Origin of the sequence: Vibrio sp. V38_P2S17PM301 (assembly GCF_009904845.1) — a bacterium.
GTDB classification, from domain to species: domain Bacteria; phylum Pseudomonadota; class Gammaproteobacteria; order Enterobacterales; family Vibrionaceae; genus Vibrio; species Vibrio proteolyticus.
This window is the reverse complement of sequence record NZ_WXWO01000108.1, coordinates 57672-114989: the sequence shown is the minus strand read 5'-3', so window position 1 is coordinate 114989 and position 57318 is coordinate 57672. Positions and strand designations below refer to the sequence as shown.

The window sequence follows — 57318 nt, the reverse complement described above, 5'->3', positions numbered from 1 at the left end:
CCAGTCTGTCGGCGACACGTTGTACGCCGTTAAAGGCGCAACTGCCACTGCGTTGAATCAAGACGGTGGCCTGGCCAGTGTCTGGAAAGACGGCGCCAACCCGAACAACGTCGATCTCTCGACTGCTTACGCGATGGTGTTCGGTACAACGCAGGACTTCAATACTGCCATCGATAACGACGCCGACTTCGACAAATACATTGACCCTGACGGCACTAAAAAAGCCGGCATTAAAGCGTTGTATACAGGCTCTGGTGCAGACGTGAATGTCACTCACGGACAAGTGGCGCTACCTTATTATCTTGAAACTGACGCCGACTGGAACAGCCAACCGATGGAATCAGCCATGCCAAGTCTGGCACTGATTAAAGAGGCGCTGGCTGATGACAACGAAAAAGCCATTATCGGCGCGCAATTGCTGGCGGCGGGCATTGATGCCACCAAACTTGCGACCGATGTGACGGAGCAGCTGAAACTGGTTGGTCTGACACTGACCAAATCTGACGGCTCTGTGCTGGACGCGGATCGTATTCTAACCCGCTACGCGCCGGTACCGCAGGTGAAATCACTGCAAAATGCGGAGTTCCTGCTATTTACGCCAAACGGCGGTAACCCGACCAATGTGGTGATTTACCAGCACGGCATTACTTCTGCGAAAGAAAACTCGTACGCTTTTGCGTTTAACCTTGCTCAAGCAGGCATTGCAGTCATCGCGATTGACCTGCCGCTACACGGCAGCCGTAGTCTGGATGACAGCCGCTCCGCAAACGCGGATGTACTGGCTTACCTCAACCTGAACAATCTGGCGGTAGCGCGTGACAACGTGCGCCAGAGTGTGCTGGATGTGCTGGGACTGCGCGCCAGCCTGGTCACGTCACTGCAAGCCGGTTTGCTGGTGGGATCACCACTGCAGTCGTTTAACCCAATGACAGGTTCCGAAGTAAAACTGCTGGGTCACTCTCTAGGTGGGATCGTCGGCACGACAGCCGTGGCGGCAGGCAATAAATCGCTCGGTAGCGATGCCGCGGACATGCTGTACAGCTTCAGTGGTGCGTCAATTCAAAACTCAGGTGGTCAGATCGCAAATCTGTTGTTGGGCTCCAGCGAGTTTGGGCCGCAGATCAAGCACAACCTGACTTCAGCCCTGTCCGCTGACTACAAATCTTACGCAGACAGCAGCTGTTCCGCAGATAAACAAAAAGAGTGTTATGAGCAGTTTGAGTCAATGGCCACAGCAGAAACGCTGGCGACACTGGCAGGTGGATTCAGCGAATTTGCTTACGCGGCGCAAACTGTGCTGGATACCGTTGATCCGTATACCAATGCGAGTAATCTGCTGACCTCAGACAAAGTGAACATTCCATTTTACATGACGGAAGTGGACCAAGACGACACGGTGCCGAACTCAGTGACCAACGCGCCGTTTGCCGGTACCGAGCCACTGGCTGCGAAACTGGGTCTGGCGACGGTGAATTCAAGCACCGCTCTTAGTGATGGAGCGGCAAGCTTTGTACAGTTTAACAGCACCGCGCTGCACTCGACATTCGTCGCGCCTCAGCAAAGCGATAACTCGGATCTTCCGAACTATGCACAAATGCAGACCAGCAACGGTGAGTTTCTTGCAGCAGGGACTTTAGTCTCCGCTCCATCGGTAGCAACACTTAAATAAACTTGCTTGAATGGCATAAAGGCTCTCAATGAGAGCCTTTATTATTCTTTTGTCACAAATGCAAAAGAGGCCCGATTGAATCGGGCCTCTTTTTACCTTGGATTGTATGGCGGTTGAGTGATTAAGCGTTGCGACGTGCGGTCACAGCATCTGCCAATTGGCGCAAGACTTTCTCCGTGTCTTCCCAACCAATACACGCATCGGTGATAGACTGCCCATACGTGGATGCTTTTCCATCCATCAAATCCTGACGCCCCTCGACTAAATGCGATTCAATCATCACGCCGAAAATAGCCTCTTCACCCGCTGCCATTTGCGCACTGACGTCTTCCGCGACATTCATCTGACGCTGATATTGTTTTGAACTGTTCGCATGGCTGAAATCAATCATCACTTTTTGTGGCAGACCTGACGCCTGCAATTCACTCTTGATGGCTTGGACGTGCTCAGCACTGTAATTTGGCTCTTTACCACCACGCAGAATAATATGGCAATCCGGGTTGCCCGCGGTTTCAACAATCGCAGAATGGCCGTACTTAGTGACAGAAAGAAAATGGTGAGAAGCGCCGGCAGAACGAATCGCATCAGAGGCGATCTTGATGTTACCGTCGGTGCCATTTTTAAAGCCCACCGGACAGGACAGACCCGATGCCAACTCACGGTGTACCTGAGATTCCGTTGTACGCGCACCAATGGCTCCCCAACTAATCAGATCTGCCACGTATTGCGGTGTGATCATATCCAGAAACTCACTTGCCGTTGGCATACCCATATCGGTCAGATCCAAAAGCAGCTTGCGTCCCATCCGTAGGCCGTCGTTAATTTTAAACGTATCATTCAGGTACGGGTCATTGATCAGGCCTTTCCAACCCACGGTGGTACGAGGCTTTTCAAAATAGACGCGCATCACCACTTCCAAACGGTCCCCGAGTTCATCACGCAGAGTTTTCAGGCGCTTACCGTATTCAATCGCCGCTTGCGGATCGTGAATAGAACAAGGCCCAATGATGACTAACAGACGGTCATCATCGCCTTTCAAAATTTTTGCAATCGCTTCTCGGGATTGAAACGTGGTCGAAGCAGCAGTCTCTGTCGCAGGAAACTTCTCTAAAACCGCAACTGGCGGCAATAATTCTTTAACTCGGTTAATTCGTACATCATCAGTTTGGAACATGCTTACTTCTTCCTATATTGCGGTGGTTAAACTCATTTGCATTAAAATTGATGCATAATTGTTCAACTCTGATTATTCCTCTTCCCTGTAACTTATCCATTAAAAACCAGACTCGCAACCATTATTTTAAAAGAAAGGCAATATAACCAAATCATTTACACAAACAAGTTGATGTAAAAATTAATATACAGCAAAGAAAAGGCTTTAAAATAACGAAAAAGGTTCCGAATAAACTCTAAAAATTGCAAAAACACCTATTTCACCATCACTCTTTTCAGGCACTTATCAACGTAAAAATTATTGAGAGTACGCAGTACTATACATACTTAAGTCACAAAACGACTGCGGATGAGCACGCGAACCTGGTCAAAAATCACGCAGACCGACACTCGAGAAAGAAGGAGTAGAAAGTGGGAAGTAACGAGGCTTGGGCAGGAAATCCCGTCTTTCCCGCCCAATTGACAATAATGGTGGCTTACTGATTGATAATAAACACCATCGAATCCCCCATGACAGCACGAATCGCACTGTCTGCCTCCTCCTGTGACATGGTGCGTTGCATTTCCCGTTGCAGGTGATTGAGGCTCTGGCGAGTACCGTTGCTGGTTTCCGGTGACAGCGCACTGCCAATAAACATACGGATAACCATCAAAAAACGCGTTTCCATTAACGCCTGTTGCCAGGAGTCAATAAACGCGTCTTTGTTTGCAAAATTGAGTTTTTCGATCATGAGCGGCAAGACTTTGTCCTGAAGCGCGGTACTAAAATGCGCCCGGGTCGGGTAATAGCCTTGCAACGTCGATTTTCTCACATCCAACTCTGTGCTGAGTCGTTCATAAGTAATGTATTCCCAGCCTTCATTGATAAAGATGTTGAAAATCACCGCGTCATAGATACGCTTTTTGCGCTCTTTTTCTACTGCGCTGATGCGTGCCATAGGGTTACCTTTTGTAATAATTGTTCAATAACTATCCAGAACAAACATGTTTACCACAATCCGGCGCTGTTATCAGATCCGGATGGTAAAACCTGATTCACCAACAAAATATCGCTTAGGATCTGGTTGATTTTCGAGACCTGACCAAGTTCTTTGTGGCGGATAGAGTAAAATATCTCTCTGATATTATTAAGGTAACTGAGTTCATATCCAGAAAAAGAGAATGGCCAACGTAAATGCCATTGAGTTCGATAACGTCGATAAGTGGTATCAGGATTGTCAGGCACTGAAATTGGGGTTATCCCTGATGTTCCGGCGCCTCGAGCGAAGGCGCCTAAATCACCTAAAACGCTAAATAGTGGTCAGCCAGCAACGCCACAAATAACACCATCAGATGATAAATCGAAAATTTAAATGTCGTGATGGCGGAATCACTTTGCGGCGCATATTTCAGTGTCCAGGCAGAATGAATAAAACCAGCGCTGAGGATTGTCGATACACCCAGGTAAAGTGTACCACTCATGCCGACCAACACAGGCAACAAACAAATCAACGCCAGCAAAATCGTGTAGAGCAAAATGGATGTTTTCGTGTAGTCTTCACCGTGGGTGACCGGCAACATGGGTATATCCGCTTTGGCGTAGTCCTCTTTACGGTGAATCGCTAGTGCCCAAAAATGGGGGGGCGTCCAGATAAAGATGATCATTACCAATAACCAAGCGTGAGCATGCAGCTCCCCGGTAACGGCGGTCCACCCCAGAAGTGGCGGCATAGCTCCAGCGATCCCGGCGATAACGATGTTTTGTGGTGTCGCTCGTTTCAGATACATGGTGTACACCACCGCATACCCGAGCAAACTGGCCAATGTCAGCCAGGCTGTGAGCGCATTCACACCCCAGAATAAAATAGCAAATCCTACCAGACCGATGGCCGTTGCAAACATAAACACTCGAGACGCCTGAATGTCACCGGAGGGTAACGGGCGTTGATAAGTGCGCGCCATAATGGCGTCGATTCGTCTATCAATAAGGTGGTTCAACGCTGCCGCTGAACCAGCCATCAGCGCGATGCCACTGAGTCCCAATACCGCTGGCCACAAGGGTAGCGGTCCAGACACCGCCAAACACATACCAACCAGTGCCGTTAACAACATCAGTGCCACCACTTTGGGCTTGGTTAGTGTCAGATAGGTTCGCCACCCGGAACGCGCCTGGAAAGCGCTTTGAGAAACAGAAATAGACTTGCTCATTGAATGCTCTCCTTATTCAGAACTGGAACCGAATCGGGTTGTCGCAACAGATAGTTGGTATGCAACACCATCACCAATAGCACCGCGGCCCCCAAATTGTGGGCGACCGCGTTCAGAAGTGGCAGGCTAAACATCACGTTACTCACCCCCAGCAATATTTGCATCGCCAGGACCAGACTCAACCGAATCGCTGCGGTTCGTAATTGGCCACTAGGGTGACGAAAACAGTGATACGCCAAAGTAAGAACCATCAACATGGTCAGGAGAGCGCCGATACGATGCGTCACATGAATCGTCATTCTGGCTCCATACTCCAATACACCGAACTCGTAACTGTCATGACCAAAGTGCACGGGCGTAAACGCCGTGCGAAAGTCCAGATGCTGTACCCAGTTACCTTCACAAATGGGTAAGTCTGTGCACATCAGCGCAGCGTAATTCGAGGACGTCCAGCCACCAATAGCGATTTGTCCGATGACAACCAGCAAGGTCCCTAAGGCCAGAAAGCGCAGAGAAGACGACGCTGCTACATGGCTGTCGCGGTGTATCGACAGAGTGAGTAACCAATGCAGAAAAGACAACGCGCATAACAACGTAAAACCGCCCAGCAGATGCCCCATGACCACGAGTGGCATCAGTTTCAGTGTCACCGTCCACATGCCGAGCAAGGCCTGAAAAACAACCAACACAGAGATCATTACCGGTAAGGTTTTAGGAATGGATTTTTCACGCAGGGACAGCGCCGTGATCAAAAACACCACCATGCCCAACGTACCGGCAAAATAACGATGAATCATCTCCAACCAAGCTTTTGGCGCATCCACCGTCAATCCGGGAAACAACTGATCCGCCCGCATCAACTGCTGTGTAGAACTCGGGACCGTCATGTGCCCGTAGCATCCAGGCCAGTCTGGACACCCCAAACCGGCATCAGCCAGACGGGTGTATGCCCCCAGCATTATGACGCACACGGTCAGCAGCAAACTGAATCGAACCAGATAGATAACCTTCATACATGCTCCCTGCAATCAAAGGCTTACCCTACTCGGGACAACTTAAGCAATTTTCTTAAATCCGCCAGCAAATCCTTGCTCTGGGCAGCCAGTTCTGAGGCGTTCCCAACTTTAGGGTACCGCATGACCAATGTTCCTAACGGGTCTACGATGACCACCTCAAACTCACTGATCTGTTCCACAAAAGCCTGACTGACCTCAATGGGATTAAAATCGTAGTCACCGAGAACGCGATTATCACTGTGCGGCGTCATTAGCACCACGGGCGTCACCCGTTGCTGGTATTTGCCCAGAGCCACATGACTCTGCCTCAGCAGGTACAGTTGACGGTGACAAAAGTCATCACATTGTTCAGGAACCACGTACGCCAATTGCCAGCTCTGGTTGAGCAGCGGATTCACCAATCCGAGTGACTGATAGCTCACCGACGGTTCAATCAACTGTCCTTTGTTCGTCACACCGGATTGATACCAATGATTGATCAGGACGGTTTTTGCCAATAAAGCGGGTAAAGCAAACATAAAGACCAGCGACAGCAGAATCAGGCGTCCTTTCCATTTACGATTCATTCTTCACTCCTTGTCTTGTTGTTTTTCAGCGTTTTCATCAATATACAACCACTGAGAACCAAGAGCGCAAGCGCCATCGAGAACCATTGCAGCGCGTAACCGTAATGTTTGGTTGAACTCAGTGGCACAGGCCGCCACGGCTGCGCGTAAGGCCAGTTTTGCACCGTGGGTTGCAATACATACGGCTCTAGGGTTATCTCAAACCATGTTGAAAGTGCATCGATGTCGAGATTCTGAATCCGAATCGGGTTGGTCTCTTCCAGTCCCAAGTCCGCACTGAGTGGGTTCATCGCTCGCTGATACAAACGCCCCTGCAATGTTTTCGGCTCCGTCAGCCAGTCTACTTCCGGCAGGACTTGCCTCGTTCCGGTCGAAGGAACAAAACCTCGCTCAAGCAAGAGGGCTTGCTTGCCAGAGGTCATCACCTGATATGCCAGATAGCCGACTTTGCCCTCAAAAGTCTGGTTATCCAGCAACACATACGCGCCAGATACGGGGCTAAATTGCCCGCTGACTTTCAGACCGGTTACATCATCACCAACTGAAACCGACGAAACAGGTCGTTCAGGCTGTGTTTGTCTGGCTGCCAGAGTGTGCTCTAGTTCTGATTTTTGCTCTCCCCGTGAGAGTTGCCAGAGCCCCAGTTTGACCAGAATCGAAAACACAACCACAGTTAGTACGGCGGCGAACCAAAAGCGGCCAGACTTCCATACATTGCTACTAGGAGCTGAAATGATATTGGCATTCAAAGTCTTACTGGTCCTACTCTTACTGTTCATCATTTTCAACCTGGCTCGCGCGCTGGTACAGATGGTTCGCTCTCCGGATGACGACAATGCCCGCCCTATGAGTCACTATTTGGGTCGCCGGGTTCTGCTGTCCGCTGTGGTAGTCGTATTACTCATCATTGCTCTGCTTGGAGGCTGGCTGGAACCCAATCCTCGTCCTTACTAAAGCACATACACAAAGACAAACAGGCATAGCCACACTACATCCACAAAGTGCCAGTACCAGCTCCCCGCCTGAAATGCGAAATGGTTTTTGGGGGTAAAGTGGTCATTGGCAATTCTGGCCAGCAATACGATCAGAAAAATCGTCCCCAAACACACATGCAAGCCATGAAAGCCAGTGAGCATAAAAAAGGTATTGCCATAAATGCCAGACTGCAGGGTAAGCCCCATTTCCTGATACGCATGCGCATACTCCACACTCTGGTAGTACAGGAAGAAACCGGCCAGAACGATGGTGATCTCCAGCCACACAATCAGCGCCATGCGTTTGTTTTTTTCCAGGCTGATGTGTGCCATCTGCAACGTAATTGACGACATTAGTAAGATGACCGTATTGAACAGCGGAATACCTTGCCAGGGCATGGCTTCGGTAGTCTCTCCGCCCGGTGTCTGCGTTAACGGCCAGAGCGCCTCAAATGTTGGCCACAACACTTCATTGGTCATGACGTTGTTGCCCGCGCCACCTAACCAAGGAACCGAAATGATGCGAGCATAAAAAAGAGCACCGAAAAATGCGCCAAAAAACATCACTTCAGAGAAAATAAACCAACTCATCCCCTGACGAAACGAGCGCGTGATCTGCTCTGAATACAATCCGGACATGGACTCCATGATCACACTGCGGAACCATCCGGCGAGAATGTAGAGTAAGGCGATAAAACCGATCAGTAATACCACTTTACCAAACACACCCGCATGCCCTTCTGCGCCTAAACTCTGTACCGTTAGTCCGGCCCCGAGCGCCACCAGAAACAGTGCCAGGGCGCCAACAATGGGCCAGCTGCTTTGCGCCGGAACGTAGTAACTCTGATGTTTTGAGCTCATTGTGTCGCTCCTTGATTCTCAGTACGGCGCGCGGCATCGGTCGATACCTGCACCACATCCGTTGATTTCGCTGTGATGTCATAAAGGGTGTAAGAGAGCGTCAAAGTATGGATCGATTCCGGAATGTCCGGCTCGATGTAAAAGATCAGTGGCATCTCTGCATACCCGTTGCCATCAAGCGGCTGCTGATTGAAACAAAAACACTCGATTTTATTAAAGTAAGTTGCCCCTAACCCCGGAGAAACAGAGGGTACCGCCTGACCGACAATTTTGTGTCCGGACAAGTTTTTGGCCAGATACGCGGTCTGAATCACCTGACCGGGATGGACGTTCAGTGATGTCTTCTCGGGTTTAAAACTCCAGGGCATGTCATGACTGATGTGCGCCATAAATTCCACCCGGATGGTCCGCGACTCATCGGGCACCATTCCCTGTGGCTGAATGGCTGAGACGGTATTGGTTTTGCCATTGATACCCAACTGCTCACACATCACGTCATACAGCGGCACAAGAGCAAAACCAAACCCAAACATGGCCACAACCGCAACCAGCAGTTTCAGGGTCAGCTTTTTGTTCTTGCCGTGAGAATCGTCCATGGTGCCCCCTTGCTTCAGTCCACCTTAGGCGGAGTAGAGAACGTATGGTGCGGCGCCGGGCTAGGAACCGTCCACTCCAATCCCTCTGCACGTTCCCAAGGCTTGGCTTCCGCCTGTTCTCCCTCTCTGATGCACTTAATCACCACCCAGAGAAAAATCAGCTGCGACAGGCCAAAAGCAAAACCGCCAATCGAGACAATCTGGTTCACGTCTGCAAATTGGATGGCATAATCCGGGATCCGCCGGGGCATGCCAGCCAACCCCAGAAAGTGCATCGGGAAAAACAACACGTTGACGGAAATCACCGAACACCAAAAATGCCAACGACTGAGGGTTTGGTCATACATGTGCCCTGTCCACTTCGGTAGCCAGTAATACGCAGCCGCCATGATGGAGAAGACGGCGCCGGACACCAGTACATAATGGAAATGAGCAACCACGAAATAGGTGTCGTGATACTGAAAATCGGCCGGTACGATCGCCAACATCAGGCCGGAAAAACCACCGATGGTGAACAGGACAATGAACGCGATGGCAAACAGCATCGGCGTTTCAAACGTCATCGCACCCCGCCACATGGTCGCCACCCAGTTAAACACTTTGACCCCGGTCGGAACCGCGATCAACATGGTGCAATACATGAAGAACAACTCAGCGAAAACTGGCATGCCCGTGGTGAACATGTGATGCGCCCAAACCAGAAATGACAACAACGCGATACTGCACGTGGCATAGACCATCGAATGATAACCAAACAACTTCTTACCACTAAACGCAGGTACAATGGCGGAAATAATGCCAAATGACGGTAGGATCATGATGTACACTTCCGGATGCCCAAAGAACCAGAAAATGTGCTGGAACATCACCGGATCTCCGCCACCAGCGGCGTCAAAAAAGCTGGTACCAAAGTATTTATCGGTCAACACCATGGTCACGGCTCCCGCCAGCACCGGCATCACGGCAATCAACAAAAACGCTGTGATCAACCAGGTCCAGACAAACATGGGCATTTTGAACCAAGTCATCCCAGGGGCACGCATATTGATGATGGTGACGATGACATTGATCGCCCCCATGATCGAACTGATCCCCATGATGTGGACAGAAAACACAAACAAGGCGGTGCTATCGGGCCCGTAGGTGGTCGAGAGCGGAGCGTAAAACGTCCAGCCAAAATTCGGCCCGCCACCCGGCATAAACAAGGACGATAACAAAATCAGAAAAGCGAAAGGCAGAATCCAGAAACTCAGGTTGTTCATCCTTGGTAACGCCATGTCCGGCGCACCAATCATCAGCGGAATCATCCAGTTTGCCAGACCGGTAAAAGCAGGCATCACCGCACCAAACACCATGATCAAACCATGCACGGTCGTCATTTGGTTAAAAAATTCGGGTTCAACCAACTGCAATCCCGGCTGGAACAGCTCCGCCCGGATCACCATCGCCATCGCACCACCGATCAAGAACATGGCAAAACTGAACCACAGATAAAGCGTTCCGATGTCTTTGTGGTTGGTGGAGTAGATCCAGCGGGCAATCCCACTCGGCGCAGCATGATGATCTGGTTCATCAATCGCGATGGTTGAATTGGACCGACTCAGTTCAGCATCCGCAACTGGCGCCGATTTTGCGTTTGTGTCAGTGGACGTATTCATTGCCCCTCCTTAGACTCCTGGCCCTGCATTTTGAATGCATTGACGTCAGAGGCTTGAACCACATCGCCGGTATCGTTGCCCCATGCATTACGCTGATATGTCACCACTGCCGCGATTTCCTTGTCGGTCAGCTGATTGGCAAATGCCTGCATTGCTGTACCCGGTCGACCATGGACAATGGTATCCAGATGCACATCCAGATCGCCGGTAGCCACTTTACTGCCTTTAATCGCCGGAAATGCCCCCGGGACCCCCATTCCGTTGGCCTGATGACACACAGCGCAGCGGGCGGTGTAGACGCTTTCACCCTGTTGCATCAATTCCTCTTTTGACAGCGATGCGGTCAATGCTGATGCTGCTTCCTGCTTGGCTTGAGCCAGCTCGGCTTTCTTATCACTCAGCCACTGCTCATAATCAGCCTCTTCCATGGCTTGCACTACAATCGGCATAAAGCCATGCGCTCTACCACACAACTCGGCACATTGACCCCGGTAAACCCCGGGTTCATCGATACGTGTCCAGGCCTCATTGATAAAGCCAGGTACCGTATCTTTTTTAACGGCGAATGCCGGCACCCACCAACTGTGGATCACGTCGTCAGAAGTCAGCAGAAAACGAATTTTGCGATGAATCGGCACCACCAGCGGGTTGTCGACTTCAAGCAGGTAGTGCGCCCCTTTCTCTTCCACCCCTTCTATCGACTTTTGACTGGTCGACAGCAAGCTAAAAAATTCCACCTCTTCGTTGAAGTAGCTGTAATGCCACTTCCATTGAGAACCGGTGATTTTTATCGTCAAATCAGACTGGGACGTATCCTCCATGGCAACGAGTGTTTTGGTCGCCGGAATCGCCATCAACACCAGAATAATGATGGGAATAACCGTCCAGACAATTTCAACCCGGGTGCTTTCATGGAAATGAGCGGCCACCGCGCCTTTCGATTTGCGGTGTTTAAAAATGGAATAGAACATCGCGCCAAACACCACGATGGCGATGGCACAGCAGATATAAAAGATGAGCATGTGCAGCTCATATACTTTGCCACTTATCTCCGTCACACCACGCGTCATGTTCAGTGAGTGTTCGGCAGACATAGCAGGAAAGGCGAAACCAACAAACAGAAAACTGGTCAGCGTCCTTGGATCGATCAGTGATCTTTTCATCAAAAGATTTCTCCTCTGTCCCCCCAGTACCTGAGAGGTACTGTTTAGGAAAACTTCCGTAGAAACAGCGAATTCGGCACAATTTGTTATATTTATGTTAATTAACGTTAGTTAATGATTATCGAATGCGCAAGAAAGTCCAAACTAAAGTGTGCAACGCCTTTAAAAGGTAATTTTTGACAATTCGCTCAATGAGATAACAAGAGTTATGATCAGTTTAGCGATTGCGCCCCCACAAATGATAATGAATATCACTTAATATTCATTTAACACATAAACAAAGGTTGGATTAACAATGGAAAAGATCACTCAGTGGCTTGAAAGAGACCCAGATCCAAGAACTCAACAAGAACTCAAAGCCCTCATTGAGGCGAATAACACTGCTGAGCTTGATGATCGTTTCAAGTCCCGTCTTGAATTTGGTACCGCAGGCTTACGTGGCAAAGTGGGTTGCGGACCAAACCGTATGAACCGCCTGGTGATTCAGGAAACTGCAACCGGTTTGGGCCACTACCTCACCGAACAGATCCCACAGGCCGCCCATCGTGGCGTAGTGATTGGTTATGACGGGCGTCCGGATTCGCAGCAATTTGCTCACGATACCGCCGCCGCACTGGCGGCTCAGGGTATTAAAGTCTACCTGACACATAAAGTCGCCCCAACGCCCGTGGTGGCATTTGGCGTGATGCATTTTGGTGCCGCTGCGGCCGTCGTAGTCACTGCCAGTCACAACCCTCCAGAATACAATGGCTTCAAAGTCTATTGGGAAAATGGAGCACAGATCATTCCCCCACACGACTCCGGTATTGCGGCCAAAATCGATCAGGCCGCCACTCAACCTCTGGCACTGATGCCTTTAGATCAAGCCGAAGCACAAGGTTTACTGGTGTGGCTAACAGACGATTACTACCAGACTTATCGCCAGGTCATGAACAACAACGAGTTGCTGGCTAACCATACGAAGCCAGACGCCATTGGTCTGGCTTACACCGCCATGCACGGTGTCGGCGCAGACATGGCCGAGACGTTGCTCAAAGATGCCGGATTTCATCAGGTTTACAGCGTTGTGGAGCAACGTGAGCCAGATGGCGCATTCCCAACGGTGAATTTCCCTAATCCGGAAGAAGCAGGCGCCATGGACATGGTTATGGCACTGGCCGCAAAACATGGGGCGCAACTGGCGTGTGCCAACGACCCGGACGCAGACCGCTTCGCTGTAGCAGTACGCAAGCCGGATGGTGATTATCAAATGCTGACCGGCGATCAGGTCGGGACCTTGTTTGGCCATTACTTGTTGGCCAAAAGCCCGACTCCGGACAAACAACTGGTGGGGAATACCATCGTCTCTTCAAGCTTGCTCAGCAAAGTCGCTCAAGCGGCGGGCGCCGAGTACTACCAGACGCTAACCGGATTTAAATGGCTGACCAACGTTGCCATGCAGAAGCAGAGTGATCAACACCAGTTCCTGTTCGCTTACGAAGAAGCGCTGGGTTACACCGTCGGGAATAAAGTCTGGGATAAAGATGGCTTATCTGCGCTGGTGGCCTTTGCTCAGCTAGCGGCAGAGCTGTACAGCCAGGGTAAAACCATCTGGGATCAACTTGAGGCCATTTACCGTCAGCACGGCATGTACATTAATGCGCAACGCTCCATCGCACTCGATCCTGGCGCACCTCCGGTCGGAGATAAGTTACGCGCCAATCCGCCATCAGAGATTGCAGGGATGAATGTCGAAGTCATCGAGGACTTCAAAACGTCTACCCGAACAACCATCGATGGTAAAACGCTGCCTATTGATTTGCCGGTTAGTGACGTATTGATCTACCACCTGGCAGGCGGTGCCCGAGTGGTGGTACGCCCTTCCGGTACTGAGCCTAAATTAAAATGCTACTACGAAGTGGTCGGCCAATTCACCGACAGCGACAGCTATGAGCGGGCCTATCAACGCGCCGAAGCGCAAATGAATGAACTGATTGATTTCCATCAGACATCGCTCTGAGCCAATCACCATTGGAATCAAAAAGCAGCCTTTCAGGCTGCTTTTTGCTTTTGTTAGCCAATGGATTTCTGTAAAAAGATTTTATCCACGCCGCGAGTCGGGTAACCGGTATATCGCCCGACTTCTTCGAACCCCAGCTTGATGTAAAATTCTCTGGCCTGAAAGGTAAACGTATCCAGATACAAGTGAGTCACGCCCAGCGCTTTTGCCTCTGCTTCTGCACGCAACATGAGCTGGCGCCCGACCCCTTCACTGCGCAGACTGTCATCCACCCAGAGGAACTCAACAAACAGCGTATTGGCGTAGATTTCTCCCGTCAGGCCACCCTTTACCTCCCCGAGATCATTGCGCGCGAAACACGCCACGGGAGTCACGTCCTGTTTGGAAAAGTGCGGACGGTTGTAACGAATGATGCCCTGGCGTACGGTCTGATAATCCGCTTCATCCGGATGTTGTACAAAATCAATGTCCATGTTTCATTACTGTCCTTCGATAAACAAAGGGCTTTTCTACCAGAAAAGCCCTTAAGTCGTCTTGCTCTGCTGCTTCAGAGTGTGAAGCCACTCAGCATCCAGAGCGCCAGCAAGATAAAGATCGCGCCCATAAACTTATGCTGATAAGTTCGAAAACGCTGATTGGACAACAACGAGCGTCCTAGTGAGCCAACCAGCGCTACCAGGACAAGATTGAACGTCAGACCGAGGACATTCAGCAGCAATCCCAATACCAGCATTTGTTCTCCCGACGAAGCGTCAATATTGGTGGACACAAACTGAGGCAGGAACATGACGAAAAACACCAAGGCTTTGGGGTTGAGCAGATTACTGATCAGTGCACGCTGATAGAAGGTTCGGGCCATCGTGACTCCGGCGTCCAGTTCAGGCGCTGCACTTGCTTCTGCGCGCAAGCAATCCCATCCCATTTTAAGCAGATATGCTCCGCCCAGTACGTGCAAGGCTTTGAGCGCAAGAGGGCTCATAGCAATCAACGTCGACACCCCAATCGCGGCCAGCAGAGTCAGGATAATTCCAGAGGTCGCGTTACCCAAGCTGGCAAACAGACCCACACGGCGGCCATAGCTCATACTGGAGCTGGCAATCAACAACATGTCGGGGCCGGGAAGCAGCAGTAAGGCGACGACGGCCGTCAGATATACTGGCAAAATGGAAAGATCGATCATAGGAATAATATTATGGAATCAGGAAAGCGCCGGATTTTATATCAGCCAAGAAAAACAATCCATTACAAACCACTCAATAAGAGCGTAAAAATAGAGCGTTTGAGATTATTTTTTAACCTAAGCTGTCATGACGAAAAAAGCAATTTTGTACAAAACAGGCGAAACGACTTACGCTAGGCTGAGACAGGATGGATTTAAACAACGGGCATAAGATGGCAAAGAACGCAGAGCACTTTACTGAAACCGCAAACTTTCAGTTAGCCAAAGAGCTTGGCGGCCTGGAATTACTGGATGCTAAATACAAGCATCAGAACTTTTCTCGTCACAGCCATGAAGGCTTTACGATCGGGGTGATAGAAAAAGGCGCCCAGCGCTTTTACCGAACGGGGGGCAATCACGTGGCCCCACAAGACAGCATCATCCTCGTCAACGCCGATGAAGTCCATAATGGTCACTCCGCCACCGACCATGGTTGGGAGTACAAAGCCATGTATCCATTGCCTGAACAATTCTCCGCGTTAACCGAAAATGCCGGTTCGTCTGGGCTTGGAATCCCTTACTTCCCTGAACCTGTGGTGTATGACCCCGAGATGGCACAGCAACTGCGTCTGGTGTTTGACACGCTGACACACTCTGACAACCGCTTGCTGCGAGAAACGCTGGTATACGGCTCATTGGTCAAGCTGATTTGCCGGCACGGTAAACGTAGGGTTGATGAGCCGCCCGTCAGTCGCAGTCAAAAACAACTCCTGCTGGTGAAAGAGTTTCTGGACGACTTTCCTCAGGCAGATGTGTCACTGGAAGATCTGGCAAAACTGGCCGGACTCAGCCCTTACTATCTGGTGCGGACTTTCCAGAAAGCATTTGGTTTTCCTCCGCACGCCTACCAAATCCAGTCTCGATTACGCTGCGCCCGGTCGCTGCTAAGACGTGGCCATTCGATTTCCGATGCCGCTCAGGAAGCAGGCTTTCACGATCAAAGCCATTTGCATCGCCACTTTAAAAGAGCCATGGGAATAACCCCGAAACAATATCTGACCTCCATCCGCTTACGATGATGCACCTGGCATAGCAATTTTGTGCAATCCTCACTGGATGTTTTGTGGCTAGATAACCTCATGATTTTTCGATAACGATAACGCTATGGATACCACCGTTTTGCAAACTTCTTCATCTGACTGCCCGCGTAAACTTTTCTGGCGGGGTACTGTTGCCATGATTCCACTGAGTGTGGCTGTGATTCCCTGGGGACTTCTGGCGGGTTCGTTTGCCATTGATGCCGGACTCAACGCGCTTGAAAGCCAGGCGCTATCCGCGATTCTGTTTGCGGGCTCGGCACAACTGGTCGCGACCGGTATGCTGAAAGCAGGTGCGGGCTTGGCAACCTTGTTGCTGACCACATTTTTCATCACGTCGCGTCACTTTCTTTACAGTGTATCCATGCGCCAAAAGGTCAGCCCAATGCCACTCAAATGGCGGTTGGCACTGGGTTTCCTCCTGACTGATGAACTGTTCGCTGTTTGCGGACAACAGTCTGAGAAACAATTTAACCGCTGGTATGCGCTCGGTGCCGGGTTGAGTTTTTATCTCGCCTGGAACGCAGCCACACTGGCTGGCATCATCGCGGGCAGCTACATCCCCGCACTGAATCAACTTGGCCTAGAGTTTGCCGTTGCGGCGACCTTCATTGCGTTGGTCATACCACATGTTGTCAACCTACCGGTCGTGACGGCGGTAATGGTCTCTCTGGTATTGTCTGTGATGCTGAATCACTGGCAAGTGGAAGGAGCCCTGATGATCGCCAGTATCGGCGGAATGCTGGCCGGTTATTTATGTGAAACCTGGCGAAAGAAAGGAGTTTAACAATGGTGATCGTATCCATTCTTGCCATGACGGCACTGGTTTTTCTCAGTCGCTACCTGTTTCTGGAGCCCAAACTGCCACTCAGACTAAATCCTCAGGCACAACGTCTGCTGAGCTACTCCAGCCCAGCGGTTTTGACCGCGATTTGGGCACCGATTGTGTTTATGCCCGAACAGGGCCAGTTGTGGGTGGCCGCCGACAATCCGTACATTTGGGGGGCGGCACTGGCGGCCCTACTGGCCTGGAAAACGCGTAACGTATTACTCACCACGCTCATCAGCATGGCCGTCTTTCTGCTGCTGAATCTGTGGGTATTTGCCCATTAAGCGTGTCGTTTAGAGCTAACCGAAAAAGAACGTCAGCAACACGATAACGGCGGCGAGCACTACGGTGACTTTCACCAACAATCCTAAGTTTCCGCTGCCACCATTCGGTGCCTGATTACAACAACCCATAAAAAAACCTCCGCTGATAGATGTCACTCATCACGGAGGTTACGCTTTGCCCTTGGGTGAAGGTAAAGGAATTTGTTTCAGTCAGCGAGCCATTCAATTTCGATCAGCGTTTGCTCACCGCATTTTAAACGCCCGAGGAAAACATCCCCCTGATGTACTTCTCCGACTCCCTGTGGCGTCCCGGTCATCACGATGTCGCCATCATTCAGCGTCGTGTAACTTTTCAGTTCATCAAGAATCGTCAGTGGTGGGTACATCATTTGCGTCACTTTTCCGCATTGTACGCGAACACAGTTGATGAACAGTTCAAGTTGTAACGCATTGATATCAATGCCACTGAGCGGCAGGAAACGACTAAAGACCGCAGAACCATCAAAGCTTTTCGCCCGTTCCCACGGCAACCCTTTGGCTTTGAGTTTTGACTGCAATTCACGTTTGGTCAGGTCGAGGCCAAGACCCACTCCGCTATACTGACCGTTTTCAACGACAAAACAGATCTCCGCTTCGTAGTGCAGGCGCTCATCACGAAAGGAATGCAGACGCTGACTGATACAGGAATTGGCTTTGTTGAACACCACCATTTCATCTGGCACCGCATTGTTCAACTCCTGAATGTGTTCGAGATAGTTACGGCCGATGCACAATATCTTGGACGGCGTAATGACTTTATCCTGTAAGCGAACGGATTGCATAAACTCTTCCCTGATGTGAATAAGAGAGCAGATTTTAGCCTAGTTGAAAAAATTCAGAAGTAAATCAATGAACTTCGTTGCAAAAGTAAGATCGCAGCCCCATTCTGCGACTTCATTCTCTTTGGTTATCCGCGTGCCATCGGATTGATGGCGGCCCGATGACCCAAAAATAAAACGCCTGTCCAAAACGAACAGGCGCAAACACAAGTTGGTGTGTTTAGGCAGTAGATTCTAGTTATAGGTAGTAACGAGCACCGATGATCCACTCATCGTTTTCATCGCTGTTGTAATCGTTACCCAAGTCGAACTGATACCCTGCAAAACCAACCAGCTTCGGTGTGAAGTTGTACTCTGCTTGCAGAGCCGTCTGGCTGAATACGGTATCGCTGTCGTCATTGTCTTCGACTGCTTCGTAGTTGATGCTTAGGTTCAGGCCGTTGCCCAGACCGTACGCGACCAACGCTTCATACGCATCGCTGTCTTTGACTTTGCCACCGGCAAATCCATCGTTCATGTAGTCGTTCATGGCGTAAACCAAAGCCACGTACAGACCTGAACCATAGCTGCCGTACTTCGCTGAGAAAATGCTGGATTCTGCGTTTTCCTGACTACCTACACCCACGTCACCGCCGCTGTAGGCATAACCGATAGAGAACGCACTGAAAGAGAATGTCAGACCTGCCTGGATACGTGCATCGTACATGTCGTGCTCGCCTTGCCAGCCCAGACCCATAGCCAGTTCACCCACATCGCCAATCGCAAAAGCGTTGCGGTAGCTGACCATACGTTCGGCACGGGCAGTACCCAGATCGTATTGATCGTCATACAAGAAGTTGTTCGCGAACGCGATTGGTAAATCCGCAATACCACCGACATCGTAGTATGGCGACCACTGAGTACCCACCACCAGACGACCGTAGTCATCGTGTGTTGCACCAATGTAGCCCAAACGAGTTGCAAAAGAGTTGTCACCACCTTCCAGGTAGTTCAGAGACCATTCACCTTTTGCGTCGACAACGACACCGTTGCCCAGATCTTGCGATCCCGCCACATTGATACGTGGAGAAACCTGATTAACCTGAACTTCATCAGAACCGTCGTAGTTAACGCCGCCATCGTATTCACCGACACCCACGGAAACGTGACCGCCGATGGACAGAGTTGTACCTTCGTTGTTGTAAACTTGCGCTGCGAAGGCTTGAGTACCACATGCTGTCGCTGCCACTGCTGCAGCTAATAATTTCATCTTCATCTTATAATGTCCGTATTACTGGTTTAATAACGAGTTCGAATCAGAGCTAAGGCACTGATACATCACGAACACTTCAACCGTAGTACATAAAAATCACATTTCAAATGCAACGTGCCACATACGTGAAGATGTACAAAAAAACGCCTGCTCCTAATGGAGCAAGCGTCAATAATTACTCTTGGACAGAGTGGGACGAGTTTATAGGTAGTAACGCACACCCAGCAACCACATGTCATCTTCAGCGACATCGATGTCATTGCCCAAATCGAACTGATAGCCAGCGAAGCCGACAAAGCTTGGCGTAAAGTTGTATTCGGCCTGCAGTGCCATTTGGCTGTAGATGGTGTCGTTGTTCTTGTCGTCTTCCACACCTTCATAGTTGATACTGATATTCAGGCTGTTGGCAAACGCGTAAGCCAGCAGACCTTCCATCGCAATGGACTCTTCCAGGCCACGATTCATGTATTCGTTCATGGCATAAACCCCCGCCACATACAAACCTTTACCATAGGTACCGTAGCTGGCGCTGAGCATGTTCGACACCGCAGTGTCTTTCGCGCTTGTCCATTGAACATCACCCGTGTTGTACGCATAGTTGAAGCTGAACCCAGCAATCTTATACGTCAATGCCGCTTGTACGCGGTCATCATATTTGACGTTGGCGGCATTCAATTCATCGGTTTTCGACCCCTGCCAGCCTAAGCCAAACGAGAATTCACCGACATCACCGAAACTGAACCCGTTGCGGTACGAAATCATTTTATCCGCACGGCCTGTGCCCAGCGGGCCATGATCGTCATACAAGAAGTCGTTCGCATAAGCGATCGGCATATCAGCAATACCCGCGGCGTCGTAATACGGTGACCATTGTGTGCCCACAACAATCCGGCCGTAGCTGTCGTGCGTCAGCCCAATGTAGCCCAGACGCGTCGAAAACGACTCTTCACCGCCATCAAGATAGTTCAGCGCCCACTCTCCTTTTGCATCGGCGGTAAAGCCATTGCCAATATCCTGAGTCGCATTGAAATTGATACGTGGAGAAACCTGCTGGACTTCCGTATCGCCCTGTTCAGAGCCACCGAGACCAACAGAAACATGACCACCCACTGAAAACGTGGTCCCTGCATTGTTGTAAAGTTCTACTGCGAATGCCTGTGATCCAAACGCCGCAGTAGCCACTGCCATAGCTATAAGCTTTTTATTCATTTTTTATTTCCATATTTTGTTGTGTTTTTTGGTCCACCGTCACCGAGTTTGTTACCACCCGGTTAACAGTTAGATTCAATGTATCTATGGAAACAGAGAAAGTTGCATAAAATGATATAAAACGATAAAAACACATTTATCAAAAAGAAAAAGCCTTTCTTTTCATGCAGAAAGATAAAAATCATCAAAGTCATTGAGATAAGTTTTGATGTTACAGTTAGAAACAATGATGACTGACATTAAAACGAATGTCTCACCCATTCAGACCCAAAACCATCAATAACAATTAATCAACATTGTTATACATCTGACTGCATTAACGTACCAGACATTATCCACTGGCCAGACACAGGATCCGGTTACAATTCCACGTGAAAACAGACTTGATCTTTGTGCAAAAACCTCTAGCCTTTGAATCGCTTATTGAACATCAACAAAGAGTTTACTGTGCGCCTATTCCGCCGAACCACATCCGCGTATTTATCACTGCTGCTAGCGGTGATGGTGGTCGTGCTGTGCGCAGTGAAAACCACTACCGCGTATCAGAACGCTCCTCAGCCGTCTCTGTCCGTCAATGTTGATGACAGCCACGACACACAAGCTGAAAGCTCAGCGTCACCGTGTAAGCTGACAGAGAAGCTACTCACCCAGTCTCTGGCAAATCTGGAAACCTTGACGCCGCTACTGATTCTGATCGCCCTGCTCTTCTCTGGTGCCGTACAAACCCAACAAGTGCAACGAGCTGCACCGTCTGAGTTCACCGTACCCAAATTACGTATCCACATCACTCACTGTATTTTCCGGGAATAGAGTGCGACGTCTTATTTCGTCGTATCACTATTTTTGGAGAAACCATGTGCACAAATTAATTACTTGTCTGTTGTCTGACAGACGCTTTATCTTACCTGCGATGCTGGTCATGCTGTGCTTTGCCACGCTGCCCGTGCAGGCTCAAACAACCGGCTGGATACAAGATCCTGCACACCCGCCCGTCAAAGTCCGGTTACTGTCGACCGGCCACCTGGACAGTGACAATCGCACCCTGGAAATGGTGCTTGATGTCGCGTTAGAGGGAGAGTGGAAAACCTATTGGCGCAGCCCCGGCGAAGGCGGCATCGCTCCGGAGCTGGACTGGCGTGAATCGCAAAATATTCGCAACATCGAGTGGCGCTGGCCAGTTCCGGCTTACTACGAACAGTTGGGTGTGCAGACGCTGGGCTACAAGCATCAGGTCCACTTCCCACTCCTGGTGGAAGTCAATGACCTCAACCAGCCTGTCCGGCTCAAGGCCAACCTGCGCCTGCCCAGTTGCACCAACATTTGTGTGGTCACCGATTACCCCATTGAGCTCAACGTAGATCCACACGATCTAAGCCCTGACAGTGAAGCTGCGTACCTCTTCGCTCAGGGCAGCAGCCAGACGCCAACCCGAAACGGGCAGATTGAAGCCGTGGCCAACTACTGGGATCACAACGCTCAGACTCTGACAGTTGAACTGCGTAGCGAGACTCCCTGGCAAGAGCCTCAGGTATTGATCGATGGTCCGGACGTTGCCGATGATTTCTTTTCCGAGCCAACGTTGCAGATTGACGGTCACACGCTGTTTGCACGCTTTCACGTCAGCAACTGGCTGGGTAAGGCAGATCTTCGCGACAAATCCGTGCTCATCACCGTTTCGGACACACTGCTGTTATCCGAAACCCGCACCCTAGTGTCGACCACGCCACTCACCCTGCCGCAAAATGGCAATGTCTTATGGATGATAGGAGTGGCGTTACTCGGAGGCTTGATCCTCAATATCATGCCGTGCGTTCTGCCGGTGCTAGGGATGAAAATCAACACTTTGCTGGTCAACCAGAGCGCCTCTCGTGGTCATATTCGCCTGTCATTTTTGGCCTCTGCAAGCGGGATCATCACCTCGTTCCTACTGTTGGCTCTGGGACTTTCGCTACTGAAATTCGCCGGTCATGCTGTGGGTTGGGGGATTCAGTTTCAGAACCCGTGGTTCATTGGTTTTATGGCACTGATCACCCTGCTGTTCTCGGCCAACCTATTTGGCCTGTTTGAATTCCGATTGCCTGGTGGCCTGAATACCTGGCTGGCGACGAAAGGAAATCACTCTTACTCGGGTCATTTTATCCAGGGCGCCTTTGCAACGCTGCTGGCAACACCATGCAGCGCGCCATTTCTCGGTACCGCCGTGGCTTATGCGCTGGCCGCCAGTTACCTTGAAATGTGGATGATTTTTTTCGCACTTGGAGTGGGCATGAGCCTGCCGTGGCTGGTGATGGCGGTTTGTCCTTCGTTGGTGAAATGGCTACCGAAACCCGGCCGTTGGATGAGCCACGTTAAGTGGTTGTTTGCGGGCATGATGCTCCTGACCAGCCTATGGCTGGTGTGGTTGATGAAAAACTTTACAGGCACCGGGCTTAGTCTGCTCATGATGGGAACCGTGCTGCTGAGCATAGGCGTGTTGCTCGCACGCCGTTATGGCCGTCAGGCAACGGTGCCGATGGCGGTGGTGACAATCTTCGCGCTGGGCGGTGGATTGATCACTGGCAGCCTGACCGCCAACAGTTGGGCCACCCCGATCGTCGACGATCTCACCTGGCAGCCGCTGGATGCGACAGCCATTCCGACTTTGGTCAGCCAAGGTAAAGTGGTATTTGTCAACGTCACAGCGGACTGGTGCATCACCTGTAAAGCCAACAAAATCGGCGTGATCTTACAGGATCCGGTCTATAGCGCTCTGAAAGCGCAGGACATCGTACTGATGCAGGGCGACTGGACCAAGCCCAGTGATTCGGTCACGGCCTATCTGCGCGAACACGGCCGTTTTGGCGTGCCATTTAACATAGTGTATGGGCCTGATGCCGCCAGTGGAATCGCACTGCCCGTCATACTCAGTGATACTGAGGTAATACAGGCCCTTCACTCTGCCGGGAGCGATCATGACAAGAAAAAGTGAGGAACCAATCCGGACTTCAAGACTCAAAAAGTGGTCAAAAGAACTCGGTTTGATGATGATCGTTGTGGTGGCGATCTCACTGCTCATGGATCGCTATTACAGCGCCGATATGCCCGATGGAGACGCGCCACCGATTGTGGCTACGGCTCTATCTGGTGAGACCATCGACGTCATTAAAGCCAGCCGTGAAAAACCGGTTATTGTGTATTTTTGGGCGACCTGGTGCGGTGCTTGCCGCTGGGTTAGCCCAACGATCAATTACTTTGCCGACCAGCATACTGTCGTCTCTGTGGCACTTTCATCCGGTCAGGATGAACGAGTACGACAGTACATGCAGGCTAAACAGTATCAGTTCAGCGTACTCAATGATTCCACCGGGCATATTAGCCGGGATTGGAACATCGCTGTTACGCCGACGATCGTTATCATCAAAGACGGCAAAATCAAGAGCATCGCAACCGGCATTACCTCTCCGGTTGGCTTGTGGCTCAGAACTCTCTTCGCCTGACAGCGAGAATAAAGGAATACCTACATGAAAAAATCAATCGTCAGTATCGCACTCGCATCCACCCTGCTTTTCACGGCCAACGCGATGGCCTCGCTCTCTCCTGCTCAGCAAAAGCAGCTCAACGAGATTCAGCAGTTACTGGAAAATAATCCTGATATTATCAGTGATCTCCACGCCAGCTTGAATCAGTATGTGGAAAGTCAGGCGCAATTTGAACAGGTAAAACAAGCTAGCCAGGCCTGGCTGAACAACACCCAGGTTCACAGTGTCACCGGCAATCCGAATGGCAACACCGTGCTGATCAACTTTACCGACTACAACTGTCCGTACTGTAAAAAACTTGAAGCGGGCATCGACCAACTGGTCAAAGAATATAACGACGTGAAAGTGATCAATATTTACGTACCGCTGCAACAGCAACAAGTGGCTGGACTGGATACCAATTCCGCCATCTACGCGCTGAATGTGTGGCAGAAAGCACCGGATAAATTCGCTCAGGTGCATGCGTTGTTGGTGGCGAAAAATGGCCGTCACACCAAAGAGTCTCTGGAGGCCATTGCGAAGAAAACCAACACCGCACAATATCTGGTCGCGAATAAAGATGTAGAAGCGTCGATCATTAAAAATCTGCAAACATTTACTAACTTGGGTCTGCGCGGTACGCCGGCCATTTTTGTTGGCGATGACGTTGTGCCGGGCTTCATTCCGTACGCGCAGCTCAAACAAATGGTTGAGAAGGAAATCAATAAAAACAGTTGATTTATCAATCTATTAAATCAGAACGAAGTCTAGAGAAAACTGATTGTTTCCTCATTAATCTGTAGTAAAACTGCTTGCCCGCTCTGCATATCAGAGCGGGCATAATTAATATTTTCTAAATAAAACCGACACTTAACAGTCACACTCCAGAAATCAAACTTTCATTTTAAACATCTACCTTACTTCCCATCCCAAAACAATCGGGCAATGAAGCTCAAGTACGACTAATAAGGTAAATAAAATGAAAAAAGCAGCAATTTCTACTGCGATCCTGACAGCATTGGTATCTGGTTCTTCTCTGGCTGCAACAGTTTACAGCAATGACGGCACGGAACTGAAAATCGGCGGCCGCGCAGAATTCCGTGGTGACTTCAATGGTGCTGAAGACGGCAAAGACATCGAAGGCACAATGAAAAACAAAAGCCGCGTGCGTGTAAACGTCGTGGGTTCGACTCAGATCAGCGATTCTCTGTCTGGTTTCGGTAAGTACGAAGCAGAGCAATCTGTTTTGTCCTCTGGCGACAAAGACGCGAACACTGAATTCAAACAACGTTACGCTTTCGCGGGCCTGAAAGGCGACTTCGGCTCAGTCTCCGCTGGTCGTCAGGACACCGCAGGCGTTCAAATCTCCGACATGTCAGATATCGGTACTTACACAGGCGATCAGAAAGCCTTTATCAATGCCGGTAACGAGCAGATCAACAACACGTTTGCATACGGCTACAACACCGACGCATTATCGATTAAAGCAAGCTTCATTGCTGGCGAAGAAAAAGACACAGATGGCTACGGTATTTCTGCTATTTACACTCTGCCTATGGGCCTGGGTTTTGGTCTGGGCTACGCGGCCAATGACAATGGTCAGGGTGCTGGCTCGGCAAACCAAATCATTGCTGGTATCAACTACGAGATGGACGCACTGTACCTGGCAACCACTTACACCATGGGTGATCTGGATGACGACGCGGATACCGAATTTGAAGGTCTCGAATTCGCGGGCCACTACAAATTTACCAAACAATTCCGTCTGATTGCGGCTTACGTGAAACAAGAAGAAGACGCAGCGAAAAATGACAGCGTCGATACTGCTGACTTCTTCGAGCTGACTGCACGTTACGACTTCAACAAGTCTATCCGTGGTTACGTTGCGTATAAACTGAACAACCTGGACGATAAAGACACTGGTTACGACGTTAACGATTCTGTACGTCTGGGCCTACGTTACGACTTCTGATATTTACCTGTCCGTAAATACTCGTGAAAACTCAGGCCGGGCATCTGCTCGGCCTTTTTGATTGCACCAGATAAGTTCAAGTTTCACCAGAAGAAGGCAAATCGGATATATTCAAAACTTCAAGTTATTATAAATCAATCACTTAAAAAGTGGCACGCGAACTGCAATACAGTAAGTACAAATGCTCGGCAGCGTTTGTGCTTCATTTTTATAGTCCCGGCAGAGACTATAAAGAGTTTCATGTTCTTTCCGCCTCCCTCTCGGGAGGCGTTTTTTTTATTTGACCAAACGCACCAGTAACGCCCCGGGCTCACGCAGCGCATCATTGCAATAACTGACCACCACCCCGGAATCCGGAGCCAGATAGCGATGCACTTCGTCGCCAAACGCATCGTACTGGATCGCCAGTAGATCATCTTTATTGATGCGGTCTAGTAAATTGACCTGTGGCAGAACAAAACCACCACAGCTCGCGCGTACCGAAATGACCTGTTGCGCTTTCATCGTATCTTGCGTGCGCACGACCTGCCCCTCACACACGCCGTAATGACGCAGAGTATTCATCACACCGGCCACTGCTCGATCAATCAAATCCGGCTGGGTTACTTTACCCATACCGACTTCCACCGTAATGCAGGGAACACCGTGATTGTTCCATACCGTCTCCAGCACTCCCTCTTCCCCGGGATCATCTAAAATCATGTCCGGATTCATCAATCGAGCCAGGGTCGCTGCGGATTCGACGCGACAATCAGCAAACACATACAAAGGATAAACCGTACCGCGTGTCTGAGTATGCAGATCAATGGCCATATCTGCGTTCGGCTGCAGTAAATGCGTCCAGATAGCATGCAGGTATCGCTGCGCCGCATCGCCGTCCGGATTTCCGGGAAAGCCACGGTTAAGGTTCGCGCTGGGTATTTCCGGATCTGAGCTGGTAAAATCACGACTGTGACTAAGCACACCGGGCAGATTCATCAGCGGCAACACCACAACCGTCCCACACAGCGGTTGCTGATGCAGCGCACGAGCCAGCGCCTGGGCGGAGAGAATCCCGTTCATTTCATCACCGTGTACGCCTGCTGTGATCACCACCCGGTGACCCGCGTTTTGTCCTTTGATAACTCTGACTGGCACATGCTGAGGCTGCCCAAGCGCCTGAGTCCCGGCCTGAAACCAAAAGCTGTGCTCACCCGGTGGTAAGTCTTCCACATCCAGGCGTTGGATCACTCTTTTTCCCTGAACCACGTCATCCATATATTCGGTTGGCATCGCTACGTCTCCCTGAAATCCAAACCGACCATCACTGCGGCAAGGCCACACCCGCCAATCAAGATAAAAAAGCCCGGGCAGATGTGCCACCCATATGAGTCATAATCCTCACCGACATCACGCAATTGCCTGCTTCAACGCGGCGTCCTATTGAAATAGCAGCAGATAATCTATGCAGACGCTCGCTTATTGCATTCACTTGGGTATATGATTTAACGAATTTTTTACTGATAGCTTTAATTTCATGATCACCAGACATCATCATCCAGTCCAGGGGGCCAGTTGGATGCTGACCGCCGGCCTAGCTTTCGCCATCGTCAATAGCCTGACTCAAATCGCCAGTATTCACTATGGCCTGACGTCGACAACCGTCGCTGTTATTCAGTATGCCGTTGCCCTGATTGTGATTCTGCCGTATCTGCGAACCTTAGGGATTCGCCACTCACTGCGAACGAACCACTTTCCGGCTCATGTATTTCGAGTCTTTCTGGCCGTTATCGGCATTCAGTTGTGGTTGTGGGCCTTGGCTTACCCAGTGCCAATCTGGCAGGGAATTGCGCTGCTGATGACCTCTCCGTTATTCGCCACCCTCGGTTCGGGATTGTTTTTGAAAGAGAATGTTGGTCCGGCACGCTGGATTGCTACCCTGACCGGATTTGTCGGCGCCATGATCATTTTGGAACCCTGGTCTGATGATTTCAGCTGGGCTGCACTATTACCGGTCGGCGCGGCGTTCTTCTGGGCCTGTTATTCGCTGATGGTGAAAAAACTCTCCAGTTACGACTCTCCATCTACCATGGTGGTTTATCTGCTGATCCTGATCACTCCGTTTAATATTTTCCTCGCCATTCCGGAATGGCAGACACCTCAAAGCGCGACATTATGGCTGGTATTGATTGGCACTGGGGTTATGACAGCGCTGGCTCAGTGGGCTATCGTTAAAGCGTATGCGGTGGCCGACGCTTCATTTGTTCAACCATTTGATAACGCGAAGTTGCCGCTGAACGTACTGGCAGGTTGGCTGGTCTTTAGTTGGGTTCCGCCTGGTCGTTTGTGGCTCGGGGCCGCTTTTATTATCGGCTCTGTCGCGTTTATCACCCAATGGGAAGCGAAAAAATCCCGTCGTATGCTGAAAGAAATTCAGTCTTAGACGGTTCTAATGGGATAAGCGCAATGTGAGAGAGAACACCTATGGCTAAGCCAATTAAGATCACCCTTTACCGCTGGGCGGGAAGCTGGGGCCCATTTAAAGTCAATATTCCCTGTGGCGAGTGCACTCTGACCAAAGACATTCTCAATGATACGTTTGAGCATGAACTGGCTGATGTACCCGTAGAGCTGGAAGTCAAAGACTGGCTGTCACACTGGTGGGAACCGCTGAAACTGGGGGCATGGCATGCGCCGATTCTGGTTGTCGAAGGCAAAGTGGTCAGTCAGGGGGAAGCGCTCAATCGCGGTGTGTTGGTGCAGTCGGTGATTCAATCGTGGACCAAACGAGACAAGTTAAAAGGCAACATTGTTTATGGTAAAGCAACATGCCCTTATTGCGTCAAAGCCAAACAGCTGCTGGACAATGCAGGTATCGAATACCGCTACCATGACGTGGTAAAAGAAAGCGCAGCGCTATATCGAATGATTCCCGAAGTCAAAGCCATCATCGGCGAAAAAACGCCCGTAACGGTGCCACAGATCTGGCTTGACGGCCAATACGTTGGTGGTTGTGACAATCTGGAAGCCTGGCTGGATGAGCGGGGTTTAAAGTACGTCCCGGACAACGTGGTCAATCTTGACGCCTGAACGGAGTGTCTGACAGCAAACCAGTAAAAAGCCCCGGCATCACTGCCGGGGCTTTTTGGGAAAGTCCATTTGCTGGCGTCTATTACTTCGCCATCTTTTTCATCATTTTTTTAAAGAATGATGGTTTTTTCGCTTTTGGCTTACCGTAAAACGCTTCATGCATCGCTTGTTTTGCCACCATCTGTCCCAGATAGGCTGAACCCAGTTCGTAACTCATCTTGTCTCCGATCATGCACTGGAAATACCGCCAAGAATTGTAATCGGGATCACAGAAAAAACAAGCGCCATATCACATTTTTATTTGTCACGTTTTGGTTGACGATAGGTCTTCCCTGCTGCTTGATACGTATCTTTACGCTTTACTTCAAACATCGCATCAAAGAACCAGGCAACGAATGCAATCACGTCATCACCCTCATTCATGACGTGTTCAACAAACTCTTCTTCTTCGCCATCATCATTTGCTTGCGTCGTGACGTGATAAATGCGCTTTTCACCGTCGATGTCCGCCAAAGCAAACTGGCCGCTCAAAGACAATGCCGCTTCGGCCACGTCACTGTTGTCACTCGTTTTCAGTAGCTCCAGCGCCCGTGGCAGGGTTTGTTGTTCGCATGCGGCTTTCACCAGAGCTTCAAATTCTTTCTGTTGCATGGAGGTATCCTCTAAAAGTTTCGCGCATTGTATCAACCCCCTTTCGGGTTTCAAGCGAACTCTCGCCCGCCCAGACGACGAAACTGGCGCAACGCGAGCACTGTAATCATGCTAAGCGCCACTAGCAGGTAAAATCCGCCCAGCGCATCCTGATTGGTCACCCAGTGCTCCACCAGATACCCGCCAAACAGCCCGGCTATACACATCTGTACAGAACCAGACAGCGCAGACACGGCGCCAGCCTGTCGTTTGTGCGGCTCGAGCAACATGCTCAGCGACAACGGGAACGACATCCCCTGTGCAATGGTCAGACAGGTAAACGCCCAGGTCAGGTTAAAAATAGTCGTCGGCGTATTGAGCAGCCACAGTCCGGAAAAAACAATGATCGCGATGGCGAGCAGCATCAAACGGCTTCGGGACATAAAACGGTTGAGCACATTGAGCGAGACACTGCCAATCAGCAACCCGGCAGACGGAATGATCATGATCGAACCGTACTCAGCAACACTCAACCCCAACTGATGCTGCATAAGAAACGGCAGTACCGACAGAGACACCAGGCTGCCAAGGTAACTCACCCAGTTGAAACTGGCGCTGCTGATCACTTGAGGGTTGCGGATCAGTTGCCAATAGGTCACAACGACATCGCTTAACCGAAAGCGCCGTTTGGCATAAGGCAAAGTCTCCGGCAATATTCGCCAGCCGAGAATAAAGATCGCACTCAAATACAAAAGCACAAACACAAACACCGCCTGCCAGCCAAAGTGGAACGCGATCCAGCCACCGAATACCGGCGAAATGATCGGCATAATCGATGCCGTCACGGAGATGTAAGACAAAGCTTTGGTCAGGTGCACGCCATCATAACTGTCGCGCAGCACGCTGCGGCCAAGTACCGACGCACTGCCGGCGCCAAGTCCCTGTAGCAGACGTCCCGCTTCCAGCGCCGTAAAGCTGTCCGCTCCGCTGAGACACAATACTGTGCCAACAAGATACACGCCTTGACCGAGCAGGAATACCGGGCGGCGTCCAATGGCATCGGACATCGGGCCATAAAACAGTTGTGACAACCCAAACCCAAGCAGGAACAGAGTGACCAACATTTGTACCTGAGCTTGCCCCACCGCCAACTGCTCGCTGATCACTGGCAGTGAAGGAAAGTAAATACTCACACCTACCTGCCCGGTGGCGATGATCATCATCGCCAGCAGCATCGGTGTTTTTTTGAAACGGTCTGCATCATTTTTCTTCATATCAACCATTCTAAATTACCAACTCTTAAGTGATAATCTATTAAAATGGAAATAAATTAAGTCCTTTTAGGAATGAGTGTAAGGTGGGAATATGGATTGGATTCAAGGCATCGACAGCTTTATAAAAGTTGTCGAAGAAGGCAGTTTTAACGGCGCAGCCCGCCGGCTCAACACCACCAGCTCAGCCATCAGTAAACGGATTCACTGGCTGGAAGAACGGGTTGGTGTGCAACTGCTAAAACGCACCACACGCTCAGTCACGCAAACCGAAGCCGGTGCGCTGTTTTATGAACGCGCTAAAGATTCGATAGACCGTTTGCAGTCCATCATCGATGAAACCCGTTCAGTCAGTCAAAGTCCGGCGGGCCTGCTGAAAATCGGGGCCACCATCGCGGTCGGCTCAAAGTTTCTGGTTCAATATCTGGACGACTTCCTCAAGCAATATCCGGATATCCGGATTCAGCTGACGACCACCGCGCCGGGCCAGATACCGGAGATGAGTCTGGATCTGTTTATCAGTCGTGAACTGGAACAATTCAATTCGCTGAGTTACAAAGCCACGCCACTGTTTGAACAGCGGATCGGTTTTTACGCCTCCCCCAGTTACATTACCGAGTACGGTGTGCCGACCACGATTGAGGAGCTCAAACAACATAAGGTTCTGATTTGGGGTGAACGCCCCCAGCGGGAGTTTAAGTTTTCGAAAGGCAAGCGGACGGTTCTCAGTGGTAACTTCGCCACCACTAACCCCGAAGCGCTGTTTTATGCCGCCAAAAACGGTATGGGGATTCTGATCAGCAATGATGTAATGATCAAAGAAGATGTACGCTCGGGCGCTCTGGTGCGCATTTTGCCCGACGTGACGACCAACGATTCCACCGTCTACGCCTATTACCCGAAGCTGGATTACGAACACACCCGCACGAAATTGTTTCTCAATTACTTGAAAATGCGCTTGTCTCAGGCCGGATAAGGCTCTCCCCCAGACACACCGGGGGAGAAGCGATGTTAGCTTTCCACTGGCTCGGTTTTCGGTTCCACGTTCGCTAGCTTGGCTTCTTGTGCTTTTAGCATGGCGTTGAGCTTGTCACGGTTGGCCTTAAACTGAGCCATTTCCGCTTTCGGTACTGAACTGGCCATCGGAATTTTTGCTGTCACAGGGTTCACCGGACGACCACGCATAATGAACTCATAATGAATGTGCGGTCCGGTTACGCGGCCGGTGGCGCCAGACAAGCCAATGCGCTGACCACGACTGATTCGCTGGCCTTTTTTCACCAGAATCTTGCTCAGATGCAGATACCGGGTCTTGTATGCGCCGCCATGCTGCAACACAACATATTTGCCTGCGTACGGGTGATTGCGAGTCATGATCACCACACCGTCGCCTGTTGCCACAATCGGCGTACCACTTGGCGTAGCCCAATCCGTACCGTTATGCGGGGCAACCCGACCAGTGACAGGGTGGTGACGATTTGGATCGAACTTGGAGCTCATACGGTAATTGCCTTTAAACGGATGACGCTGAAACGCGCGCTGCAGACTATTACCATCCTGATCGTAGTACTGACCATCGCTGTGCAAATAAATTGAAATGACCCGATTGCGATTATAAATTCTGACCGCCTCAATTTCGCTGTTCCCCGTCATTTCATCGCCGACATACTGACGTGACTGCACCACTTCAAAGCGATCACCAGCCCGCAGGTCACGCTTGAAGTTGATCTTGTCTTTCAGCAAAGTCACGATTTGACTGATTTCAGCGCTGTTGAGGCCAAGTTTGTTAACCGATGCGGACAAACTGCCATGAATTTCTCCCACCACCGGGACTTGTTTCCAGGTGCCCGGGATCTTAACGTCACGATACCCAAACGAACCATCATCCAGACGCGTATAAACCGCATGTTCAGCAATATTGAACACCAGTTCCATTTTTTTCAGATCGCCGGTTTCTGTTTTCCAGAAGCGTAGTGTATTACCTGGTTTGAGCGTATCGAGCACCAGATAGTTTAAATCGGTTTCCATGACTCTCATCAGCTCCTGATAGGAGAATCCTAACGTGCTGAATATCGAGCTCAGGTTGTCACCTTTCGAAATTTGGTATTCATAATCAGGGATGTCATGAGCCGCCTGATTTTCAGCCAGAATGGTGTCAATCACCTGAGATTCCGGCAACGAGAGCTCAACAGTGCCCTGGAGCGAGCTGTCTCGCGAAGAAGAGAAGATCGCGATCGCTACGATAGGAAGGCACGCAGCTAGGATCTTTTTTTGTTTTGACCACGCTGAAATACGCGCAGCTACAGACTTCGGACGCACAATAAGCCTCAATAGAGTGTAAACGAAGTTATTAGACTACGGTTTTGAAAAAAAATTTCTAGGTTTGGATTGTAAAAGTAAGATCAAAAAAGGCGCAATTGCGCCTTTTATATTTACCAGACTTTTCCAAGTAAGCGTTCACTTCGGCCAAATTTATCATTTGACCAGCTCACGGCAAAAAAGTGGTCAATCATGCGTACGTCACCACAGTGGAATTATCTTCACCGAAACCATTTGGCTTATAATTGTCAGCATGAGGATCGTTGACCCAACGTTCGTTATCGATCAAGTAGCGAAATTCAAACTCACCGTCTTTTGGCAGACGGGTTTTGTATTTGTAACATTTGGATTTCGCCACGCGCGTCATTTCGATCGGCTGCCACTGCAAAAAGTCGGCAACCAGCGCCACCGAATCTCCGGCCAGTTCTTGAGGTAACTCAAAAGTCACTTCCACTTCGTCTTTGGTTTTAAAAAATCGCTTATTAATCATCTCAAACTCCGTTTTGTTTCAGGTGTCACGACGTTCTCATACCTTGTTAAATATCAGCATTGCTGTAGAAGCACGCCCGATACCAACGTGGGCCTGAGCTTCCGCTTTCCCCTGTTCCAACAGGATGATTATTGTGTCTTCAGCAATTTAGCCTGCGAAGATATCGCAAAAAGTATAGCGTGACTTTGCATCGGTGCGTCCGCCATTGATTGACCAGCTTCACGAACTTTCATATTAACCCGCACTCCGTTCGGTTCTGCTGTGACAGCCGTGACTTCAATTCTGTCGCCAAGAAAATGGGTATCCGCCACCACCATACGGCTTCTTTGCGAATCAAAACGAAACAGCGTCAAATAATAAAAAGCCCCCGAACCCTGATTGGAAACCACCATGGGCGCAAGATAGAGCGCGTCGCCCTCGGTCGTCCACGGTATAAGCCGTTGGGTATCCACCACCACTTGGCCTCGCTCGATGCCGTCGTCATACCGGCCGCGAGCTTGGTGGAGATCCGGGTCATATTGATCGATAAACGCGAATGCTTTGCTTTGCGGAACTTCAATCGTCCATGGATTTGCGGATTGAATCGAGAAAACCTGATCTACAATTGGATCAGCAGACACCTTCTGAGCAGGAAACTTAGCCAGAATCTCCTCATCACTGAGGCTGAAACGATAAACGCCGGCAATGGCAACAATGACCAGCAGCACGATGGGAATAAGGAGAATAAGAGGTAGGGGTAAGCGTCGCTTGTTCATAATCGATCCGGTGTCTTGTATCTTGGTTATTAGGATAGCTAATGGCGATACCTTACCACAGCGAAGGTACAGAAGATGATGGAAAGTAAATGCAAAATTAGAATTGCTGACTGCAGTTGCGGTCAGGTGAATCTGGTCTGCCGCGGCGAACCGGCCCGCACTTCGCTGTGCCACTGTTTTGAGTGTCAGAAACGAACCGGCAGCGTTTTCGGTGTTCAGGCCCGTTTCGGCGCTGAGCAAGTCTCTTACAGTGGTGACATGACTGAGTATACCCGCCTGGCCGACAGTGGTGCAGAAGTCACCTACTCCTTCTGTCCGCGTTGCAGCACCACAATGCTGATGCGATTGAGTGCCCTGCCGGACATGCTTGTCATTCCCGTCGGTGTCTTTAACCAGCTCGACTTTGCGCCACCGAGTTTCAGCGTGTATGAGGAGCGTAAACAAGGATGGGTGCAGTTTGACTGCCAAATCGAATACGACCGTTGACCACATTAGCGGCAAAGTAAAACATGATCCAGCTCATCACGGGCTGGATTTTTTGTTTATGGCGCTTGATCTTCCCAGCCTCAGGATTATGATGCAATTACAATAACATTATAATGTCATTAACATGTTTTCCGTGAGGAGTAACGCACCATGTTGGCCATTCTCGAAGCCAGACAAGCCGGCCTGCTGAATAAACACCAGTGGGTCAGAAACATCATTGCCGGTGTCATCGTTGGAGTCGTCGCCCTGCCCCTTGCCATGGCCTTTGCTATCGCGTCCGGCGTCAAACCCGAACAAGGTATCTATACCTCCATCATCGCAGGCGTTTGCGTCTCACTGTTTGGGGGAAGCCGGGTTCAGATCGCCGGCCCAACCGGTGCTTTCATCGTGGTACTTTCGGGGATCACCGCGCAGTATGGCTTTGAAGGTTTACAAATTGCTACGCTGATGGCTGGCGGCATCTTGCTGCTGCTTGGGCTGGCTAAAATGGGCAGCATCATTAAATTCATCCCTGCGCCTGTGATTGTCGGCTTTACTGCCGGGATCGGTGTGATCATCTGGGTTGGACAATGGCGGGATTTTTTTGGTTTGCCTGAGATACATGGTCAGCATTTCCATCAAAAACTGTCGCAGTTATTTGAAGTCCTGCCTCAGTTTCACCTGACCACCACCCTGCTGGCATTGTTGTCGCTGGCACTGGTTCTGCTTGGTCCGAAATTGCCCGGCGTTAAGCGCGTGCCCGGGCCACTGCTGGCGTTGTTGGTCGTTACCAGCCTCCAATATCTATTTCAGTTTGACGATGTGCGAACCATCGGCTCAGCCTTTGGCGGCATTCCACAGGGGTTGCCTGAGTTTTCTCTGCCCAACGTGACCTGGGGAAAAATGATCGAATTGCTTGGACCGGCTTTTACCATCGCGATGCTCGGGTCCATTGAATCACTCCTGTCTGCTGTTGTCGCCGATGGCATGGCAGGCACACGTCACAACTCCAATCAGGAGCTGGTCGGCCAGGGCATTGCCAACATCGCGGCACCACTGTTCGGCGGGTTTGCGGCAACCGGCGCCATTGCCCGTACAGCAACCAACATTCGCAATGGCGGCAATTCCCCACTTGCAGGTGTGATTCACTCAGTGGTGCTGGTGTTGATCCTGCTGCTGCTGGCACCTCTGGCGGTCCATATTCCGCTTGCCACACTGGCCGCCATCTTGTTTGTGGTGGCATGGAACATGAGTGAAGCCCGGCATTTTATCGCGATGATCAAGCGCGCACCACGTGCAGACGTGGTGATTTTACTGATGACGTTTACTCTGACGGTCTTCGCGGATCTAGTGGTCGCGATCAACATTGGGGTGATTCTTGCCACGCTGCACTTCCTGCGCCGGATGGCAAGCAGCGTGGCCGTGCATCAAGCCAGCCACAAAGAGTTGGTGGAAGAGTTCGCGCACAAAGGATTAGGCGAGCTTCCGCCAGACGTACTGGTCTTTACCATCGACGGGCCATTTTTCTTCGCCGCCGTGGAAAATTTTGAGCAGGCACTCTCCAGTACTCACACTGAACCCAAAACACTGATCATTCGTCTGCGCTGGGTCCCGTTTATTGATATCACCGGCTTACAGGCGCTCGAAGACGTAATTCGGGCTCAGCAAAGCCAAGGCGTTACGGTGATGTTGTCCGGGGCCAACGAGCGGGTTGATAAGAAGCTGCGTAGAGCCGGAGTGGTGGGTTTGGTTGGAGAAGAACACTATTTCGCGCACATCGAACTGGCGTTGCAAGCCCTAAAATAATGCAATAAGCGGCGCAAGCCGCTTATTTTACCTGCGGGTTATTGGTCGCCCCGTCATCCAGATAGCTGACACCGTGCTTGTCCAGATAATCGCGAATCAATTGGCGAACGACTTGCGAAGGCGTGAGATCCTGCTGGGCGCACAACGACTCAAACGCTTGCTTTTTTCTTGGGTCAATCAACACGGTCAAACGCGCACTTTTCTTTTCCATTGTTCTTCACCAACATGATAATCCAATTAACATCAAATTATCATCCCCAACGCACTGCAACAACTCTGATCCGCATTTTTTGTCACGCATTTCTCATTCTGGGCGCGTTTATTTATCAGCCGCTCAACAACCATTCCTTCTGGCCTCAACGAATTAACCATACATCAATCGGTAAAAAACACATGCCTTTCAATAAAACATCGGATATATTGCAACACACTGGAAACATATTTTTAACCAAAATATGCAATCAGCACGGACTTTTCGTCTGAATAATTAACCCATTATGTTGAATAGTATTGCATCCGATTACAAATGCAGATACTCTTGTCAGTAGTGAGTAATTAAGGATGTTTAGTGAATACATATGCCACGGAGTTGGCAGTAATTGACTAGCAGTAACATGAGTAACCCTATGCAAAGTAACACTCAAGCCCTAGAATCCAGCCCAGAGAAGGGCAATTTCTGGATGTTTTTCATCCCATCTCTGATCGGTGTGTTCCTGTTTATGGCACCCGTCAGTTACAACGGTGATATCACCATTCCTGTCGCCATTCTGGCGAAATCCATTCAGGCTCTGTTTGGTGACGCTCTGGTCGGCATCGTGACGGCCATTATCGCGTTTATGTCAGCCGCTTCTCTTTTGTGCAAAGTTTTCAAGCCGGCATTTGTCACTCAAAACGCATTCCTGAACGGATTGTTTAACCCGACCCCACTGTGGCTGGCGGTTCGCCTTATCGGCGGCGCTGCGGTTGTCATGACGTTTTTTCAGCTCGGTCCTAAGGCGGTCTGGGAAGAAAACACGGGGGGCCTGGTTCTGGAAGGACTGTTGCCGACCCTGTTCTCCGTGTTCATTTTTGCCGGTCTGTTGCTACCGCTGCTGCTGAACTTCGGTCTGTTGGAACTGTTCGGTACCCTGCTGTCTAAAGTGATGCGTCCGGTGTTTAATCTGCCTGGCCGTAGCGCGATTGACTGTATGGCATCCTGGCTGGGTGACGGTAGTGTCGGTATCCTGCTGACCAGCAAACAGTACGAAGATAAATTCTACACCGCGCGTGAAGCGGCTGTCGTGGGGACGACCTTCTCAGCGGTGTCCATTACGTTCAGTCTGGTGGTGATTGCTCAGGTCAACCTGGAACACTTGTTCCTGCCATTTTACGGTGCGATCTGTCTGGCTGGCTTTGTGGCAGCCGTGATCATTCCTCGTCTGCCACCATTGAGCCTGAAAAAAGACAAGTTCATCGACGGCACCGCACCACACAAAGACGCTGATGCCATACCTCAAGGTCACACTACCTTCTCCTGGGGAATGGAACTGGCCCTGAACAAAGCTGGCCAGGTTAAGTCTTTCAAAGAGGTGTTTGCAGAAGGCCTGCGTAACGCGGCAGATATGGTCTTTGGTGTACTGCCCGTCGTGATGGGACTGGGAACCATTGCCCTGATCGTGGCGGAATACACCTCTGTATTTGCTTTCCTTGGCCAGCCTTTCATTCCATTCTTGGAACTGCTGGGCATTCCGGAAGCGGTACAGGCGTCACAAACCATCGTGGTCGGTTTTGCCGATATGTTTATTCCGGCGATTCTGGCGGCTTCTATCGACAGTGAGATGACGCGTTTTGTGATTGCTGCGATGTCTGTCACTCAGTTGATATACATGTCGGAAGTGGGCGCTTTGCTGCTGGGCAGCCGTATTCCGGTGAACATCTTTGAGCTGTTTCTGATTTTCATCCTGCGGACCCTGATCACGCTGCCAGTGATCGCTGGTGTTGCACACCTGATTTTCTAATCAGCACCACCACTTAATAAATTGACAAGCCCTGCCATCGTGCAGGGCTTGTTTGCTTCTGCGCTCCGGTGCACTCCATATTCCGTGACAGTGGGCTAATATCTAATACAGCGAACCTAAACTTAAGTATCAAATCTATTAATAACTCATTCCCTTGCCGGATGACTAACCTTATAATATTAGTACGTTTACCCTTTTTGGCTCGAAAGCAGATAAATCACCGGGAAAAGGCATGAAGTGGATAGCAACCGCAACTTTAATCCTACTCAGTACATTCAGCCACGCTGCCGATCTACTGATTCATATTGACGGGCGACAAGCGCAAACCGTTTCTCTGAGCCAACTGACGAACGAAGTCGACCAAGACAACATCACCACTCATCTTCCCTGGTTAACGGACAGTCACACGTTTACTGGTACGTCGGCGTCTGGACTGTTGGATTATTTGGGGGTTCGCGACGCGTATGCCATGTCGTTCATCGGCCTGAATGAATACGCCGCCACCACGACAATTGAAGAGATCGATAAATATCATCCGATTATCGCCTATTATCAGGATGGTAAACCCATGAAAGTCCGGCACAAAGGGCCATACTGGCTGCTCTTCAATGTGGACAAGTATCCGGAGACAGGCAGTGAGGTGTTCCAGACCAAAATGGTCTGGCAGATAAAAGAGATTATCGTCCATAGAAAATATGAAAAATAATGTAAAGCGCCATCCACTCTCTCCATTCGCCTATCGGGCTAAAACGTTACTTTTCGTACTGACGGGACTGCTGATCATCGCCAACCTGTACCTGCTATCCGCCACCCGGGATCTCGCCCGCTCCTACACAGATCAACAATCCGAAGCCACCTGGTTCATGTTCCAACTCAACAAAGAATTCGCCGAACTGGTCTCAGCGCTCCCCTACTCTTTGCAATCAGAACAGCAGATGCAACACACCTTGTTGCAGTACGAATTGGCCTGGAGCCGCTTTGATCTGCTGTTGTCGAGTCCGGAAGCCGGAAATTTTATGTCCATCGAAGGCACGACAGATTTTTTTACCGCGATGTTCAATAATTTCCAGGCCCTGGAAACAAAGCTGATTCACCTCAAAACTGCGCAAGATGCCACCGAACTCACCGCCGAATTCAAAAACCTGTACATCAGCATGCTGCATTACGTGAACCAGAACTTTCGACTCAGCAGTCCATTGTACGAACATCAGCGTGCGCAAGCCAATGCACTGGCACAAACACAATATATGTTGATGGCGCTGCTGTTTTGTTGCGTCGGCTTGGTGAGTTACATCCTGCATAAAGAAACTCAGTACCATAAAGATCTGGCACTGACGGATGCCTTAACGGGCATCCCAAACCGCTTATCAATGTTCAAAGCTCTGGAGAAAGAGACCAGCAGTGGCCCGTTTTGCCTCTACCTGCTCGATCTCAACGGCTTCAAAGCGGTCAACGATACCTATGGCCATCAAACCGGTGATGACGTGCTTAAACGCATTTCACACCGTCTGCGGATGCAACAAACCTTGTTGGGGTTTGAAGTTTTTCGTATGGGCGGTGACGAATTTGCGATTATCTCTCCGGCCATTGACGAAACCGAACAGACCTTAAGCGCCATTTATTCCTGTTTTGAAAAGCCGGTCACAGTAGGCAGAATGAGCCGCGTGAAGCTGTCAACCAGCGTTGGATTCGCCTGCTTCCCCGACGACTCTAAAGACATTAACCAGTTGGTGTCAGTGGCAGACAAAAGTATGTATGAAATGAAATTCAGCGGTACCCGTCACTGATCTTTTACGGACACGTAACAGTCGGTATCAATCCAGACAATCGTGCTCCGCGTCTCCCGTTGCAGGATCTGCATCCGGACCGGTAATTGAGCCAAACTGTAGCTAAAAGTAACGGACGTTTTTCCCTGAAACTGATAGCGACTCTGATCAGCCTTTTGACCACTGAGTAACAGGGTACCGTCAAACGCTGGTGACGTCTGAACTTGCAAAATAACCTGCTGCGCTGTGTGCTGGCAAGTGAAGGTGAGATTGTCACTCCGCAGGCTGTCAGCAGCGCCAGACGCAAACGCAGACGGCGTCAGCGAGAAAGTCGCAGCCCAGAGAGCCAACGTTTTAAACACGTTACTTGGCTTACTTGTGCGACGCATAAGTCACGTTTAGGTCTGAGCCCATCATAGCCACACTCTCACGGGAATCATCACTTGGCGAATCGGCGATGATAAAACCATCATCCGATGCCTTCCGTTCAATTTTAGCTCTCTTGACGCCACATTGCTGTTCGCTTTTCAGCACAAAACCGTTCGATACTTTAAGCATTTTTCTGTCTGCTATCTGGCTTAGTACTAAGCCAGATAGCAGACAGAAAAAAGCCCCTCAATGAGGGGCAAAAGTTACCATCGCTTATAGTTATAGTGTTATGCCAGTAAGGCTTAACCGAAATCACCATTAACGTAACCTTTCGTGCGGTCATCCTGCGGATCACTGAAGATCACATCGGTCGCATCATGTTCCACCAGCTCTCCCATCAGGAAGAAGGCGGTACGGTCAGAGATACGACGCGCTTGCTGCATCGAGTGGGTAACGATAACGATGGTGTAGTTCTTTTTCAGCTCTTCCATCAACTCTTCGATTTTGTGGGTCGCAATTGGGTCGAGAGCAGACGTAGGCTCATCCATCAGAATCACATCCGGTTCCATCGCGATCGTACGCGCGATACACAGACGTTGCTGCTGACCACCAGATAAGCCGAACGCATGGGATTTCAGACGATCTTTCACTTCATCCCACAATGCCGCGCCACGCAGTGAACGCTCCACCACTTCATCAATGTATTTTTTGTCTTTCACACCTTGGGCGCGCAGTCCGTACGCGACGTTTTCGTAAATACTCATTGGAAACGGGTTTGGTTTTTGGAATACCATACCAACTTTAATACGCAGGTCTGCGACATCAATGTTGCCGTAGATATCGGTGCCGTCCATCTCGAGTTTACCGGTGATTTTAACCCCTTCAATCAGGTCATTCATGCGATTGAGGCAACGCAATAACGTTGACTTACCACAACCAGACGGGCCAATCAGAGCCGTCACCTGACGCACGGGAATAGGAAGGTTAATCGCTTTCAGAGCCTGGTTTTCACCGTAGTACAGGTCCAGATTTTCAATATCAAATTTGTTCATCGTCTTAATCTCTAAATTCTGTCAATCGTGTATCGATAAATTCGTGCTGGCGGATCAGTACGTCGCTGTGTTGAAACGCTTAGCGATCAGCTTAGTCACCATATTGATGAGTAGGACCACCACAATCAGAACGGTTGCTGTGCCGTAAGCCTGATTCCATTCTTCGATGGTGAACAGCTCCGTGGTCAGTTTGTACAGGTGAACGGTCAGCGTCCGGCCTGAATCGAGCAACGAATCAGGAATACGCGCCACCATGCCCGCGGTGAGAAACACCGGCGCAGATTCACCAATTACACGACCAATACTCAGAATGACCGAGGTTAAGATACCTGGCATTGCGCTCGGCAATATGAGACGCCAGATAGTGTAGATTTTAGATGCTCCCAAACCGTAAGAGCCTTCGCGGTAAGTCTGTGGTACCGCCATCAGTGCTTCTTCTGTGGTTCGGATAATCACCGGCAGAATCAGGATACTCAGTGTCAGTGCACCTGACAAAATTGAGAAGCCCAGGCCCAGTATCGCCACGAAGAACGTCATACCAAACAGGCCAAAGATAATCGATGGGATCCCGGCCAGAGACTCGGTACAGAAGCGAATCACTTTCACCAGACGACTGCCCACTTTCGCGTATTCCGTCAGGTAAATCGCCGTCATGATCCCCATCGGAGCCGCCACTGCGATTGATGCCACCACCATGTAGATGGTTGAAATAATCATCGGGAAAATACCGTGCTCATCGCCAGTGCGTGTGTAATCGTCTGTAATGAAGTTCCAGTCGACATGCTGAAGGCCGTTAGACAGGATGTACCAGATAATCCAGAACAGGAAACCGACCGTCAGAGCGGCGGCCGCCCAGATGAAGCCCTTCAGGATGTTGTCTTTAATTTCTCGTGAACGTTTTAGTTTTGCGCGATCCATTCTCATTACCTCGCTTTTTCACGGTTCAGGTACAGCAGGGCTGCGTTCAGCATCATGATGAACACCAGCAGAACCACACCCGTAGCATACAGTGCGTTCGCGTGAACACCACTGGCGTAGGACATTTCAATCGCGATGTTCGCGGTCAGTGTCCGGGCAGAGTCCAGCAGACCTTGAGGCATCGCTGGAGCATTACCCATAACCATGATGATCGCCATGGTTTCACCCAGCGCACGACCGATCCCCAGAATCACACCCGTCATGATGCCTGAGCGGGCTGCGGGTACGAGAAGCTTGAAAATGGTGAAGATTTTGGAAGCACCCAGTGCCAGTGAACCTTCTTTGTAAGAACGTGGTACTGCGCGGATAGAGGTTTCAGATACCGTGATAACGGTTGGAAGAATCATCACACCCAGCACGATGATACCGGCCAGAATCGTGTTACCCGCCGGCACCTGAAACAGGTCTTGGATCAGAGGTACGATGATGACCAGGCCAAAGAAGCCGTAGACCACCGACGGAATGCCCGCCAGTAACTCAACCGCGGGACGAATGATGTCCGCTACCCGCTTCGGCGCAATTTCTGCGATGAAGATGGCCGTCAGAACGCCGACCGGCACCCCAACCAACACCGCCCCCAGAGTGGAGACGACAGACGCAACGATCATGGTGGCTACGCCATACAGTGCCGGTGGCAACCAGTCTTGGCCTAGCACGATACCGCTAATGCCCACTTCCTGGAAGGCCGGGATACTTTCTTTGAAAATGAAATACGCAATTACCGCAAGAGAAACGATACCGATAACCGCACTGGTAAGGAACAAGCCATGGAAGATACGCTCTTTCCAGTCAACGCGTTTTTTCGCACGCAGACCTGACTTGTTAACATGAGTCGCTTCTGTCGTATTCATAAGCTTTTCACTATTTGTCGCGATGGTCATATAAATCTCACTGCCGATTTCTTCGGTGTGGATTGGATAGAAAAGGCTCAGCCCAAACGCGGGCTGAGCAAATTAATGTATTGCCGGTGTCTTAGTGAACTGAGATGTAACCTTTAGAATCCACAATCTTCTGTGCTTCTTCAGTCAGCATCCAATCCAGGAATTTCTGAGTTTCTGCAGAAGGCTGGCCTTTCTTGTACAGAACCAAGAATGGGCGAGCCACTTTGTAAGAACCATTCTTCACGTTGTCTACAGACGCGTCAGTGCCGTCGATAGACAGTGCGTGAACAGTGTTGTCTACTGTACCCAGAGAGATGTAGCCAATTGCGTAAGGGTTTGATGCCACCATTGTTTTCAATGCACCGTTACCGTTCGCAACCTGAGCGCGTTGAGAAATAGCAGATACTTTCTTGTCTGCGATTTTCTTTTTCAGAGACATGATGTCTTCGAACGCACCACGTGTGCCCGATGCGGTATCACGAGTGATTGCAACGATTGGCTTGTCTGCACCGCCGACGTCCTTCCAGTTTGTGATGTCACCTTTGTAGATGGCGGTCACTTGCTCAGACGTCAGGCCTTTCAGGTCATTCTTAGGGTTAACAACAACGGCGATGCCGTCACGAGCAATCACTTCTTCAACCAGTGAAGGCTCTTTTTCAGAGGATTTCAGGTTACGAGAAGACATACCCAGGTCTGCGCTGCCGTTCTTCGCCGCTTTCACACCTGCGGATGAACCCGGGCCCTGAACTTCGATAAAGACTTCAGGGTTCTTCTTCATGTATGTTTCAGAGAAAACTTCCATCAGTGGAGTTACGCTGCTAGAACCCACTGCAGAGATAGTTTCTTTAGCAGAAACAGGAGTCACTGCCATTGCGCCTAGAAGTGCGATTGCACCGATTACTGTCTTTTTCATCACAATTTCCTTTAGTGGCATCATTGCCGTTGTGTTTCACTTGAACGCTGCTCACTTTAGGGTGCAAATATGACAGTTGTGTTTCACTAAATTGAAGCCTGTATGACAAATGACATTTTTGTTCTCGCGTCAGTGTTTAGGTTTCAATCAGTTAGCTATTTTTTTGACCATAAAACACTGACTTGTGACTGTCACATTTCGCGTTGAGCTACCCCAGACAGCCGGATAAACAGACACCGCTAAAGGTAGAGAACATTACTTAAATAGCACAGGTTAGCGCCAATAATGTTGGAGAGTTGATGATTGGAGAGGGAAGTTGACGGCGCCGATAACGCAAGGAAAACCATTAAGTGACGCAGTTGCGGGACCGAATACCGAGGCGCCGTTGTCACAAAAAAGGGCTGGCAAAAGCCAACCCTTTTTTGATTAATCTTCGTCAGACGACGGCGCCACTTTTTTCTTAGGAATGAATACGGCATCCCCCACGGCGACGTTCTTATAGAAACCTTTGTCACGTTTAGCTGGCTTCTTCGCCACTTTCTTCGCCTGAGGTTTGGCTTTCTTGGTGTTGGCCGTTTTACCTTTGCGGAAGTCGGGTTTACGCGGTTTCACGCCAGTAAACTTACCTTTCAGTCCTTCAAGCTCAGAGAAGGTCAAATCCTGCTGAAGATACGCTTCCACACGCTTAAAGCTGTCCCAGTCTTTTGGGCCCACCAGAGACATCGCATCACCTTTGTTACCTGCGCGGCCCGTTCGACCCACTCGGTGCACGTATTCTTCTGTGTGCTTTGGCATGTCGAAGTTGACCACATGCGTAACATTGGCGATATCCAGGCCTCGAGAGGCCACATCCGTAGTCACCAGGATCTTGTACACCGCGCGCTCGAAGCGGCTCATGATGGTGTTGCGCTGAGTTTGATTGAGGTTACCACTCAACGCCACCGCTTTGAGGTTCTTCGCGTTCAGTTTTTCGGTCAGGCGCTCGGTATCGTTACGCGTTGCGGTAAAAATGATCATCTGGCGATAATCAGACTCTTCAATCAAGCGGTCCAGGATGGCTTCTTTGTGATCTAAGTGGTCACACAAATAAAACTTCTGAGTAATGTCTTTATGCTCTTCATTCGAGACACCTACAGAAATGCGTTTCGGCGCTTGCAGCATTTCAGACGCAATACCGTTCACTTCCGCGTGATCCAGAGTGGCAGAGAACATCAACGTCTGGCGACGACGGTGTTTCGCAGCTTTGTGAATACGACGCAGCTCGGGTGCAAAACCCAGATCCAGCATCCGGTCTGCTTCATCCAGGATCAGCGTTTCCAGGCCATCCAGATACAGTGAACGATGTTCAAGATGGTCGGCCAGACGTCCTGGCGTCGCAACGATGAATTTCGGATGACGGCGCAACGCTTTAACCTGATCATTAAAGTTCTCGCCCCCAAGAATCAGTGTCGCATCGTACGACAGACCGCTGAGCATCGAACGCAGCTCATTATATACCTGTTTGGCCAATTCACGGGTTGGTGCCAGAATCAAACCACGCGGGTCTTTGGCAGAGAACGCTTTGGTCTTTAGCGATTTATGCAGCATTGGCAGAACAAACCCCAGCGTTTTACCCGAACCGGTTTTGGATGACGCCAACAGGTCTTTCCCCGCAATCGCCACAGGAATGGCTTTCTGCTGGATCTCGGTGGCCTGTTTGAAATCGAAGTGGTTAAGGGTTTTCAGTAAGCGATTGTCTAAGCCTAAATCTTTAAAGTGCAAAGTATTCTCCATCAATTTATTCGTGCCTGACAGATGCATTCTCTTACTTTCCTCAGACACAACAAAATAAAAACGCCGTATAATAGCGCGTTTTGAGACATTATAGATAGAGATCACATAAATTTTATGATGTTGGTGTATCTCTGTTTCTGTAGAGAAAAAATGCCAAAATTCTAAGTTGTTGACTACACTCAATTGTGTGTAAAGTCAGAGTAGTCAAGGGCTGGACGGGAAGTGGCCAGGTAAAACGGCATTCATCTCAACTATGAGACACCGATCGATTTATCAGCTAATTGGTTAAATTCTTGGATTTTTTTGACTTTTTACTACTATGTCTTCTGGTAAATTGAGACTACAATTTACTTCGTCACTATATGACATAAAATGTATAGGGCGAATTTTTGATACTTACTTATAAGCAAGGAGTTCATAATGAACAAAATGTTGATCGCAGCTGCAGCGTCTTCGGTACTACTTCTAGCAGGTTGTGCATCTGGTCCAGACGAAGCAACAACAGCGAAAATGGACGAGCTAAGCAACCAAGTTAGCCAACTAAGCCAAGACGTGCAGTCTCTAAAATCTGAAGTTCAAAAAACTGGTGCAGCAGCTCAGTCAGCTCAAGAAGAAGCAGCACGCGCTAACGAACGTATCGACAACATCGCTCAGTCTTACACTAAGTAAGTCTCAGTTATGTAGTAAAAAGGGCCTGATTATTCAGGCCCTTTTGCTTTTCTGCGTTAGCGGAAATAAAAAATGGTGACTCATGGGTCACCATTTTTTTATTTATCTTTCACTCACTCGGTTGGCAAAGCAAAGTCAACATCATCACCTAACGGATCCGAGTCAGCCGAATCGAAACTTGGCGGAATCACTTCGACTGGCACACCATTTTGCGCCAAAATCACCGAGCGAGCTTTGGTTTGAGGAATGTTGTGCTCCTCCATCCACCAAACCAGTTCCTGCGGCACTTTCAACTGTTTCTTACTGCCATCACTGCGGGTCAACGGTTCATGCGCTTCGACGAACACACTGCGATCCGGCTCCAGCGACATTTTGATCGGCTCATCGATCACTTTGACTTTCACGCCACGTCCAACCTGATGAAACAACCACTCAATGTCTTTCGGATCCATTCGAATACAGCCCGCGCTAACACGCATACCGATACCAAAATCCTTATTGGTGCCGTGGATCAGATAATCACCCGCGCCGTACGCCAGTCTCATCGCGTACAAACCCAGCGGGTTATCCGGACCAGCCGGTACCACGGGCGGTAATTCAACTCCTTTCGCCAGATATTCTCGGCGAATCGAAGCCGGTGGTGTCCAGGTTGGGTTGGGTCTCATCTGGCTGATGGTGGTTTCCATTTCGGGTGTATCGCGGCCAATTCGGCCTATCCCTACCGGGAAAATGTGCACCTTCTTCAGCTCTGGCTCAAAGTAATACAAGCGCAGTTCAGCCAGGTTAATCACAATACCTTCGCGTCTGACTGCCGGCAGAATAATTTCTGACGGAATCGTCAGCACATACCCGACTTGAGGAACAAAGGGGTCTACCCCTTTGTTGGCCGCCATCAGCGAAAGAAAGCCGACATCGTACTGCTTGGCGATGTCCGACATGTTTTCACCGTCTTTGACCTCGTGGTACTGCATACGGCCCACAATGTTACTCCCCTCCGGCGGAAGGTCAAAAGTCGCTGCGAACGCCGTTGAGCTCAGCAAACAACATAACGAGAGTAACTTTCGCAACATGTTCAATTATCCTTGGCTTCTTTATAGAGGCGTAAGGTTATCTCTCTTTCGGCTTTGTGATCAACTATTGGTGATGGATATGACAATGACTTTACACCCGGCCATTTCCAGGGTTGATGTATCCATTTGTCCGGAACGTCTGCTAACTCCGGTACCCATTGACGGACAAAACGCCCTGCCGTATCGAATTTTTCTCCCTGGCTGACCGGATTAAAAATACGAAAATAAGGCTGACCGTCGCAACCGGTCGACGCACACCACTGCCAACCGCCATTGTTGGCGGCGTAGTCACCGTCGATTAGTTTGCTCATGAAATATTTTTCACCTTCCCGCCAGTCGACGTGCAGATCTTTGGTCAAAAAACTCGCTACCACCATTCGTAACCGGTTATGCATCCAGCCCGTCTGGTTGAGTTGGCGCATGGCCGCATCCACAATGGGATAACCGGTACGCCCCTCCTTCCAGGCCTGCAAATGCTTTTCCGAAGACCACCATTCGAGATGACGCCCCCATGGGACAAAGTCTTCGCTACGGCTGAGTTTAGGTTCAAAATGCAGCAAATGCTGGTAGAACTCACGCCAAATAAGCTCACTCTGCCACACTTCCCTGCCTGAGCAGAGGTGGGGGTGACCATAACTGAGCCTCGCAAAACACTGACGTACCGACAGCGCCCCAATAGCAAGATACGGCGACAGTCGGCTGGTCGCATCCTGCGCCGGGAAATCGCGCACCTGATGATATTGCTCTACGGATTGTGCGCAGTAATCGCGCATGGTGTCGATCACACTGCGGGTATCAACCGGGTAAGCATTACTGCTGTGCCGCTCATAACTAAAAGGCGCCTCATTGGACAACACGTCACTGGACAGTGAACCGAGAGCCGCTGTTTGGGATGCTTTGTCGCTGCGCTTAATTGTCAGCGGGACTTCATAGAAACGCTTGAGGTAGGCTTTTTTGAAAGGGGTAAACACCTTGAAATAATTTCCCTGCTGATTCAGCACCGTCCCCGGTGGCAACGCACATTTGTCGTCATGCTGTTGGCAGTCGATCGCCACATCTGCCAACGCCTCCTGCAAATCGTTATCTCGCCGCACTTCATTAAGTTCGTATTCTTTGTTCAGGTGCACTGCGACCGCACCAAGAGTGTGTGCCCAGTGGGTCACCACCGCAACAGCATCGCTGAAACGAGCTTCTTCGGCATACAACAAAGGCACATCCAGTGCGGACAGATCGCGCTGCAATTCAAACAGACGCCGGTAAATCAGGTCTGCCTGAATCGGCGCCAAATGGTGTTCCTGCCACTGCACAGGCGTAGCCACAAAGGCTGCCACCACCGCATCTCCCGAACGGAGGGCCTGTTGAAGCGCTGTGTTGTCCTCAACACGTAAGTCGCGACGAAACCATACCAGTTGCATGTTGCCTCCCTAGTCCAGATGCAGTGCCCGCAGCACATCCGACGCGCTGAATCGTTCGTCCCATTGGCTGGACAAAGCGACGAGATGCTGCCTCTGAACATCCGGCAATGCACGGTTAGAGAACACATGTAAGCGCGAGAAAAACTCTAAGGCCGCACCATCACAGAGCCCGGTCAGATCGTCAGCCCCATCCAACACAATCACCCGCAGTCCGGTCTCGGACAGTTGTAGCGCTTCCAGCCAGGCAAAGACGCTTCCAACCGGATCCAGACTGACGAACAGACACTTGCCTTTGGTCGCCGCTTTATTTTCCGCGTCGATAATGGCACTGATGCGAGTAAGCATCAGCGCCTGGAACAACGCTTTTTGCAGCGTACGCTGGCTGGACTTCACTTTGTCCAGAGCCTCCGTCACCGGCATCACAAACTGCTGAGTCACAATCTTGAGCGGATATTCTTTAAACACACCGCTGAGGATGCTTTCGGCTTTGCCCTGATTGAGTACGGCCAGCGCTTCCAGCAGACTTTCCACTTCGTCCAGCGTCATGTTGTCTGCCTGCTCTGCACCGGTTTCCTCATCGCCTGACAATAGCAAGCCTTTGACTTTGCCAATTGCCACACCTTTGGCCAGCCAGCGTTGAATCGCATGGATGGTATCAATGTCCGCTTGCGTGTACAGCCGATGGCCTTTCTCTGTGCGCTGCGGCTGAATGAGGTTATAACGACGCTGCCAGGCACGCAGCGTGACCGGTTTCACTCCGGTTGCTTCGGCCACTTCCCGAATTGCATATAGCTTTGTTTCATAACCCATAACGTAAACGTAACTCCTGCGGATAAGGGTTCAAATATTTCTGTTTATCCAGATAACTGTCCGGATAAGCGTTGAGGTAATGTTTGATGAGAGTCATTGGTGCAAGCAGCGGCAACAGCCCGATCCGATAGTCATCAATCACTTTGCGCAATTCTGCTTTCTGATCTTTATTCAGCGAACGCTTAAAGTATCCCTGCAGATGCATCAGCACATTGGTATTGTTCTTGCGGCTGGCCCGAATGGCCATGGCTTGCATCAATCCCAAACGATACAAGTTAAAGAACTCATTGATGTCATATTGATTGATACTGGCTACCAGCCGGCCAAGCTCTCGGTAAGACTGCGGATGATGCGCCATTAACGTCAGCTTGTAGCGTGAGTGGAACTCAATCAGCTTGCTGGCAGTGGGCACGCCGCCCATTGAAGTATACAAATCGTGCAGACAATAGACCCGGGTGATGAAATTCTCTTTGAGCACCGGATCATTCAGACGCCCGTCCTCTTCAATCGGCAGCCAGGGCATCGACTCCATCAATACACGCGTGTACATGCCGACCCCGTCTTTGTCGGCGTTATTCTTTTTGTACACTTTCACGCGTTCCATTCCACAGGTCGGTGACTTGGCACACACGATATACCCGCACAACGGCAATTGATCCAACTCGGCGACTTTATCCTTGGCAAACGCCTGCATTGCCTCGGTGTAGTCACGTTGCTCATCTTTGGTTTCCACCAGCGCTATGCGCTCTTCGTCGGAGATGAGCCGTATAGTTGGTCGTGGCACTGGCATCCCGATGCCGACTTCCGGGCACACAGAAATAAACTCCAGATGAGGAGCAAGCTCCTTGGTGACGAAATTACTCACTTTATGGCCAGAATCAAAACGGACCCGCTCGCCCAATACGCAAGCGCTGACGCCGACCAGAACAGATTGACTCTCCATGGTTCACCTCGAACATCGACATGTGTACATATTATTTTCTTGTACAATTATTAGCACAAGTCGATCACTGTGTACAAAAATATTTTTTGTACACCAATAAAAAGCTCACGCTTTGTTTCCAGAACAATCACCACAAAAAGGCAGCCAAACGTTTACACAAATCGATTGCCTTACCACTTTCAACACATTTGGTTATCAATGGAAAATATATCCCTCCACACAGGGCTTTTTGTGACATACTTCTCAAGGAGCCAGTACTGACAGGGTTAGTATTGGCTCAACAAGAAAACACACTTTCAACAGAAACAGTAAAATGACTCAATGCATTTACTGACAAATTGGAGTAAAAGCTATGGCAACCCCTCACATCAATGCACAACCAGGTGATTTCGCAGAAACCGTCCTTATGCCGGGTGATCCACTTCGCGCAAAATACATCGCAGAAACGTTCCTGGAAGATGTGAAGCAAGTTTGTGACGTTCGCAACATGTTTGGCTTTACAGGCACTTACAAAGGTAAAAAAGTATCTGTTATGGGCCACGGTATGGGTATCCCATCATGCTGCATCTACGTACACGAACTGATCTCAGAATACGGCGTGAAAAACGTTATCCGTGTGGGTAGTTGTGGTGCAGTGCGCGATGACGTTAACCTGATGGACGTGGTTATCGGCATGGGTGCTTCTACCGATTCAAAAGTGAACCGTATCCGCTTCAATAACCACGATTTCGCTGCCATTGCCGACTACGACCTGCTCGAAACAGCCGTACACCAGGCGCGAGATCAGCAAGTACCAGTGAAAGTGGGTAATGTATTCTCTGCTGACCTGTTCTACACCCCGGAAGAAGACATCTTCGAGAAAATGAAGAAACTGGGCATCCTGGGCGTGGATATGGAAGCAGCTGGGATCTACGGCGTCGCAGCGGATCTGGGCGCACGCGCGTTGACCATTCTGACTGTCTCTGACCACATCATCCGTGGTGAAAAACTGAGCTCAGAAGACCGTCAAAAATCGTTCAACGATATGATGAAAGTCGCTCTGGAAACGGCGATCAACATCTAATCGACTGTGATAACGAATTCTTTTCCACAGTACCAAGCTGCCAGCTCCGGTTGGCAGCCTGAATTTTCCCGAGGGGGCGATCGTGTCAAACGATGAACTGCCAAAGGAGGCAGACGGGTTACAACTCAACTTTTGTAAAACATTGGCGTGTGACAACTTTGGATTGAGTGAGGCAAATCGTTACGTTTTGCAGCATGCTAACCCTAAGCGGCCAACGATGGTATGTCGTGAGTGCGGTGCTTTCCCCCCCTTACTTAACAATCAGGAAGTGTTAAACGAACTGCATCGTTTAAGACACCTACACAGCGATGGCCTTCCGGCGTGTCGCCACGACGAGTGCGAAAATTTCGGCTTGTCCGTTCATACACATAAACATCTGTACCACGCATTTGGTTACAGTGGTGACCGCCAGCGTTATCGTTGCAAAGCGTGTCAGTCTACCTTTGTCGACAAATGGTCCGGCGCCAACAAAAAGCTGACTTTTCAGGAAAATCTGCTCGGCTTACTCTTCATGAGCTACTCGGTGCGTGAAATTTGCCGCAAGCTGTCGATCAACCCAAAAACGTTCTACGATCACCTTGATCACATTGCCAGCCGCTGCCGACGCAAACTGGCGATGATAGATGCACGCTGGGTCAACCATGCCAGCGAATACGAACTGGCGTCGTTTTACGTACCTTTGCAGCCGCAGAGCAACAACGGCGTATTGTGGATCACCACGGGAGAAGCCAACACCGGCTACATTTTGTGTCAGCACGTCAACTACGCCTCCGATGAAGAACCGCAGGGCGAAGTCGACCATGACCCTTACCAGACACCCGCTCGCTTTGTCTCCCGCGAGCACTCGTCAGAAGCCAACATGCCAGTACCTGAGGCATCACCCTATCTGCGTGAACGCATTGACCAGCAATATCAAACGATTCTAGCCCGCGGCAACGTCGAAGATCCGATGGGCAACCTGACCTCATTCAATTACCCGTCCAAAGGTGCACTAATACGGCCTCCTTACACCTCTTACGCCCATTTTTTGCATGTGCTGGATATGTGTGGAGACGACAAACGCGTATCGATTTATATGCCCCAAGACCCCGTGCTGCGCTCTGCCGCACTGAGTGTGTGCCTGCCTCGTATTAAGCGTCAAAATGTCGACCTTATGTACGTAGAAGAAGATCCGGGCTGGGAGAACACACAAGATTTTGACAAAATCGACATTGTTCATATGGGATGGTGGCGCGACCGTTGGGCGATCGCTTCTCAGCATCACACCGCCAAAGGAATATGCTACCTGGCCGGAGATCATCCGACGCCGGAATACTGGCTCCGCAAGGCCAGCACAGGAAAAATCGAATTCTACCATCAGCGCTTCCAGCTACTTTTTTCGACGTTCATTAACGAGCCGAGACGCAAGCTTCGCCCTGGTGGTCTGTTGCCCATGTTGGATATTTTTCGAGCTTGGCACAATCTGTGCTATCAAGATAAGACAGGGAAAACAGCGGCACAAAACCTTGGCCTGACGCAGCAACCACTGACATTGCGCGAACTGCTGTCGTAACCAGGAATAGTGTGAACTAACCCGGCTATTTAATGGCCGGTGTTTGCTTATTCTGGCTTTAGCCTGACTGCTGTTTTTATAATGTCTTTCGCATGCCATGCGTTGAGCTAAAGGATTGATTCATTGGACAAAAGTCAGCACACGTTAGAAGCCGAAATTGAGCAATTGCGGGCTCAGGTTGAGTCTGACCCTCAAAAAGTGCTGAAATCGGCCGAACAATGCGCCAATCGCTCTGTCCAAATTGCCTATCCTGAAGGCAGGATCCAGTGTTTGATCATAATGTCACGTTGCGCCTGGTGTCAGATGGACTATCGCAAAGGGCTGAAGTACATCAAAGACGCCTACACCAAACTCAACGCTCTCGACACCGATGATTACCTGCCGGAAATTCTGCATATCCACGCCCTGCACTGTTGGGGGCAAGCCAAATACTATTCTGCTCAACAATACTGGATTAACACACTGGAGCAATCCGCACTGGTCGGTGAAGTCGAATTTCAGATTGAGGCGCTGATTGGGCTTGGCAACATCTGGCGCATCACCAATGAGCTTGATATGGCTCGCTCGACTCATGAGCTGGCGGTGAAAGTTGCCAATAATGCCCGTATCGACTGGCTGGAAGGCAAATCCCGCATCTTGCTCGCATGGGACCACTACCTGCTTAACAACTATGTTGAGATGCTGACGGTACTCGACGGCGCGATAGAAGCGCTGCAGTACCACCCGGACAGGACCTGGCACGCCGAGGTATGGGACTTTCGCGGCCTGGCGCTGCTCGGTCTGGAACGGGCTGACGAAGCCGAAGAAGCGACCCGCAAGGCACACGATTTGGCTGTCGAGCACAATCTGACCTGGATGAAAGCACATTCATTTATCAGCCGGGCACGGCTGGAACTGCTGCGCAAAAACCCAGTGAAAGCTGCCGAACTATTGGTCGAAGCCGAAGCGTCCGCCGCCAGTTTTGATAATGGTGAGCTGCTGTCGCAAATCTGTTTTCAACAGTCACGGGTTGCCGAGGAATGCGGCGACGATCAAGCTGCGCTGGCTGCGTTCAAAAAGTACCGCCAGCATTCCGTCAACATGCTGCGTGAACAAAATTCCCGTACCGGTCTGGACAAAGCGCGAGACTCCAAACGCCAACTGGAACAGCGGGCGAGAAAGCTGATCAACCGTATTCGGGCCCAGCACGAATACGACCCGGAAAAACATCTCAGTCGCCTGGTTTCTGAAACCTATTGGTGGGAGCAATTGATGCAGCATAAAACCGAGTTGAAACGCGCCTCGCATACGGTTGTGACAATTCACCATGCCAATCCGGAATTGCTGGATGCCTGCACAGAGTTGGTTCACTCCCTGTGTCATCAGCAAGACTTACTCGCTCGCCTGAGCCAAAACCGTCTGGGATTGCTACTGGCCGAACAGGGACAGGCCGCCGATGAGATGTATCAGATCCTGAGCAATATGATTCAACTCTATCCATGGCAGCGTAAAGGATTTAAAGGTCAACAACCTGAGGTGATCTGTCAGGACGTTCTGTCCTTCCCGTTTACTCTGGAACAGCTGGAAGAGAGCCAGCATAAGGTATCAGATGGAAGCACTACTGAATAAAATACGTGAATCAGGGCTGGATGCTTCCTCTGTCAGTGGTGAAGAGGCAACCATCTTCTGGGATTATGCCCGCCAACACATCGCCAGTTCACCGCGTGAAAAAGCCCATTGCTGGATCATCAGTGCCGAGTACCGCCTGACTCTCAATCAGATTCGCAACAGTATCGACGAGCTGCGCGCCGCACTGAGTTTACTCAGCCTGCCGCAGGATGCCGATGTGATCCTGTCAGTCAAAAACAGCCTCAGCGATCGCCTGTTTGAAATGGGGGATTTCTCCGGAGCACTTAACGAATACGTCTCCGCTTCCAGTATCGCCGTGGAGCACAGTGACATTGATGCCTATGTGCTGGCCATCCTGGGGATGGGTAATCTGTGTGATGCTTATGGGGATCACAATCGCGCTCTGCGCTACTACCAAAAGATAGACGGCATTGATCACGCCATTTCCAGTCGTTCGCTGCGGCTGAGATACAAACTGTACATGCTGGCATGCTTTATCGAACTGCGCCGCGTCTCGGCGGCGCACGATTTGATCAAAGAGTGCGAAGAATTAAGTATTCTGGTCAGTGATAAGGTTCTGTCCGGGCAAATTCTGCTCTATCAAGCGAAAATCCTGCGTCTGGAAGGTCATACCACCAAGGCGCTTCACGCTCTGGGCGACATTCAATACAGCGTCGGAAACACCAGTTCGAGCTGGCTGTTTAATATGATCCGCCTTGAACTTGCCCACTGCCTGAGTGAGCTCGGACGATCCGACATGGCGAACATGATTCTGGCGACCATCAGCAAACGCATTCGCCAGTACGCTTCCCCGGTGCTGGCTAAACGGTGTTTTGATACCTACAGCGCCGCTTGTGAGATGAACAGCGACTTTAAACGGGCACTCGAATATCAGAAAAAGGCTTACCGAATTGAGTCGGATCTGATGAAAAATATCCCCATCAGCGAGCTCGGCTCCTCTCAGTTGCGTCGCCTGTCTCGCTTTGAACTGCAACTGAAGCTGATCCTGTCAGAGCTTGAAAACCGCGAGCTGAAAGAAACCACCGAAAACCAGAAGAATACTGTGGCTCAATTGCAGCAGGATGTGTTTACCGATCCTTTGACCGGCCTGCACAACCGCCGCTGGCTGGACTTTAAGCTGAAAGATTTGCTGCTGCACGATGCGACCTTCTCATTGCTGGTGATCGATATCGACCACTTCAAATCGATCAACGATGAACTCAGCCATCTGGTCGGCGATCAAGCAATCATTAACGTCGCCAAACAACTGGCTGCATATTTCCGCTTTCGTGGAGCCTCCTGTGTTCGCTTTGGTGGCGAAGAGTTTTTGGTGATCCTGGAAAATCAACATCAAGATCAAGCCGCCATGCACGCTGAAAACTACCGTGAGAGAATATACCAATTTGGTTGGGATGATATTCTGGGCGAGCGCGGGCTGACCGTCAGTGTCGGCGTCACACAGCACCGCGATGGCGAAAATACCCAACGGACTTTTTATCGCGCGGACAAAGCATTGTATCGTGCGAAAGCCAATGGACGTAATCAGATCTGTATTGAATAACCTGCCTACTAACGGATAAAGAACAACGAAATCCCAACCAGCGCAACCAGCGTACCAAACACACTGCGCCGGGTCAGAGGTTCCCCTTTGCATGCGCATATGACCAAGATAAAC

General features: G+C 50.2%; 58 protein-coding genes and 1 pseudogene (2 of these 59 running past the window's edge). 24 read left to right on the top strand and 35 right to left on the bottom strand.

The genetic code is table 11. The annotated features are described in order from the left end of the window. Positions 1-1669, top strand: partial view of a VolA/Pla-1 family phospholipase gene (locus CAG64_RS23065; RefSeq protein ID WP_161457691.1) — the 3' portion only. Its footprint begins 716 nt before the window's first position; the window shows 1669 of its 2385 coding nt (coding positions 717-2385); the start codon falls outside the window, past its left edge; it ends in the stop codon at positions 1667-1669. 121 nt (positions 1670-1790) lie between these two features. Here the strand turns inward: CAG64_RS23065 and aroG are convergent, their stop codons facing one another. The 6 genes from aroG to CAG64_RS23035 form a co-directional block, all read right to left on the bottom strand. Beyond that, positions 1791-2843: a 3-deoxy-7-phosphoheptulonate synthase AroG gene (aroG, locus tag CAG64_RS23060; protein ID WP_021706180.1), complete on the bottom strand. Its 1053-nt coding sequence runs from the start codon at positions 2841-2843 to the stop codon at positions 1791-1793. Positions 2844-3318: 475 nt separating this feature from the next. After that, positions 3319-3780 (bottom strand): hypothetical protein, encoded by a 462-nt coding sequence (locus tag CAG64_RS23055; protein WP_161457692.1) that lies wholly within the window; start codon positions 3778-3780, stop codon positions 3319-3321. Positions 3781-4123: 343 nt separating this feature from the next. After that, on the bottom strand, positions 4124-5029 hold the full coding sequence (cyoE, locus tag CAG64_RS23050; protein ID WP_021706184.1) for a heme o synthase: 906 nt from the start codon (positions 5027-5029) through the stop codon (positions 4124-4126). Then, entirely contained in the window at positions 5026-6042 is a 1017-nt protein-coding gene (locus CAG64_RS23045; protein ID WP_161457693.1) for a COX15/CtaA family protein, read from the bottom strand. The genes cyoE and CAG64_RS23045 overlap by 4 nt, the downstream gene beginning before the upstream one ends. Positions 6043-6065: 23 nt before the next feature. After that, the gene (locus CAG64_RS23040; RefSeq protein WP_161457694.1) at positions 6066-6611 is read right to left on the bottom strand and encodes a hypothetical protein; all 546 of its coding nucleotides are present in this window, start codon (positions 6609-6611) and stop codon (positions 6066-6068) included. Then, positions 6608-7276, bottom strand: a complete 669-nt coding sequence (locus CAG64_RS23035; RefSeq protein WP_337247479.1) for an SURF1 family protein — start codon at positions 7274-7276, stop codon at positions 6608-6610. Before CAG64_RS23035 ends, CAG64_RS23040 begins: the two co-directional genes overlap by 4 nt. 67 nt (positions 7277-7343) lie before the next feature. Between CAG64_RS23035 and CAG64_RS23030 the strand changes: the two genes are divergently transcribed. After that, positions 7344-7565: a DUF2909 family protein gene (locus CAG64_RS23030; RefSeq protein WP_021706188.1), complete on the top strand. Its 222-nt coding sequence runs from the start codon at positions 7344-7346 to the stop codon at positions 7563-7565. Here CAG64_RS23030 and CAG64_RS23025 read toward each other — a convergent pair. The 4 genes from CAG64_RS23025 to coxB are packed head-to-tail and all read right to left on the bottom strand — an operon-like array spanning position 7562 to position 11863. Continuing rightward, positions 7562-8446, bottom strand: coding sequence for a cytochrome c oxidase subunit 3 (locus CAG64_RS23025; RefSeq protein WP_161457696.1), 885 nt, complete (start codon positions 8444-8446; stop codon positions 7562-7564). The two genes, CAG64_RS23030 and CAG64_RS23025, sit on opposite strands and share 4 nt — an antisense overlap. Beyond that, positions 8443-9042 (bottom strand): cytochrome c oxidase assembly protein, encoded by a 600-nt coding sequence (locus CAG64_RS23020; RefSeq protein WP_021706190.1) that lies wholly within the window; start codon positions 9040-9042, stop codon positions 8443-8445. The genes CAG64_RS23025 and CAG64_RS23020 overlap by 4 nt, the downstream gene beginning before the upstream one ends. 14 nt (positions 9043-9056) lie before the next feature. Further along, positions 9057-10700: a cytochrome c oxidase subunit I gene (gene ctaD, locus CAG64_RS23015; protein WP_021706191.1), complete on the bottom strand. Its 1644-nt coding sequence runs from the start codon at positions 10698-10700 to the stop codon at positions 9057-9059. Continuing rightward, positions 10697-11863 (bottom strand): cytochrome c oxidase subunit II, encoded by a 1167-nt coding sequence (gene coxB, locus CAG64_RS23010; protein WP_161457697.1) that lies wholly within the window; start codon positions 11861-11863, stop codon positions 10697-10699. Before coxB ends, ctaD begins: the two co-directional genes overlap by 4 nt. Positions 11864-12158: 295 nt before the next feature. Here coxB and CAG64_RS23005 point away from each other — a divergent pair, with 295 nt between their 5' ends. After that, positions 12159-13862, top strand: coding sequence for a phospho-sugar mutase (locus CAG64_RS23005; RefSeq protein WP_161457827.1), 1704 nt, complete (start codon positions 12159-12161; stop codon positions 13860-13862). Positions 13863-13915: 53 nt separating this feature from the next. Here the strand turns inward: CAG64_RS23005 and CAG64_RS23000 are convergent, their stop codons facing one another. Next, positions 13916-14335: a GNAT family N-acetyltransferase gene (locus CAG64_RS23000; protein ID WP_161457828.1), complete on the bottom strand. Its 420-nt coding sequence runs from the start codon at positions 14333-14335 to the stop codon at positions 13916-13918. A 74-nt stretch (positions 14336-14409) separates the two neighbouring features. Continuing rightward, complete coding sequence (locus CAG64_RS22995) at positions 14410-15042, bottom strand: LysE family translocator (protein WP_161457829.1); 633 nt, start codon at positions 15040-15042, stop codon at positions 14410-14412. 212 nt (positions 15043-15254) lie between these two features. Here CAG64_RS22995 and CAG64_RS22990 point away from each other — a divergent pair, with 212 nt between their 5' ends. From CAG64_RS22990 to CAG64_RS22980, 3 genes are all read left to right on the top strand, one after another. Beyond that, entirely contained in the window at positions 15255-16100 is an 846-nt protein-coding gene (locus CAG64_RS22990) for an AraC family transcriptional regulator (RefSeq protein ID WP_161453341.1), read from the top strand. Positions 16101-16185: 85 nt separating this feature from the next. Beyond that, the gene (locus tag CAG64_RS22985) at positions 16186-16905 is read left to right on the top strand and encodes an AzlC family ABC transporter permease (protein ID WP_161453342.1); all 720 of its coding nucleotides are present in this window, start codon (positions 16186-16188) and stop codon (positions 16903-16905) included. A 2-nt stretch (positions 16906-16907) separates the two neighbouring features. After that, a complete protein-coding gene (locus CAG64_RS22980; RefSeq protein WP_161457830.1) occupies positions 16908-17231 on the top strand; it encodes an AzlD domain-containing protein in 324 nt (107 codons plus the stop codon). Positions 17232-17437: 206 nt separating this feature from the next. Here CAG64_RS22980 and CAG64_RS22975 read toward each other — a convergent pair whose 3' ends face one another. From CAG64_RS22975 to CAG64_RS22965, 3 genes are all read right to left on the bottom strand, one after another. After that, a complete protein-coding gene (locus CAG64_RS22975) occupies positions 17438-18052 on the bottom strand; it encodes a fumarylacetoacetate hydrolase family protein (protein WP_161457831.1) in 615 nt (204 codons plus the stop codon). 235 nt (positions 18053-18287) lie between these two features. Continuing rightward, positions 18288-19304, bottom strand: coding sequence for a porin (locus CAG64_RS22970; RefSeq protein ID WP_021706200.1), 1017 nt, complete (start codon positions 19302-19304; stop codon positions 18288-18290). A 198-nt stretch (positions 19305-19502) separates the two neighbouring features. Then, positions 19503-20510 carry a porin gene (locus tag CAG64_RS22965; protein ID WP_161457832.1) on the bottom strand — a complete coding sequence of 336 codons (1008 nt, stop codon included), beginning with the start codon at positions 20508-20510 and terminating at the stop codon, positions 19503-19505. A 447-nt stretch (positions 20511-20957) separates the two neighbouring features. Here CAG64_RS22965 and CAG64_RS22960 point away from each other — a divergent pair, with 447 nt between their 5' ends. The 5 genes from CAG64_RS22960 (at position 20958) to CAG64_RS22940 (ending at position 25979) form a co-directional block, all read left to right on the top strand. After that, positions 20958-21320 carry a hypothetical protein gene (locus CAG64_RS22960; RefSeq protein WP_161457833.1) on the top strand — a complete coding sequence of 121 codons (363 nt, stop codon included), beginning with the start codon at positions 20958-20960 and terminating at the stop codon, positions 21318-21320. A gap of 100 nt (positions 21321-21420) precedes the next feature. Further along, a complete protein-coding gene (locus tag CAG64_RS22955; RefSeq protein WP_237668443.1) occupies positions 21421-23478 on the top strand; it encodes a protein-disulfide reductase DsbD family protein in 2058 nt (685 codons plus the stop codon). Further along, the gene (locus tag CAG64_RS22950; RefSeq protein WP_237668182.1) at positions 23462-23986 is read left to right on the top strand and encodes a protein disulfide oxidoreductase; all 525 of its coding nucleotides are present in this window, start codon (positions 23462-23464) and stop codon (positions 23984-23986) included. Before CAG64_RS22955 ends, CAG64_RS22950 begins: the two co-directional genes overlap by 17 nt. A gap of 24 nt (positions 23987-24010) precedes the next feature. Continuing rightward, on the top strand, positions 24011-24745 hold the full coding sequence (locus CAG64_RS22945) for a thioredoxin domain-containing protein (RefSeq protein ID WP_021706205.1): 735 nt from the start codon (positions 24011-24013) through the stop codon (positions 24743-24745). A gap of 241 nt (positions 24746-24986) precedes the next feature. Further along, on the top strand, positions 24987-25979 hold the full coding sequence (locus CAG64_RS22940) for a porin (RefSeq protein WP_161453293.1): 993 nt from the start codon (positions 24987-24989) through the stop codon (positions 25977-25979). A 276-nt stretch (positions 25980-26255) separates the two neighbouring features. Here CAG64_RS22940 and CAG64_RS22935 read toward each other — a convergent pair whose 3' ends face one another. Then, complete coding sequence (locus tag CAG64_RS22935) at positions 26256-27251, bottom strand: succinylglutamate desuccinylase/aspartoacylase family protein (protein WP_161457834.1); 996 nt, start codon at positions 27249-27251, stop codon at positions 26256-26258. 244 nt (positions 27252-27495) lie between these two features. Here CAG64_RS22935 and CAG64_RS22930 point away from each other — a divergent pair, with 244 nt between their 5' ends. Both CAG64_RS22930 and CAG64_RS22925 read left to right on the top strand, forming a co-directional pair. After that, on the top strand, positions 27496-28401 hold the full coding sequence (locus tag CAG64_RS22930) for a DMT family transporter (protein WP_161457835.1): 906 nt from the start codon (positions 27496-27498) through the stop codon (positions 28399-28401). Between the two features lie 41 nt (positions 28402-28442). Next, the gene (locus CAG64_RS22925; RefSeq protein ID WP_021706209.1) at positions 28443-29048 is read left to right on the top strand and encodes a glutaredoxin domain-containing protein; all 606 of its coding nucleotides are present in this window, start codon (positions 28443-28445) and stop codon (positions 29046-29048) included. Between the two features lie 82 nt (positions 29049-29130). Here the strand turns inward: CAG64_RS22925 and CAG64_RS24010 are convergent, their stop codons facing one another. The 3 genes from CAG64_RS24010 to CAG64_RS22915 form a co-directional block, all read right to left on the bottom strand. Then, positions 29131-29265 carry a hypothetical protein gene (locus CAG64_RS24010; protein ID WP_021706210.1) on the bottom strand — a complete coding sequence of 45 codons (135 nt, stop codon included), beginning with the start codon at positions 29263-29265 and terminating at the stop codon, positions 29131-29133. An 80-nt stretch (positions 29266-29345) separates the two neighbouring features. Next, positions 29346-29699 carry a hypothetical protein gene (locus CAG64_RS22920; RefSeq protein ID WP_161457836.1) on the bottom strand — a complete coding sequence of 118 codons (354 nt, stop codon included), beginning with the start codon at positions 29697-29699 and terminating at the stop codon, positions 29346-29348. A gap of 50 nt (positions 29700-29749) precedes the next feature. Continuing rightward, complete coding sequence (locus tag CAG64_RS22915; RefSeq protein ID WP_161457837.1) at positions 29750-30952, bottom strand: multidrug effflux MFS transporter; 1203 nt, start codon at positions 30950-30952, stop codon at positions 29750-29752. A gap of 91 nt (positions 30953-31043) precedes the next feature. Between CAG64_RS22915 and CAG64_RS22910 the strand changes: the two genes are divergently transcribed. Further along, positions 31044-31925, top strand: a complete 882-nt coding sequence (locus CAG64_RS22910; protein WP_021706213.1) for a LysR family transcriptional regulator — start codon at positions 31044-31046, stop codon at positions 31923-31925. Positions 31926-31960: 35 nt separating this feature from the next. On the opposite strand, the gene CAG64_RS22905 is transcribed toward CAG64_RS22910, so the two are convergent. The 3 genes from CAG64_RS22905 to CAG64_RS22895 all read right to left on the bottom strand — a co-directional run bounded on the left by CAG64_RS22905 (position 31961) and on the right by CAG64_RS22895 (position 34513). Next, on the bottom strand, positions 31961-33268 hold the full coding sequence (locus tag CAG64_RS22905) for a peptidoglycan DD-metalloendopeptidase family protein (RefSeq protein WP_443084055.1): 1308 nt from the start codon (positions 33266-33268) through the stop codon (positions 31961-31963). A gap of 190 nt (positions 33269-33458) precedes the next feature. After that, positions 33459-33758, bottom strand: a complete 300-nt coding sequence (locus tag CAG64_RS22900) for an isoamylase early set domain-containing protein (protein WP_021706215.1) — start codon at positions 33756-33758, stop codon at positions 33459-33461. Between the two features lie 128 nt (positions 33759-33886). Beyond that, a complete protein-coding gene (locus CAG64_RS22895; protein ID WP_161448068.1) occupies positions 33887-34513 on the bottom strand; it encodes a hypothetical protein in 627 nt (208 codons plus the stop codon). Between the two features lie 78 nt (positions 34514-34591). Here CAG64_RS22895 and CAG64_RS22890 point away from each other — a divergent pair, with 78 nt between their 5' ends. Next, positions 34592-34999 carry a GFA family protein gene (locus CAG64_RS22890; RefSeq protein WP_161448112.1) on the top strand — a complete coding sequence of 136 codons (408 nt, stop codon included), beginning with the start codon at positions 34592-34594 and terminating at the stop codon, positions 34997-34999. 150 nt (positions 35000-35149) lie between these two features. After that, positions 35150-36784 carry a SulP family inorganic anion transporter gene (locus CAG64_RS22885; protein WP_161448070.1) on the top strand — a complete coding sequence of 545 codons (1635 nt, stop codon included), beginning with the start codon at positions 35150-35152 and terminating at the stop codon, positions 36782-36784. 22 nt (positions 36785-36806) lie between these two features. On the opposite strand, the gene CAG64_RS22880 is transcribed toward CAG64_RS22885, so the two are convergent. Beyond that, complete coding sequence (locus tag CAG64_RS22880) at positions 36807-36995, bottom strand: hypothetical protein (protein WP_021706219.1); 189 nt, start codon at positions 36993-36995, stop codon at positions 36807-36809. Positions 36996-37410: 415 nt separating this feature from the next. On the opposite strand from CAG64_RS22880, the gene CAG64_RS22875 reads away from it, so the two are divergent. The 3 genes from CAG64_RS22875 (at position 37411) to CAG64_RS22865 (ending at position 40568) form a co-directional block, all read left to right on the top strand. Beyond that, positions 37411-38781, top strand: coding sequence for a YjiH family protein (locus tag CAG64_RS22875; protein ID WP_040902857.1), 1371 nt, complete (start codon positions 37411-37413; stop codon positions 38779-38781). A gap of 232 nt (positions 38782-39013) precedes the next feature. Further along, complete coding sequence (locus tag CAG64_RS22870) at positions 39014-39487, top strand: hypothetical protein (protein ID WP_161448072.1); 474 nt, start codon at positions 39014-39016, stop codon at positions 39485-39487. Next, a complete protein-coding gene (locus tag CAG64_RS22865; RefSeq protein ID WP_161448074.1) occupies positions 39477-40568 on the top strand; it encodes a GGDEF domain-containing protein in 1092 nt (363 codons plus the stop codon). Before CAG64_RS22870 ends, CAG64_RS22865 begins: the two co-directional genes overlap by 11 nt. Here CAG64_RS22865 and CAG64_RS22860 read toward each other — a convergent pair. The 7 genes from CAG64_RS22860 to CAG64_RS22830 form a co-directional block, all read right to left on the bottom strand. Then, complete coding sequence (locus CAG64_RS22860; RefSeq protein ID WP_161448076.1) at positions 40562-40936, bottom strand: hypothetical protein; 375 nt, start codon at positions 40934-40936, stop codon at positions 40562-40564. The two genes, CAG64_RS22865 and CAG64_RS22860, sit on opposite strands and share 7 nt — an antisense overlap. Beyond that, the gene (locus CAG64_RS22855; RefSeq protein ID WP_161448078.1) at positions 40920-41105 is read right to left on the bottom strand and encodes a hypothetical protein; all 186 of its coding nucleotides are present in this window, start codon (positions 41103-41105) and stop codon (positions 40920-40922) included. The genes CAG64_RS22860 and CAG64_RS22855 overlap by 17 nt, the downstream gene beginning before the upstream one ends. A gap of 113 nt (positions 41106-41218) precedes the next feature. Then, positions 41219-41968 (bottom strand): phosphate ABC transporter ATP-binding protein PstB, encoded by a 750-nt coding sequence (pstB, locus tag CAG64_RS22850; protein ID WP_161448080.1) that lies wholly within the window; start codon positions 41966-41968, stop codon positions 41219-41221. Positions 41969-42022: 54 nt separating this feature from the next. Continuing rightward, positions 42023-42886, bottom strand: a complete 864-nt coding sequence (pstA, locus tag CAG64_RS22845) for a phosphate ABC transporter permease PstA (RefSeq protein ID WP_040902858.1) — start codon at positions 42884-42886, stop codon at positions 42023-42025. Between the two features lie 5 nt (positions 42887-42891). After that, positions 42892-43827: a phosphate ABC transporter permease subunit PstC gene (gene pstC / locus CAG64_RS22840; protein ID WP_021706227.1), complete on the bottom strand. Its 936-nt coding sequence runs from the start codon at positions 43825-43827 to the stop codon at positions 42892-42894. Positions 43828-43918: 91 nt separating this feature from the next. After that, the gene (locus CAG64_RS22835; RefSeq protein ID WP_021706228.1) at positions 43919-44740 is read right to left on the bottom strand and encodes a phosphate ABC transporter substrate-binding protein; all 822 of its coding nucleotides are present in this window, start codon (positions 44738-44740) and stop codon (positions 43919-43921) included. 426 nt (positions 44741-45166) lie between these two features. Then, complete coding sequence (locus tag CAG64_RS22830; RefSeq protein WP_161448082.1) at positions 45167-46513, bottom strand: DEAD/DEAH box helicase; 1347 nt, start codon at positions 46511-46513, stop codon at positions 45167-45169. Positions 46514-46933: 420 nt separating this feature from the next. On the opposite strand from CAG64_RS22830, the gene CAG64_RS22825 reads away from it, so the two are divergent. Then, a complete protein-coding gene (locus CAG64_RS22825; RefSeq protein ID WP_021706230.1) occupies positions 46934-47182 on the top strand; it encodes an Lpp/OprI family alanine-zipper lipoprotein in 249 nt (82 codons plus the stop codon). Between the two features lie 113 nt (positions 47183-47295). Here the strand turns inward: CAG64_RS22825 and CAG64_RS22820 are convergent, their stop codons facing one another. From CAG64_RS22820 to CAG64_RS22805, 4 genes are read right to left on the bottom strand one after another with little or no spacing between them, the layout of a single operon-like run. After that, positions 47296-48252: a L,D-transpeptidase family protein gene (locus tag CAG64_RS22820; RefSeq protein ID WP_021706231.1), complete on the bottom strand. Its 957-nt coding sequence runs from the start codon at positions 48250-48252 to the stop codon at positions 47296-47298. Positions 48253-48254: 2 nt separating this feature from the next. Continuing rightward, on the bottom strand, positions 48255-49667 hold the full coding sequence (gene phrB, locus CAG64_RS22815) for a deoxyribodipyrimidine photo-lyase (protein ID WP_161448084.1): 1413 nt from the start codon (positions 49665-49667) through the stop codon (positions 48255-48257). 9 nt (positions 49668-49676) lie between these two features. After that, on the bottom strand, positions 49677-50477 hold the full coding sequence (locus CAG64_RS22810; RefSeq protein WP_161448086.1) for a MerR family transcriptional regulator: 801 nt from the start codon (positions 50475-50477) through the stop codon (positions 49677-49679). Further along, positions 50467-51420, bottom strand: coding sequence for a YbgA family protein (locus CAG64_RS22805; protein WP_161448088.1), 954 nt, complete (start codon positions 51418-51420; stop codon positions 50467-50469). Before CAG64_RS22805 ends, CAG64_RS22810 begins: the two co-directional genes overlap by 11 nt. 352 nt (positions 51421-51772) lie before the next feature. Here CAG64_RS22805 and deoD point away from each other — a divergent pair, with 352 nt between their 5' ends. From deoD to CAG64_RS22785, 4 genes are all read left to right on the top strand, one after another. Continuing rightward, positions 51773-52483: a purine-nucleoside phosphorylase gene (gene deoD / locus CAG64_RS22800; protein WP_021706235.1), complete on the top strand. Its 711-nt coding sequence runs from the start codon at positions 51773-51775 to the stop codon at positions 52481-52483. Positions 52484-52565: 82 nt separating this feature from the next. Continuing rightward, on the top strand, positions 52566-54035 hold the full coding sequence (locus tag CAG64_RS22795) for an IS1 family transposase (RefSeq protein ID WP_161448090.1): 1470 nt from the start codon (positions 52566-52568) through the stop codon (positions 54033-54035). A gap of 123 nt (positions 54036-54158) precedes the next feature. Beyond that, the gene (locus CAG64_RS22790) at positions 54159-55643 is read left to right on the top strand and encodes a hypothetical protein (protein WP_161448092.1); all 1485 of its coding nucleotides are present in this window, start codon (positions 54159-54161) and stop codon (positions 55641-55643) included. Continuing rightward, entirely contained in the window at positions 55624-57204 is a 1581-nt protein-coding gene (locus CAG64_RS22785; protein WP_161448093.1) for a GGDEF domain-containing protein, read from the top strand. The genes CAG64_RS22790 and CAG64_RS22785 overlap by 20 nt, the downstream gene beginning before the upstream one ends. A gap of 8 nt (positions 57205-57212) precedes the next feature. Here the strand turns inward: CAG64_RS22785 and CAG64_RS22780 are convergent. Further along, a pseudogene (locus CAG64_RS22780) lies at positions 57213-57318 on the bottom strand (DMT family transporter); it runs 769 nt beyond the window's last position.

Excerpts from the sequence above, each read along its gene's own strand:
- aroG (WP_021706180.1), bottom strand. The coding sequence starts at position 2,843 with ATGTTCCAAACTGATGATGTACGAATTAACCGAGTTAAAGAATTATTG.
- CAG64_RS23055 (WP_161457692.1), bottom strand. The coding sequence starts at position 3,780 with ATGGCACGCATCAGCGCAGTAGAAAAAGAGCGCAAAAAGCGTATCTAT.
- cyoE (WP_021706184.1), bottom strand. The coding sequence starts at position 5,029 with ATGAGCAAGTCTATTTCTGTTTCTCAAAGCGCTTTCCAGGCGCGTTCC.
- CAG64_RS23045 (WP_161457693.1), bottom strand. The coding sequence starts at position 6,042 with ATGAAGGTTATCTATCTGGTTCGATTCAGTTTGCTGCTGACCGTGTGC.
- CAG64_RS23040 (WP_161457694.1), bottom strand. The coding sequence starts at position 6,611 with ATGAATCGTAAATGGAAAGGACGCCTGATTCTGCTGTCGCTGGTCTTT.
- CAG64_RS23030 (WP_021706188.1), top strand. The coding sequence starts at position 7,344 with ATGATATTGGCATTCAAAGTCTTACTGGTCCTACTCTTACTGTTCATC.
- CAG64_RS23025 (WP_161457696.1), bottom strand. The coding sequence starts at position 8,446 with ATGAGCTCAAAACATCAGAGTTACTACGTTCCGGCGCAAAGCAGCTGG.
- CAG64_RS23020 (WP_021706190.1), bottom strand. The coding sequence starts at position 9,042 with ATGGACGATTCTCACGGCAAGAACAAAAAGCTGACCCTGAAACTGCTG.
- ctaD (WP_021706191.1), bottom strand. The coding sequence starts at position 10,700 with ATGAATACGTCCACTGACACAAACGCAAAATCGGCGCCAGTTGCGGAT.
- coxB (WP_161457697.1), bottom strand. The coding sequence starts at position 11,863 with ATGAAAAGATCACTGATCGATCCAAGGACGCTGACCAGTTTTCTGTTT.
- CAG64_RS23005 (WP_161457827.1), top strand. The coding sequence starts at position 12,159 with ATGGAAAAGATCACTCAGTGGCTTGAAAGAGACCCAGATCCAAGAACT.
- CAG64_RS23000 (WP_161457828.1), bottom strand. The coding sequence starts at position 14,335 with ATGGACATTGATTTTGTACAACATCCGGATGAAGCGGATTATCAGACC.
- CAG64_RS22995 (WP_161457829.1), bottom strand. The coding sequence starts at position 15,042 with ATGATCGATCTTTCCATTTTGCCAGTATATCTGACGGCCGTCGTCGCC.
- CAG64_RS22990 (WP_161453341.1), top strand. The coding sequence starts at position 15,255 with ATGGCAAAGAACGCAGAGCACTTTACTGAAACCGCAAACTTTCAGTTA.
- CAG64_RS22985 (WP_161453342.1), top strand. The coding sequence starts at position 16,186 with ATGGATACCACCGTTTTGCAAACTTCTTCATCTGACTGCCCGCGTAAA.
- CAG64_RS22980 (WP_161457830.1), top strand. The coding sequence starts at position 16,908 with ATGGTGATCGTATCCATTCTTGCCATGACGGCACTGGTTTTTCTCAGT.
- CAG64_RS22975 (WP_161457831.1), bottom strand. The coding sequence starts at position 18,052 with ATGCAATCCGTTCGCTTACAGGATAAAGTCATTACGCCGTCCAAGATA.
- CAG64_RS22970 (WP_021706200.1), bottom strand. The coding sequence starts at position 19,304 with ATGAAGATGAAATTATTAGCTGCAGCAGTGGCAGCGACAGCATGTGGT.
- CAG64_RS22965 (WP_161457832.1), bottom strand. The coding sequence starts at position 20,510 with ATGAATAAAAAGCTTATAGCTATGGCAGTGGCTACTGCGGCGTTTGGA.
- CAG64_RS22955 (WP_237668443.1), top strand. The coding sequence starts at position 21,421 with ATGCTGGTCATGCTGTGCTTTGCCACGCTGCCCGTGCAGGCTCAAACA.
- CAG64_RS22950 (WP_237668182.1), top strand. The coding sequence starts at position 23,462 with ATGACAAGAAAAAGTGAGGAACCAATCCGGACTTCAAGACTCAAAAAG.
- CAG64_RS22945 (WP_021706205.1), top strand. The coding sequence starts at position 24,011 with ATGAAAAAATCAATCGTCAGTATCGCACTCGCATCCACCCTGCTTTTC.
- CAG64_RS22940 (WP_161453293.1), top strand. The coding sequence starts at position 24,987 with ATGAAAAAAGCAGCAATTTCTACTGCGATCCTGACAGCATTGGTATCT.
- CAG64_RS22935 (WP_161457834.1), bottom strand. The coding sequence starts at position 27,251 with ATGCCAACCGAATATATGGATGACGTGGTTCAGGGAAAAAGAGTGATC.
- CAG64_RS22930 (WP_161457835.1), top strand. The coding sequence starts at position 27,496 with ATGATCACCAGACATCATCATCCAGTCCAGGGGGCCAGTTGGATGCTG.
- CAG64_RS22925 (WP_021706209.1), top strand. The coding sequence starts at position 28,443 with ATGGCTAAGCCAATTAAGATCACCCTTTACCGCTGGGCGGGAAGCTGG.
- CAG64_RS24010 (WP_021706210.1), bottom strand. The coding sequence starts at position 29,265 with ATGAGTTACGAACTGGGTTCAGCCTATCTGGGACAGATGGTGGCAAAA.
- CAG64_RS22920 (WP_161457836.1), bottom strand. The coding sequence starts at position 29,699 with ATGCAACAGAAAGAATTTGAAGCTCTGGTGAAAGCCGCATGCGAACAA.
- CAG64_RS22915 (WP_161457837.1), bottom strand. The coding sequence starts at position 30,952 with ATGAAGAAAAATGATGCAGACCGTTTCAAAAAAACACCGATGCTGCTG.
- CAG64_RS22910 (WP_021706213.1), top strand. The coding sequence starts at position 31,044 with ATGGATTGGATTCAAGGCATCGACAGCTTTATAAAAGTTGTCGAAGAA.
- CAG64_RS22900 (WP_021706215.1), bottom strand. The coding sequence starts at position 33,758 with ATGATTAATAAGCGATTTTTTAAAACCAAAGACGAAGTGGAAGTGACT.
- CAG64_RS22895 (WP_161448068.1), bottom strand. The coding sequence starts at position 34,513 with ATGAACAAGCGACGCTTACCCCTACCTCTTATTCTCCTTATTCCCATC.
- CAG64_RS22890 (WP_161448112.1), top strand. The coding sequence starts at position 34,592 with ATGGAAAGTAAATGCAAAATTAGAATTGCTGACTGCAGTTGCGGTCAG.
- CAG64_RS22885 (WP_161448070.1), top strand. The coding sequence starts at position 35,150 with ATGTTGGCCATTCTCGAAGCCAGACAAGCCGGCCTGCTGAATAAACAC.
- CAG64_RS22880 (WP_021706219.1), bottom strand. The coding sequence starts at position 36,995 with ATGGAAAAGAAAAGTGCGCGTTTGACCGTGTTGATTGACCCAAGAAAA.
- CAG64_RS22875 (WP_040902857.1), top strand. The coding sequence starts at position 37,411 with ATGCAAAGTAACACTCAAGCCCTAGAATCCAGCCCAGAGAAGGGCAAT.
- CAG64_RS22870 (WP_161448072.1), top strand. The coding sequence starts at position 39,014 with ATGAAGTGGATAGCAACCGCAACTTTAATCCTACTCAGTACATTCAGC.
- CAG64_RS22865 (WP_161448074.1), top strand. The coding sequence starts at position 39,477 with ATGAAAAATAATGTAAAGCGCCATCCACTCTCTCCATTCGCCTATCGG.
- CAG64_RS22860 (WP_161448076.1), bottom strand. The coding sequence starts at position 40,936 with ATGCGTCGCACAAGTAAGCCAAGTAACGTGTTTAAAACGTTGGCTCTC.
- CAG64_RS22855 (WP_161448078.1), bottom strand. The coding sequence starts at position 41,105 with ATGCTTAAAGTATCGAACGGTTTTGTGCTGAAAAGCGAACAGCAATGT.
- pstB (WP_161448080.1), bottom strand. The coding sequence starts at position 41,968 with ATGAACAAATTTGATATTGAAAATCTGGACCTGTACTACGGTGAAAAC.
- pstA (WP_040902858.1), bottom strand. The coding sequence starts at position 42,886 with ATGGATCGCGCAAAACTAAAACGTTCACGAGAAATTAAAGACAACATC.
- pstC (WP_021706227.1), bottom strand. The coding sequence starts at position 43,827 with ATGACCATCGCGACAAATAGTGAAAAGCTTATGAATACGACAGAAGCG.
- CAG64_RS22835 (WP_021706228.1), bottom strand. The coding sequence starts at position 44,740 with ATGAAAAAGACAGTAATCGGTGCAATCGCACTTCTAGGCGCAATGGCA.
- CAG64_RS22830 (WP_161448082.1), bottom strand. The coding sequence starts at position 46,513 with ATGGAGAATACTTTGCACTTTAAAGATTTAGGCTTAGACAATCGCTTA.
- CAG64_RS22825 (WP_021706230.1), top strand. The coding sequence starts at position 46,934 with ATGAACAAAATGTTGATCGCAGCTGCAGCGTCTTCGGTACTACTTCTA.
- CAG64_RS22820 (WP_021706231.1), bottom strand. The coding sequence starts at position 48,252 with ATGTTGCGAAAGTTACTCTCGTTATGTTGTTTGCTGAGCTCAACGGCG.
- phrB (WP_161448084.1), bottom strand. The coding sequence starts at position 49,667 with ATGCAACTGGTATGGTTTCGTCGCGACTTACGTGTTGAGGACAACACA.
- CAG64_RS22810 (WP_161448086.1), bottom strand. The coding sequence starts at position 50,477 with ATGGGTTATGAAACAAAGCTATATGCAATTCGGGAAGTGGCCGAAGCA.
- CAG64_RS22805 (WP_161448088.1), bottom strand. The coding sequence starts at position 51,420 with ATGGAGAGTCAATCTGTTCTGGTCGGCGTCAGCGCTTGCGTATTGGGC.
- deoD (WP_021706235.1), top strand. The coding sequence starts at position 51,773 with ATGGCAACCCCTCACATCAATGCACAACCAGGTGATTTCGCAGAAACC.
- CAG64_RS22785 (WP_161448093.1), top strand. The coding sequence starts at position 55,624 with ATGGAAGCACTACTGAATAAAATACGTGAATCAGGGCTGGATGCTTCC.